Genomic DNA, 54,667 nt, shown 5'->3' with positions numbered 1-54,667 from the left:
GAAATTCGCCGGACGCGGGTTTCGGGCCGGATGGACAATCACGAACGCAGGGTTGGCGTTCACTGGAACGTGGCACTTCAGGGCCAGGAATTCGCGGTCAAGGTTCAGGCCGACAAGCAAGGGGCGACCGTCGTGTTCGACGACGGCGCGGAGTTGCGCGTCGCCTCGGACTGGACGCCGGGCGACCAACTGGCCGTTCTGGACGTCGATGGCAGCGCGCTGGTTTTGAAGGTGGGCAAGATCTCGGGTGGATTCCGTATTCGCAACCGTGGGGCCGACATCAAGGTGCATGTGCGCCGGCCAAGGCAGGCGGAACTGGCCAAGTTGATGCCCGAGAAACTGCCGCCGGACACGTCGAAAATGTTGCTGTGCCCGATGCCCGGACTGATCGTGAAGGTCGATGTCGAGGTCGGACAAGAAGTCCAGGAAGGGCAGGCGCTGTGCACCGTCGAAGCCATGAAGATGGAAAACATCTTGCGGGCCGAGAAAAAGGGCGTTGTTTCCAAGATCAATGCAGGCCCCGGCGACAGCCTGGCCGTTGACGACGTGATCCTGGAGTTCGAATAAGCCCGATGTCGCGCGGTCTGGGTATCATCGGTTCTGCAGTGCTTGCAGCGCTTTGCGTCCTTGGCGCAAAGAGCCCGATGCTGCCCGAACCCGTGACCTGGATGCTGTGGGCGGTGCCGGTTCTGATGGGGCTGGCCTGGCTCTATTTCTACCTCGCCGGGGTGTCGGTCCTGGCGGTTTTTCTGCGGGCGTTCCTGGCGCTGTTTCCGGTCGGGTTCGTCGCCGCGGGCCTGATTTTCCTGGTGACTCAGATCGAAGGTCTGGCCGACGCCGAGGTGCGGGCCATCATTGCGGCGACGGTTGTTGCTGCGGGTTGGGTCGTGGGGTTTGTCACCACGGAATGGCGCGCTGCGACCCAGGAACAGGAACGCCGCCGCGACATCGTCAAGGCCGCGCTGACCGAGATCGAGCTGATCGTGACCCATGGTGACAGCGCCAACTGGCCCGACGTCATCCAGGAAACACAGGACGCATTCTTCAAGGACCGCCGTTACCACGTATTCGTCTATTACGGGCATCAGTTCGGCACCTTGCGGCGACTGGTCGGGCAGATCGAAATCCTGCGCGAAGACCAGATCCGCCCCGTCATGGACTTTTTCCAGCTGCTTGATCGTTTGGAGCGTATGGAGTTGCGTATGGCCACGGCAGAATTCGCGACGCTTCCCAGCGAAAGGCGCGAGGCTGGCGTGGTGCGGTATCTCAATATGCAAAGCGCCGTGCCAAAAGTGGGGCGCAAGGCTGCGGATGCGCTAAGGGCGCAGACGTTTCAGGGTTGGTTGAGGCATTTCAAATGAACCGGGTCAACATCAAGGATGTCCGGTTCAGATCAGCGGGTTTTCCTCACCGCCGACCGGGCTACGTGGCTGATCTGGTACGCGAAGCTTGTCCATCACAGGTTTCCCTTTGTTTGCGTATCTACAATATAGGGCCGGCGGGGCCAAAGCGCAAGCAGGCGGCGTTGCGCCGCAGCATAGGTCACCCGCCCTGGCGCCGTTCGCGGATTTCGCGTTCGCGCAGCGGCGTCTTGTCGATTGATCGGCTGATTTCGCGCACGCTCCAGGGCGCGGGTTTGCGCAGTTTGACGACGCCGTCCTTGTCGACAAAAACCATCTGGAACCCGCGTGGCCGCAGCTTGGCCCGTACGGCCGAGCGGGCCTGTGGATTGGTGTCGGTCAGCACGATGACATCGCGGTCGCGCATCATGTCTTCGCCTTCCAGCAACATGTCGATCTGCTGTTGGAACCGAGGGTCGGCCGGCGTGTCGGCAAAGACGACAATGGGGCGGTGGGTCCAGAGAAAATCTTTCAGGTCGCTGTCACCGGCTGCGCGGATAAATGGCCCCTCATCAGGTGTGCTGCCGTCCGCAGCCAGGGCGGCAAGCGGCATAAACACAAAGAAAACAAAGGCAAACATGCGTATCATGAGGTCTCCTGTCAGGGTGAATATAAACCCTGTTCGGGCGAATGCGACCTGCGAAATGCGTATGACGATCAAAAAGTTGCGGGCCCAAGCCCGCGCGGATCGGCCGATTTCATTCAATCCGGGGATCACGATGCAACGCAGCGATGCATGCGCCGTGATCCGATTTGACAAGAGGAAAACCAGATGACCGACACGAAAGACTGGCGCGCGCTGGCCGAAAAAGAGCTGCGCGGGCGCCCCTTGGATGAGCTGACCAAGGAAACGCTGGAAGGGATCGACGTCAAGCCGCTGTATACGCAGGACGACACGGATGGGTTGCCGCATATGGGCTCTTTGCCGGGCTTTGGGCCGTTTACACGCGGGGTCAAGGCCACGATGTATGCAGGCCGCCCCTGGACCATCCGCCAATATGCGGGGTTTTCGACGGCAGAGGAATCGAATGCCTTTTACCGGCGCAACCTGGCCGCAGGCCAGCAAGGTGTCTCGGTTGCGTTCGATCTGGCGACGCATCGCGGCTATGACAGCGATCATCCCCGCGTGGTGGGCGATGTCGGCAAGGCAGGCGTGGCCATCGACAGTGTCGAGGATATGAAAATCCTGTTCGACGGCATCCCGCTGGACAAGGTCTCGGTCTCGATGACCATGAACGGCGCGGTTATCCCGGTTCTGGCCAGTTTCATTGTCGCGGGCGAAGAGCAGGGCCATGACAAGGCCGTGCTGTCAGGCACCATTCAGAATGACATTCTGAAAGAGTTCATGGTGCGCAACACCTATATCTATCCGCCCGATCCGTCGATGAAGATCATTTCGGACATCATCGAGTACACCTCGAATGAGATGCCCAAGTTCAACTCGATCTCGATCTCGGGCTATCACATGCAAGAGGCTGGGGCGAACCTGGTGCAGGAATTGGCCTATACGCTGGCTGACGGGCGCGAATATGTGCGCGCCGCGACCGAGGCCGGGATGGATGTGGACAAGTTCGCAGGCCGCCTGTCGTTCTTTTTTGCCATCGGCATGAATTTCTTTATGGAGATCGCCAAACTGCGCGCCGCCCGCACCCTGTGGCATCGCGTGATGACCGAGTTCGGGGCGAAATCCGAACGCTCGAAAATGCTGCGTACCCATTGCCAGACATCCGGCGTGTCGCTGCAGGAACAGGACCCCTATAACAACGTGATCCGCACCGCATACGAGGCGATGAGCGCGGTCCTGGGCGGTACACAGTCGCTGCATACCAATGCGCTGGACGAGGCGATTGCGCTGCCAACTGATTTCTCGGCCCGCATTGCGCGCAACACGCAGCTTGTGTTGCAGGAAGAGACCGGCGTGACCAATGTGGTCGATCCTCTGGCCGGTTCCTATTACGTCGAAAGCCTGACCAATGAGCTGGTCGAAAAGGCCTGGGCCCTGATGGAAGAGGTCGAGGAGATGGGCGGCATGACCAAGGCCGTGGCCAGCGGCATGCCCAAGCTGCGCATCGAAGAAAGCGCGGCGCGCCGTCAGGCGATGATTGACCGGGGCGACGAGGTGATCGTCGGCGTCAACAAGTACCGCAAGGAACAGGAAGACCCGATCGACATTCTGGACGTCGATAATGTCGCCGTGCGCGAGGCGCAGGTGGCCCGTCTGGAACGTATCCGCGCGACCCGCGACGAGGCCGCCTGTCAGCAGGCGCTGGAGGCGCTGACCAAAACTGCCCGCGAGGGTGGCAACCTTTTGGCCGCTGCGGTTGAGGCCGCCCGCGCCCGTGCATCCGTAGGAGAGATCAGCATGGCAATGGAGAAACAGTTTGGCCGTCACCGCGCCGAGGTGAAAACGCTGGCCGGTGTCTATGGTGCCGCCTATGAAGGCGACGAAGGCTTTGCCGCCATCCAGAAATCGATCGAGGAATTTGCCGAGGCCGAAGGCCGTCGTCCGCGTTTGCTGGTCGTCAAGATGGGGCAGGACGGGCATGACCGCGGTGCCAAGGTCATCGCCACGGCCTTTGCCGATATCGGGTTTGACGTGGATGTCGGCCCGCTGTTCCAGACCCCGGCCGAGGCTGCGCAGGATGCGGTGGACAATGATGTGCATGTGGTCGGAATTTCGTCGCAGGCTGCCGGACACAAAACCTTGGCGCCTCAGTTGGTCGAGGAGCTGAAAAAGGCGGGGGCTGAGGATATCATCGTCATCTGCGGTGGCGTGATCCCTCAGCAGGATTACCAGTTCCTTTACGATCACGGCGTCAAGGCGATATTTGGGCCGGGAACGAATATTCCCGAGGCGGCGCAGGATATCCTGAAACTGATTGGCGCCGCGCGGGGGTGAAGCCGTCAAAAGGGGGCTTTCTGCCCCCTCTTGGCCCATTGGGCCAATTCACCCCCGAGGATATTTTTGGCCAGATGAAGCTGCGGGCCGGTTTTCGATTGGGCTTGTGCCCGCATGCCGGTGGTCTAGGCTTTGCGTGATGGAGGGATCGTCATGAAACTGGATCACATCGCGGTTGCGGGGGAAACGCTTGAAGAGGCTGCGGCCCATGTCGAGGAGGCATTGGGTGTAAAGCTGGAGAGCGGCGGCAAGCATGCCAAGTTCGGAACGCATAACCGTTTGGTAGGGTTGGCGGATGGGTTGTACCTGGAGGCAATTGCGGTCGATCCTGCTGCGCCCGACAGGGCGTTTCCGCGTTGGTTCGATCTGGATCGGTTTGTCGGCGAACCACGGCTGACCAATTGGATTTGCAGCGTCGATGATATTGTCGCCGACCTGGCGGATCTTGCGGTGGATGCCGGGCACCCGGTCGACCTTGAGCGCGGGGCTTTCCGGTGGCGCATGGCTGTTCCTGGCTCGGGGCGACTGCCATTCGACAACCTGTTTCCCGCGCTGATCGAGTGGCAGGGCGATTTGCATCCGGCCCGGATGCTGCCGCAAAGCGGTTGCCGCCTGAGGCGCCTGGTTGTCTGCCACCCGGATGCGCAGGACCTGATGACAATTCTGGGGCCTATTGACGGGGTTGAATTCGAAAGCGGCGCGGTGGCGTTGCAGGGGGAATTTGATACACCAAGTGGTCGGCGCGTGTTGCAATGAACCTGCGGCAGGCCAGGGAAGGTGATGCCGCAGAGATTGCGGCTATTTCCAACGCGATAATCAGCGACAGTTTGATCACTTTCACCACTGATGAGCGCAGCGTTGCGAGCGTGGCAGGTGATATCAGCGAGCGCGGTCCGCGTTATCTGGTGGCAGAGCGTCAGGGTCGGGTTGCCGGATTCGCGACCTATGGCCCGTTTCGCCGGGGGGTGGGCTATGCGCGATGTTGCGAGCATACGATCCAGCTTGCGCCTCATGCCCGTGGGCAGGGGCTGGGGCGTGGTCTGATGGCGGCGCTGGAGGCGCGCGCGGTGGCCGATGGGATTCATGTGATGATCGCGGGGATTTCGTCAGCCAACCCGGATGGGGTGGCGTTTCACGCGGCCCTTGGGTTTTCCCAGGTCGGGCGCATGCCCGAGGTGGGGCGCAAATGGGGGCGGTGGCTGGATCTTGTTCTGATGCAGAAAATTCTCCCCCCGCAATGATTGGTCGCACCTGACAGTCGCGGCGGGGCGGGTTAGGGTGTCGTCATGTCGATCTGGACCAGAATATCCGATGCGCTGAGCGCGCTTGCCCAGGGCGAAAGCCTGACCGAGGTTTTCGAAAAGCTGCGCACCCCGCCGGAACGCTCGGTGGCATTTGCCATTGCCGTCATCGCGCTGGGGGCGAAAATGGCCAAGGCTGACGGGCAGGTGACCAGGGACGAAGTGACGGCCTTTCGTGAAGTGTTTCAGATTGCGCGCGATGACGAGGCAGGGGCCGCGCGCGTTTTCAACATGGCGCGGACGGATGTTGCCGGGTACCAGGATTATGCCAGGCGGATCGCGCGGATGTTCGGCGATGACAGCTCGACCTTGTGCGACCTGATGGAGGGGCTGTTCCATATCGCGATGGCGGACGGGTTCTATCACCCAAGCGAGAACGAGTTCCTGGAAGAGGTCAGCCGGATATTTGGCCAGTCCGATGCGCAGTTTTCCGCGCTGCGCACCCGGTTTGTGCCTGATGCGCCCAAAGATCCCTATGTCGTGCTGGGCGTGCCGCGGAACATGCCCGTGTCAGAGATCCGCAAGACATGGCGTCAGTTGGTTCGTGACACCCACCCGGACGCCATGATCGCGCGCGGCGTGCCGGAAGAGGCCATCCGTCTGGCCGAGAAAAAGATGATAGATATCAACCGGGCCTGGGACGAGATCAACGGCGCGCGGGTCTGATCCGATGCGCCTGGCGACTTATAACGTCGAATGGTTCGCCAATCTTTTTGATCGCGACGACAGGGTGCAGGTGGACGACACATGGTCCGGTCGGCATGACGTTACCAAGGCGCAGCAGGTCGAAGCGATTGCCAAGGTTCTGACCGCAATCGACGCGGATGCGGTGCTGATTGTTGAGGCTCCGAATACCGGCAAGTCTCAGAACACTGTCCGCGCGTTGCAGGGGTATGCCGAAATATTCGACCTGCGGACAACGCATGCGGTCATGGGGTTTGCCAATGATACGCACCAGGAACTTGCCCTGCTGTTTGACCCGGCGGTCCTGGCTGTGCGTCACGATCCGGTGGGGCAGGCTACCAAGGAAGCAGGCAGCCGCGATGCGCCGCGTTTTGATGGTGCGTTTCGAATTGACCTCGACATAGACGCAACCGAAGATCTGGTTCGGTTTTCGAAACCGCCGATGGAACTTGCGGTGACATTGCCGTCGGGTGCGGCCTTTCGCATGATCGGGGCGCATCTCAAGTCAAAGGCCCCGCATGGGGCCGAAACCCGTGACGAAGCCATCCGCATCTCGATTGCCAACCGACGCAAGCAATTGGCCCAGGCCGTTTGGCTGGCGCGACGGGTCGAACAGCACCTTGGCCGGGGGGATGCGGTTGTGCTTTTGGGCGATCTCAACGATGGGCCCGGGCTTGATGAATTCGAGCATCTGTTCGGGCGTTCGTCGGTGGAAATCCTGTTGCAGGCGGGGCTTTATGATCCTCATGCGGCCCGTGCCCATGGGCCGCGGCCGGGGTCGATACCCTCGACCGCGCGGTTTGCGCGCCCCAGCGAGGGCCGGTTTCTTGAGGCGCTACTGGATTACATCATGATCAGCGAAGACCTTCGGTCAAAACGCCCGGAATGGAGGATTTGGCACCCCTTTCGCGACGCCGCGTGCTGGTCGCGACCGGACCTGCGCGACGCGCTTTTGACGGCATCGGACCATTTCCCGGTGACGTTGGACATTGACCTGTGACCTTTCAAGCGCGGCCCGTGCAACCTATATTCGACACATGAAACGGATTTCTCTGATCTGCGCCTTTTCCTTGCTGACGGTTTTGCCTGTGCATGCGCAGGACGACGGTGAGGGCCAATCCCTGATGGAAAGGGGGGCAGAACTGTTCCTGGAAGGGCTGCGCAAGGAAATGGAGCCCGCAATAGACGACCTGATGGGAATGGCCGAGCAATTTGGCCCGGCCATGCAGTCCTTTCTTCAGGAGATGGGCCCGGCTTTGGCCGAGATGGCCGAACAGGTGCAGGATTGGAGCAAGTACGAAGCGCCCGAGATCTTGCCGAATGGTGACATCATCATTCGCAGAAAACCCGACCAGCCCGCACCGGAACCCAATGCGACCCCCGAGGTGCCGCAGGGCGAAATAGATATCTGATCGTTGCGTTACTGCCGCGTGATTACACGGGTCTGCGATTTCAGAGCGTTGGCAAGCGAATTCAGGCGGGCCTCGGCGACTTCGGTGAACAGGGGCTTGGCCGCAGCCGGAAGAAGCAGCTCAAGTTCGCGCTTTTTGGGATAGAATCTGAGACGGCCCATCGCGGTGTCGTTCTGCATCCACAGCATTGCGCCAAATCGCATCGCCTTGCCAAGAATTTCGGCTTGCTTCTGGTCGCGCTCGTCCAGCAATTCGTAAAGCGGTGCAAACCGGTTGCCTTCGCGCTTGTTCCGGTATCGGTGTTGCAGCGCCAGCCCGATATAGACCCGTTCAGAATGTTTCAGCCCGCCAAGGTTGGCGCGGGTTACATTGTCGAAACAGACCTCGGCGCGGTAATCGGGATGCGCGCGCCAACTGACGTCGTGCAACAGGCAGGCGGCCTTGATCAGCCGCACGCGCGCTGGCGGGGCCGAGCGGAACAGGGGCATCACAAAGTCAAACAGATGCCGGCCGAAACCGGGCAGGCGGGCATCCTTGGCTTCGGAAAAGCGGCTTGCCTCGATCAGGGGGTCGCGGTCCCGCAGGATCTGCGGCATTTGTTCGTACAGCAACCCTTCGCGAATTCCATAGCTTGAAATTGCGATATCCTTTGGCTTGAAGGTGCGGACCAGCCTTGCCAGAACATCCATCGCGTATGGGATCAGGGCCATGCGGGAACTGGAAACACCAGCCTGGCCGCGCAGCTTTTCCATGTCGTTCTTTTCAATGAACTTGATCGTTTCGCGGACCTGTTTGGTGGTCATCCGGTATTCGTGAAGGACGTTCAGAGGATACCCGCGCCGCAACATGTCCAGGCGGGCAAAGGCGCGCCAGCTGCCTCCGACCAGAAACAGGCGGTCGCGCTGCGGCCCCATCTGGTCGCGCAGGGTTTCGATCGTGTGCTTGATATGGGCCTTCCGAGCCCGCCGTCCGCCCTTGATATCCCGCAGCTTTAGCGGCCCCAGCGGGGAGGTGACACAGGCGCCGACATCGCCGTCCCCGATTTCGGCCAGTTCCATGGACGAGCCGCCGATATCGCAGATCAACCCATAGGCACCGGGCCAGCCCAGCAATACGCCCTGTGCTGACAGGCGCGCCTCTTCCGCGCCGTCGATCACGGAAATCGAAAGGCCGGTTTCCGCCTTGACCTGTTCGCAGAACTCGGGGCCGTCCTCGGCCTCGCGCACTGCGGCTGTTGCCACGGCGTGCAATCCCGGCAGCCCAAGGTCCGTGGCCAGATGCTGAAACCGCCGCAATGCCGCCAATGCGCGTATGCGGCCGCTTGGGTTCAGGCGGCCGGTCTCGGACAGCCCCGCGCCAAGTTCACACATGACCTTTTCGTTGAAAAAGTAAGCGGGCGACCGTGCGGCACCATCGAAAATGACCATCCTGACCGAGTTCGATCCGATGTCCACGACGCCGACGCGCGACAGGTCGCGGGTTTCCGGATCGTTGATCAACGGTTTGCCGAAGGTCCCCCAACTGGGAATATTCGAGGCGACGTTTTGATTCATGTCCATCCCAGCGTTTCCATCCGCAGGATGCGAAATCGACGGTTTCGGGTCAATCGTCTGCATCGGGATCATTGTCGCATGCGGCCAGTACGCGCATGGCCAGCTTTCGCGTGATTTCGCGCTTTTCCGCAAGCGCAAGCCTGTCCAGCTGCTCGACGACCTCGGCGGCGCGTTCGAACCGCCGGTCCATATGCCGCACCAGATATGTCAGAACATCCGGTCCAGGCGTCAATTGACGGTCCAGGAACAGTTTGGCCAGGACCGCGCCCAAAAGCGCGTCATCGGGCAGTTCGAGCGCGGCGTGGTGCGCCCCCTCGACCCGGCTTTGCAGGTCCGGCAGGTCAAGCTGCCAGAACCGGGGCGCCAGCCTGCCGGTCATCAAAATCGCGTTTCCTTCGGCCAGGACCAGATTGTGCAGGTGAAACAAAGCGTTTTGCTGATTGGCGTCTTGCGAGATCAGCGGGACGTCCTCGACCACCACAGGCGTCCGGGCCAGTTCGGGGATATCCGCCTCGTCAATATCCTTGGCCTGAACGATCCGCGCCCCGCTTGCGGCGGCCCAGACATGTGCAAGATGGGTCTTGCCCGATTTGGCGGGGCCCGTCAGGACAAGCTTGTTGCCGGGCCAGGAATTGGCCGAAATCATCGCGACGGCCAGCGCGTTCGCGGGGGATACGAAAAAGTCCTCGCGCCCCAGCGCGGTCTTGGCTGGAAGATCAAAGCTCAGCTGCGTCGCCATTCAGTCGTCTTTCAGTTCCGTCGCTTCCAGCCCGGTATAAAGGCGGCTGGCGAAATATTGCGCGGCACCAAACCGCGCAAGAACGCCCAGGGCTGCGGCAACGGGGACGGCAACAAGCATCCCGACAAAGCCGAAAAGGGCGCCGAAAACCGACAAGGCCAGCAGCAGCCAAACGGGGTGCAATCCCACCGAGCTTCCGACCAGCTTGGGCGTCAGAAAATTGCCCTCGGTCACCTGGCCCAACGCAAAGATCCCGGCCACAAGTCCGATGGACGTCCAGTCGCCCCAGAACTGGAACATGGCAAGCCCAATGGCCAGTGTTCCCCCGATCAGCGCGCCCAGATAGGGAATAAAGGTGACAAGCCCGGCGATGAACCCGACCACAAGCCCGAATTGAAGCCCCACCGCCATAAGCGCCACCGCATAATAGGTGCCCAGGATCAGGCAGACGGTTCCCATACCGCGCACGAACGAGGCCAGGACATTGTCGATGTCACCCGCCAGCCGCCGGATGACCGGGGCGTGATCGCGCGGCAGCAATTCGTCGATCCGTTCGATCATGCGGTCCCAGTCCAGTAGCAGATAGACAGACACCACGGGTACGATGACCAGCAGGACAACCACGTTGATCGCCGACCCCAACGAGGCCACGACGGTTTGCAGCACGTCCCCGGTCTTTGCCTTGAGCGATTCGCCGAACGAAACCAGGAACTGGTGGGTGTTGGATTCGGCGTCCAGGATTGCCGGGAACTGCCGCTCGATGAATGATCGCAGTTCCTTGAACAGGCTTGGCAGGACATCGACCAGGTCGATCAATTGCGTGATCAGGGTTGGAACAACCATCACGATCATCATCACGAACAGCAAGACGCCAATGACGGTGATTATCGCGGTCGCGGCCACGCGCGTCAGCCCGAGTTTTTCCAGCCGGTCGGCAACAGGGTCCAGGAAATAGGCAATGGCCCCGCCGATCACAAACGGCAGCAAGACATCCCCCAGCAACCACAAAACAAGGACGAATATCGCCGTGGCCAGCCCCCAATACCTTAGCTGGTCCTTTACGGGCAATGCCATCGATCCGTTCCTCACTGCGGTTCTTGACCATGTTCTTGGCGCATGCCGTCGCATGATGCAAGCCATTCATGGGGTGTTTTCGTCGGCAGATCAATGGGCTGACCCGCCGGGGCAGAGGCGGGCGAACCCTTGTGGCCGGCACAAGGTCACCGGTCGCGGCCGGACGGGCCCGCCCATGCGTAGCGCTGCCGCTTCGGTATCGGTGCAAATGGAACACGGACAGGTCGCGGCGCACAAAACAGGCAAAGGCTGATTGCCCCCGGCGGGGCTTTGTCATAATCACCTTTCAGTGACTTTTACCGCTCAGGGAACAACAATGCGTCTCAGCCGTTACTTTCTGCCCGTTCTCAAAGAGAACCCGTCCGAGGCCCAGATCGTCAGCCATCGCCTGATGTTGCGCGCCGGAATGATCAAGCAGGCAGCCGCCGGGATCTATTCATGGTTGCCGCTGGGCTTCAAGGTGCTGCGCAAGCTGGAAAACATCGTACATGAAGAGCAGGCGCGGGCCGGGCACATCGCGATCCAGATGCCTATCCTGCAATCGGCGGACCTGTGGCGGGAATCGGGGCGCTATGATGATTACGGCCAGGAAATGCTGCGCATGCAGGACCGCCACGGGCGCGACATGCTGTTTACGCCCACGGCCGAGGAATTGGTGACCGATATCTTCCGCGGTCACATCAGCAGCTACAAGGACCTGCCGCTGACGCTTTACCAGATCCAGTGGAAATTCCGCGATGAAATCCGCCCGCGCTTTGGCGTGATGCGGGGCCGCGAATTCTACATGAAGGACGGCTATAATTTCGATCTGACCAAAGAAGACGCGCTGCACGCGTATAACCGCCATCTGGTCAGCTATCTGCGCACCTATGAGCGTATGGGCCTGCAAGCCATTCCGATGCGCGCGGATTCAGGGCCCATTGGCGGCGATGACACGCATGAATTCCTGGTGCTGGCCGAAACCGGCGAGTCCGAGGTGTTCTATGACAGCGCCGTTACCGACCTGACCTTTGGCGACCGCGACATCGACTATGACAATCGCGACCAGTGCCAGGCGATCCTTGAAGAGTTCACCTCGAAATACGCCCGGACCGATGAAACCCACGATGAGGCGCTGTTCAACCAGATCCCGGACGAGCGCCGCCGCGTAGCGCGCGGGATCGAAGTCGGCCAGATTTTCTATTTCGGCACCAAGTATTCCGAAGCCATGGGCGCGACCGTTCAAGGCCCCGATGGCAAGCCGGTTCCGGTGCATATGGGCAGCCACGGGATCGGTGTCAGCCGCCTGATCGGCGCAATCATCGAGGCCAGCCATGATGACAAGGGCATCATCTGGCCCGAAGGCGTGACACCGTTCCATTGCGGGATCGTGAACCTCAAACAGGGGGACGACCAAGCCGATGCGGCCTGCGAAAGCCTGTATGCGGCGCTGACCGCACTTGGCCTTGAACCGCTTTATGATGACCGCAACGAAAGGGCAGGCGGCAAGTTTGCCACGATGGACCTGATCGGTCTTCCCTGGCGGATCACCGTTGGCCCGCGTGGCTTGAAAAACGGTGTTGTCGAACTGACCAGCCGCCGTACCGGTGAAAGCGAGGAGCTGAGCCCCGAAGCGGCTGTCGCCAGGATTGCCGAAATTTACCAACTGACCGTTAGCACCTGATATGGTCGCCTGCGACAGCAACCTTCCTACGGTTTCTATTGTTACCGTGACGCGCAACCTCATTGACGACGGGCGAACCGAAGCAATTCGGGTCGCGCTGGAGGCGGCTCAAGCGCAAGGCGATGCAATAGTCGAACACGTCATCTGGGACGGGGCGTCGACCGATGGAACCGTTGCGCTGCTCAAAGGGCTGATCGCAGAAATCGAGGCGCGCCCAAGCTTTGTGCCAATCCGGTTTCAAAGCTTGCCGGACAAAAACCTGTACGACGCCATGAACCGGGCGGTCGCGATTTGTTCGGGCGATTACGTGATCTTCCTGAACTCGGATGATTCCCTGGTGTCGCCGGACTGTGTACAGAAAGCACGGGAAGAGATCGGGACAGGGCGGCCGGATTTTTGTTTCGGGCGCACTATTTTTGTTGAAAAAGACGGAACCCGGCGTCTTTCGAGACAACGAACGGTGCATTCAATTTTGCAGCGCATCCCCTTCAGCCACAACTCGACCCTGCTTCGGCGAGACGTGTTCGAACGTTTTGGGGGTCACGACGTGGAGCTCCGCATCGTGGCCGATTACGATCTGGTTCTTCGCATGCTGTTTTCGGATTGCAGGTATCAGATGCTGTCCGTTCCAATTTCGGTATTTCATCACGGCGGCGTATCAGCAGACCAGGTCAAGGCGGCCCATGAAATGGCCAAGAGCTGGCAGAAAAACTATGCGCCGTATTTTGGCGGGAAAACATATACCGAAAGTGAGATGCTGAACTGGTTTAGGACAGGTCAGCTTCCGCTGGGTTTCTGCCTATCCCTGTTGCGAAAGTCCTGGCACCGGCCGCAGTTGCGGAAGGCGGCCATGCATAGTTTGAAAGTGACCTTGCGACGCAAGCTTCAGCCTTGGCGCACCTGGGATTACTTTTCGGACTAGGTCGGGCATCTGGCCGGACGACAAGGCCCGTGTCCTTGAAGCGGGTTCACGGGCAAAGCGAACCGTCGGGCAAGGGATCAACAAGACCCAAGCCACCGTCCGCCCCGCAAGGTTTCCTACTGTGGGCTTGGACGTTCCGCCAGGATGTCGCCATCGGCGTTGTTGCCGCGCGCCACCACGATCGGACGACCCAGTCGGCGAACCAGATCCCTGAATTCAAAGCCCAGAAAGTTCAACCCGCAAACCCTTGCATCGGTTGTGCGATCCGTGACGCACAGACGTCCGCTTCGGAATGCCAGGCGATATCCCTTTCCTTTCAGGATTTCAGCCAGGTTCGACCAGCTTGCTGCGCCGGAAAAAATGGGGCGCATTGCAGCCCGCAACAAAGCGGCTGTTTCGCAATCCAGTTCGGTTGTCTTGATTGGGGCCCAGCTTAATGCTGATCCTTCCATTTCCTTTTGAATACCCATGAGCGGCCTCCGCCCTAACTCTTAACAATGTGTTCCCCCATCAACAGGGTGCCAAAGTTTCTGAAAATAATCAAAATACGAAATAAAATTATCCCAGATGCGTTGCAATTTGAGTTCAGTTCTGGCTGGAACACTCACATTGACTTGATATAGGAAACAATTCCCGCTGTCTGTGAAGGGCTTCACAACCAAGGGTATAGGCCGTTGTCCGGGTTCGCGCCTTGGCATCCCGGCAATGATACCCCTGTAAAGGGTTGTGATTCGACAAACGGGTTGACCATTTTGGCAAATGCCGAAACTGTCGCGCGAAACAAAAAGCCGGAGCAGGAATGGCCAGAACACCCCCACCATTTGCCCCATTCGAATGGAAAATCGCCTGGCGCTATTTGCGTGCCCGCCGTGCCGAGGGCGGCGTCAGTGTTATGACTTGGATTTCCCTGATCGGGATTACGCTTGCTGTGTTTGCGCTGATTGCGACGCTGGCCGTTCGTTCGGGTTTTCGGTCCGAATTCGTCGGGACCATCCTGGGTGCCAATGCGCATGTGACGGTCTACTCGGCCGGAGAGGTGGATGCAGGGGGCAATCTGGATCGCAAGATCACCGCCTTTGATGCCATGGCAGGCAATATCGCGCAGGTCCCCGGCGTGGTACGTGCGGCGCCGTTGGTCAAAGGGCAGGTGTTGCTGACCAACCGTGACCGAAGCACCGGCGTCGAGGTGTTCGGTATCCGGCCACAGGACCTGTTCGATTTGCCGGGAATCGCCGACAGCGAACAGGCCTATGGGGACATTGCGCAATTCGAAGAGGGTATCGCCATTGGGTCGGGCGTTGCCCGTGCAATTGGTGCGACGGTCGGGGACACGGTCAAGGTGACCTCGCCAAACGGGGTCAAAACCGCATTTGGAACCTCGCCGCGGGTGAATGCCTATCGGATTGTCTATGTCTTTTCGGCGGGGCGGTATGACATAGACAGAACCCGCGTCTACATGCCTTTTTCCGAAGCCCAGAGCTTTTTCAACCGGGAAGGTGCGGCTGACGAGATCGAGGTTATGGTGGAAAATCCCGAAAATATCGGGCCGGTTCTGATCCCGATCCTTGAGGCCGCAGGCGAGCGGGCGCAGATCTGGACATGGCAGGATGCCTCGGGCGGGTTTCTGCGCGCGCTTGAGGTCGAAGACAACGTGATGTTCATCATCCTGTCCATCCTTGTGCTGATAGCAGCCATGAACATCGTTTCGGGCCTGATCATGCTGGTCAAGAACAAGGGGCGCGACATCGGCATTCTGCGCACGATCGGGTTGAGCGAAGGATCGGTTCTGCGGGTCTTCTTTATCTGCGGGGCGTTTACCGGGATCATCGGAACCGCGCTGGGCGTCATTCTGGGATGCTTGTTCGCCCTTTACATCGACCCGATTTTTTCATTCGTGAATTTCGTCATGGGCGGCGGTGTCTGGGACCCTGCCATTCGCGGGATCTATGCGCTTCCGGCCGAGTTGCACTTGTCGGACGTGCTTAAGGCTGTTGCCCTGTCATTGGGGTTGTCCTTTCTGGTCACCTATTTTCCTGCCCGCCGCGCGGCGCGCCTGAACCCCGTTGAGGCTTTGCGATATGAGTGATGTGACACTTCGGTTGCAGGGGCTGACCAAGACTTATCTTCAGGGCACGCCGGGCGAGGTTCAGGTGTTGCGCGGCGTCGACCTGGAACTGCGCGCGGGCGAGGCGGTGGCACTGGTTGCGCCTTCGGGGGCCGGTAAGTCGACCCTGCTGCACATTGCGGGCCTGCTGGATACGCCCGATGCGGGGGCGGTGGAACTCGGCGGACAGAACGTAACCGGCAAGGGAGACCGGACCCGGACGGCGATCCGGCGTCAGGACGTGGGGTTCGTCTATCAGTTTCACCACCTGTTGCCCGAGTTCACGGCCCTTGAAAACGTGGTTCTGCCGCAATTGGCCAACGGGGCTTCGGCAAGCGCGGCGCAGGACAGGGCCCTGTCGCTGCTGGATCGCGTCGGCGTGGCCGCGCGTGCGGGGCACCGTCCGGCGGCCTTGTCCGGCGGCGAACAGCAGCGGGTGGCGTTCTGCCGTGCATTGGCAAATGCGCCGCGTGTGCTGCTGGCGGACGAGCCGACGGGAAACCTTGATCCCGACACGTCGGATCAGGTCTTTGCCGCGCTGATGGCGCTGGTGCGCGAGGCGGGATTGTCCGCGTTGATTGCGACCCATAACTTGGATCTTGCCGCCCGAATGGATCGGATGGTGCGTCTGGACGGAGGCGTTCTCAGGCCAGTTGCGTAATGGCCACGCCAACGGCCATGACCGCGATGCCGCCGGCCCGTATCCAGGTCAGCGGCGTCACCTGCGCCCCGAACAGCCCAAAATGGTCGATTGCCGCGGTGCTGATCAATTGCCCCAGCAACACGAAGAACACCGCATTTCCGACGCCGAAATGCGGGGCCACATGGGTGATGGACAACACATAAAACGCGATAAGGACACCGGCCAAAAGCAGGTGTTTCGGGGCCTGCCCCAACCGTGCAATCGCCTCGGTTCCGGGGCCGGTCAGCATGACCAGCGCGGATGACGCGAACGCGATGGCAAACAGGATGACCGCGGCAACCGTCGGAGACCCGATCACCTTGCCCAACGCAGCGTTCAGCGCCGCAAGGACCGGCACCCCGATTCCGGCGGCCAACATGATGGCTGCGTATTGTGTCATCGCCGCGCCCCCTCGAACCATTAGCGTTGATCTGGATCATTGCGCCTGAGCCCGCCTCGGGCAACCCTGTTTCTGACCTGCAGGAAGGAGCGAAGCAATGATCCAATCGATACTTGCCACGGTCATGTGTACAGGCGTCATGCTTGCCACTTCGGTGCAGGCACAGGACGCCCGGCGCGGGGCGGAATTGTACCTGCATCACTGCGCAACGTGCCACGGACTGGATGCAAAAGGCCACGGGCCGATGGCCGGGGTCCTTGTGATCCAGCCGACAAACCTGACAGCGCTGTCCGGTCAGGACGGCACATTCCCGACCGCCCGCGTGGTTGCCCGGATTGACGGGCGCGACCCGTTGGTCAGCCATGGCAGCCCCATGCCCGTCTATGGCCCGTATTTCGAAGGTCAGGATACGGCCATCAAGGCACCGACGGGTCAGCCGATCCTGACCAGCATGCCGATCGCCGATCTGGTCGCCTATCTTGAAACCTTGCAGGCAAGCTGAAGGTCAGCTGCAGATCCCGTTCACCTTTGCGCCGCTCCAGGGGATCACGACATCGCTTTCGCGGCGGGTGCCGGGCAGGGATGACAGGTCGAAATGCGGGCTGAGCATCCTGTGCAATCGCCGTGTGCGCGCGGCATCCGGGTCCAGGGCCCGGCAACAGACATATTCTTCGACAATCGCGCCTTGCTGTTCAAAACCGTAGGCAAGGAAATCGGGTGAGGTATCGAGGTCGAACAGGTAGGGGTCTTTTTGCCCGCCATGTTCGGCCGCCGCGCGCAGCGGATGATAGCCGGTAGTCTTGCGGTTCTGCCACTGCCAGACATGCGTCAATTCATGCGCCAGCAACATCGCCGCAATCAGGTGCATCTGCTCGGGGTACTGGGGCATGTAGTCGTCCAGATACCAGTCCTTGGTGAAATAGATGCGGTTGAACAGGGCAACGGCTGCTGGTTTGCCGGTCACGATCTCTTCTTTGACCGGGGGCAGGATACGCTCGCGGCAGGCAAGACGCGGCCGGGTTTCGCGTTTGTAGGTTATGGCGGCGACCGGCGCCCCTTCGACCAGGCGGACCCGGTCCAGGGCCAGGGTGTCGCCGTGTATGTTTCCGGCAAAGGCTTGCTCTTGCGGGGTCAAGGGGCGACCGCAGGAAGCAAAGACCAAAACAAACAAGACCAAAACGAACCGGACCATGCAAGCAAGCCTAAGCGGCTGTGAAATGGCCGCAAGCGAAATTCACAGGCTCATGGCAAGAACACGGCTGATTTCGGTCAGGGATCGGCCGGACTGATCCATCCAGGTGTTGAATGCTGACTGCACGGCGGCCAAGGCCTTTTTCGAGGTTGCGGGTTTGTCGATCACGCCCTCGGCAATCAGGCGGGCGGTCACGTCGCGTGACAGGATGAAACTGTCACGCCCGGCAAAACGCATTGCATATTGTGCCGAGGCGCCGCCCAGACGCGACCCGCGTTGGGCCAGCAGCGCCAGAAGGCCGATGAAATCGGTCGAAGGCCACCCGCCCAGCACCTGACCCGCGCCGCCTTCGTCGCGCAACTCCAGCAAAAAGGCTGCATTCTCGCGGACCGAGGCGATCTTGGTGCCATTGCGCACGATGCGCCTGTCCTGCAGCAAGGCGTCGAACGTTTCGTCATCCATGAAGGCGCACCGCCCGACATCGAACCCGTCAAAGGCGGTTTCGAAACCGTCCCATTTGGATTCGATGACCTTCCAGTTGAATCCGGCCTGAAACACGCATTTCGTAATGATCGACAGCCAGCGATCTTCGGGCGTGTTCACCAGGTCAGCCGTGGGTTTCGGTCTGCTCAGTTTGGCCTCCAAAGCCTCGGCCCCGCCATGGCGGGCGGCGGCAATTCCGTAAATGCTGTCAAAATGCTGCATGGCTGGTCCTCGCTGGCACCAAGTGTTGCCTTTTTGTTCCTATCTGACAAGGCAAATTTCCTGCGCGGCACCAAGGAAAGATGATTTATAATTGACTGGTCAATCAACATCCGGCACCTTGCGGCGTCAATGATGTAGGGGTCATGGCGCGATGGTCGGCAAAGGCGCGGGGTGCGAAGCACCCGGGCTGTTCTGGAATTTGGGTGCGGATGAACTGTTCCCTTTCCATTCCTGCCCGAAATTGTGCATGTTGGCGCTCGACACCTTTGTCAGGGACCGCCCGAGGCAGTTAACGGCTGACACGCGGGCTGTAAAAACAGAACAGGGAGAAAGACAAATGAAAAAACTCAGCGTAAGCCTGCTGGCCATTGCCGTTGCCGGGGCGGCCCAGTCCGCCGAAATGGGCGCTGTGGATGAGCCGATCAAGCTGGCGATCAACGAATGGACCGGTCAGCATGTCACGACCCATGTGGCGGCAGAGATGCTGAAAGCTGCGGGGTACCAGGTCGAATTCGTAACCGCCGGGATGTTGAACCAGTTCCAGGCGCTGGCCGACGGGGATATTGATGCAACGCTTGAGATCTGGTCGTCGAACGTGTCGGACGAGTATGCCAAGAAAGTCGACGAGGGCACCGTGGTCGAGATCGGTGATCTGGGCCTTGATGCCAAGGAAGGCATTGCCTATCCCGCGCATGTGGCCGATCTGTGCCCGGGCCTGCCTGCCTGGGAAGCTTTGAAAGATTGCGCGCAGGTTTTCGCCACCGCGGAAACCTTGCCCGGCGGCCGTCTGGTCGATTACCCGGCCGATTGGGGCACGCCCGGCGCGGATCGCATGACCGGGCTTGATCTGCCGTTCAAGGCCATCCCTGCAGGTTCCGAAGGTGCGCTGATCGCGGAACTGCGCGCGTCGACCGAACGCAAGTCGCCGCTGCTGATCACCTTCTGGCAACCGCATTGGGCAATGTCCGCCTATGACGTGCAATTCGTCGATCTGCCCGCAGGCGAAGAGGCGTGTTTTACCGATCCCGCATGGGGCCCGAACCCGAACGCGGTAAACGATTGTGACTTTGCCCCGTCGCGCATCTTCAAAGCCGGTTGGAGCGGCATGGAAGACAAATGGCCGGCCGCTTATGAAATCCTGTCCAACTATCAGTTGGCGGTCGAAGACCAGCAGCCGATGATGGGTGCGATCGACGTCGATGGCGGCGCGGTCGAAGAGGTCGTCGCGGCGTGGATGGCCGACAACGAGGACAAATGGCGCCCGGTTGTCGACGCGGCCACTCAGTGAGCGGGCATCCGTGACCGAAGCGAAAACGCCAGCCATCGCCTGCCGGAATCTCTGGCAGGTGTTTGGCCAAGGCGCAGACAAAGCCCTGACCGACGCGTTGTCTCGGTCAGGGAATGACGCCGACGCAGCCGCCACCGACTTGCGGGAAAACGGGTTCATCCCCGCCGTGCAGGACGCCAATTTCGAAGTTCACGAGGGCGAGCTGTTCGTCATCATGGGGCTTTCGGGGTCGGGCAAGTCCACTCTGATCCGCTGTATCTCGCAATTGCTGCCCGGAACGGGCGGTGAAATCCGTGTGGCTGGCGAGAACGTCATGGGTGCGTCCAAGAAAGCCCTGACCGACCTGCGCCGCAAAAAGCTGGGCATGGTGTTCCAGCATTTCGGGCTGTTCCCGCATATGACCGTGGCCGAAAACGTGGCCTATCCGCTGCGCGTGCAGGGTGTGGGCAAAAAGGAACGTCTGGCGCGGGCGCAAGAGGTGATCTCGCTGGTTGGTCTTGAGGGGCGCGAAGACAGTTTTCCCCGGCAATTGTCCGGCGGTCAGCGTCAGCGCGTCGGCATCGCCCGCAGCCTTGCCGTGAACCCCGATATCTGGTTCCTGGACGAGCCGTTCAGCGCGCTTGACCCGTTGATCCGCCGCCAGTTGCAGGATGAGTTCCTGCGTATTCAGGCGACGTTGAAGAAATCCATCGTGTTCATCACCCACGACATTCAAGAGGCGCTGAAGCTGGCCGACCGTATCGCCATCATGCGCGACGGCAAGATTGTGCAGATCGGCACACCTACGGAAATCGTGCTGCGTCCGGTCGACGACTATGTGCGCGAGTTTTCCAAGGACGTGGCCAAAGGCCAGCACGCCAAGGTTGCCTCGGTCATGCGGGACGAGGCCGAATGCGGCCCCGATGACCCCGGCCTGACCACGGGCATGACGCTGGATGCCGCGCTGGCGCATTGCATGGAACTGTACGAACCCGTGCCTGTGCGCGATGCCAGTGGCAAGGTTGTCGGCACCGTTCACCCGTCCGATCTGGCGGCGGCGTTGCAGGTGGATGAGGCATGACGGCCGTGGCGGACATCCCCGCGCACCAGGCGCGCCTGACCGCAGGCGCGCAGGCGGCGTTGATCACGGTGATCGTTGGTGCGGTGTGCCTGGCGCTGGAAGGTGTGGCCCCGTGGCTGATCAAATGGCCCGCCGCGTGGGAACTGCCCGCAACCCAGTGGGTCGGGGCGTTTCTGGACTGGTTTCTGAACGGCATCAAACCGGTGATGCGGTTGTTTTCCGACCTTATGACCTATCCGATGGACTGGGCCAATTTTGTGCTGGGCAAAACACCCTGGCCGATCCTGATTGGAATTGTCACCGCTTTGGGGTGGTACCTGGGCGGGTTGCCGATGGCTGCGCTTGGGTTCCTGGGGCTCGGCTTTGTGCTGGCCTCGGGCTATTGGGCCGAAAGCATGAATACGCTGGCGCTGGTGGCTGTATCGGTCCCCGTGGCGCTGATCATGGGCGGAGCGATAGGCATTTTGGCCAACGAGGTGCCGCGGGTGAAGGCCTTTGTGCAGGCGCTGCTGGACGTGATGCAGACGGTGCCGACCTTTGCCTATCTGACGCCCTTGCTGCTGCTCTTTGGCTTTGGTCCTGTGGTGGGTCTGATTGCCTCGGCCATCTACGCCGCACCGCCAATGGCGCGCAACGTGATGCTGGGGCTTGAGCGGGTCGAGCCCGAGATCAAAGAAGCCGCAATCATGTCCGGCGGCACCCGGTTCCAGCAACTGTTTCAGGTAGAAATCCCCGCCGCCACGACGCAGATCATGGTCGGTGTGAACCAATGCCTGATGGCTGCGCTGTCGATGGTGATCATCGCCGCCGTCATCGGCGGGTTCAATGATATCGGGTGGGAGGTCCTGCTGACCATGCGCAAGGCGCAGTTCGGGGAATCGCTGACAGCCGGGCTGGTCATTGTCGTTTTTGCTGTCGTCATCGACCGGATGAGCGGCACGCTGGCGACCGAGCGCAAACGTTATGATCGTCGGGTCGTCTGGGCGATTCTGGGGTTTGCTGTCCTGTTCACCCTTGCCTTTTGGGCGCTGTTGCCCAACCCGTCAGAGCTGACCCTGCTGGACCCGATGACCGACGCGATTGACAGCGGCCTGACCGCGTTCACGCAGGCCAACGGGCCGTGGCTGGATGCGCTCAAGAACAACTCGTTGTTCTATGTGCTGCTGCCGCTGCGGATTGGTCTGGATCAGGCGGTGCTGCCGTTTACATGGGGTTTCCAGTGGACGCCTGGCATGAGCTATGGCCTGTTTGCCGCTGGCGCCGTGATTGCCCTGCTGATGGCCTGGCGCGGGCATCTGACCGGGGGGCTGATCGTGCTGATCCTGATCGGCATGCTGGAAACCGGTATCGCCAACCTGCCATGGCCCTTTGTTCTGACCGGAGCTGCCGCACTGGGCTGGGTCGCAGGCGGCTGGCGTCTGGCGGCGCTGTCTGTGGGCCTGCTGTGCACCATCCTGGTCTCGGGGCTGTGGGAACGCGCCTTGCTGTCGCTGTACCTCAGCGGTGCGGCGGTGTTTTCCTGCGCGGTGGTTGGCGGGCTGATCGGTCTGGCCAGCGCGGTTTGGTCGCCGGTCTGGAAAGTGGTGCGCCCGATCTGCGACATGCTGCAGACGATCCCGCTGTTCGTGTTCCTGATCCCGGTGCTGATGGTGTTCCAGATTGGCGAATTCTCGGCCTTTCTGGCGATCTGCGCCTATGCCGTCGTCCCGATGATCCGCTATACGCGGCACGGGCTGGTGAACACGCCGGACGAGATGATGGAGGCCGCCATATCCAGCGGCGCGACCGAATGGCAGATCATGCGCGACGTGCGCGCGCCCTATGCCGCGCCCACGATCCTGCTGGGGTTGAACCAGACCATCCTCTATGCCTTTGCGATGCTGGTGATCGCGGCGCTGATCGGCACCACCGGTCTGGGCCAGTCGATCTATCTGGCACTGGGACAGGCGGATGTGGGGCTTGGCATCTCGGCAGGCGCTGCGATGGCCATTCTGGCGCTGATCGCCGATCGCATGGTGCAGGGCTTTGCCGAGGAACGGCGCAAGGCGCTGGGCCTTTGAAACCGGGCAGGGGCGGTGCATCCGCCCCCATGCCCCCACTTGATTTCGGACAAAGACCGGCGCATCGGGCCGCATTAGACCGGGTGCAACTTTTTCGGAGATCATCATGACCGGTTGGGGCTTGTTCCTTGCTGCACTTGCAACCTTTATGCTCAGCCACATGATCCCGGCGCGCCCGGCAGTGCGGGGATGGCTGATCGGCACGCTGGGGCGTCGGGGGTATTTTGCGGCCTATTCGCTGATCTCGCTCGCGGTTCTGGGGTGGCTGATCGTCGCCGCAGCCAACGCGCCCTATGTCGAGGTCATCCCGCCGCTGCCTCTGTTGCGCTGGGTGCCGGTGCTGATCATGCCGGTGGTCTGCTGGCTGGCGATTGCCGGGCTTGCAATCCAGAACCCGTTTTCGTTTGGCGGGTTGGGACAGAAACCCTTTGATCCCGAAAACCCCGGTATCCTGCGCGCTACCCGCCACCCGATCCTTGTGGCACTGATGCTGTGGGCGGTGGCACATCTGCTGGCCAATGGCAGCCTTTCGCATGTCATCCTGTTCGGGTTGTTTGCCGGTTTCGCACTGATGGGGATGGCCCTGATCGACCGGCGCAATGCCCGTCTGATGGGGTCTGAATGGCGCCGCCTGACCCGCAACACCGCGCGCCTGTCCTTGCGCGCACCGCGCCCCTGGCCGCCCCTTTGGGTCTGGATCGCCGCAGCCGCGGCGTTTGCGGGGCTATTGCACCTTCACTTGCCCGTCATCGGGCTCTCGCCGTTACCGTGACAACCGAGAGTAGCCGGGCAAACCAATGCGTGTTATCTGAAACGTCACGAACTTCTCATGAGGGGTCTTTCGATGAACTTGGCCTATGTAACCACGACCGACCGCGGAGCAACCGACAGGCTGCTCAGCCAGGTTGCCGAGCGTCTGCTGGCCAAAGGCGCCAAGCTGGCCGGGGTCGTGCAAACCAATACCGACTGCGTGGACAGCGCCAAATGTGACATGGACCTGCGCGTTTTGCCCGATGGTGAAACGATCCGGATATCGCAATCCCTTGGCGAACACGCGCGGGGCTGCCGGTTGGACCCGGCCGCGCTGGAGCAGGCGGTTGGATATGTCAGCGCCTCGTTGGAGGACGCGCCGCAGTTGCTGATCATCAACAAGTTCGGCAAGCACGAGGCGGACGGGCGTGGATTTCGCCCGGTGATCGGCGATGCGCTGGCCCTTGATATCCCGGTGCTTGTCGGGGTGAACGGCCTGAACCACGAAAAGTTCGAAACCTTCACCGATAATGCTGCGCAGGCGCTGGAACCGGAACTGGATGCGATTGTCGAATGGGTCGAACGTGTGACGGCACAGCGATCCGCGGCGGCTTAAACCCACCTCACCCCACGTAAGGCACTGAATACCGGGCTTGTTCCACTGGCTTTGGGCTGCAATCCTGATCCCAAAGGCTTTGGGGGCAGAAACATGTGGAGCAACTGGGCAGGTAACGAAACATCGCCCCTGCAAGCTGCGCGCCCGGCAACGCTGGCCGGTTTGCAGCAAACGGTCGCTGGGGCACGGTCCCTCAGGGTTGTCGGGGCTGGGCATTCCTTTTCGCCGCTCGTAACCGGCAATGACCAAATCCTTGACCTGACGGCCTTGGACGCGCCTGCCGTATCCAGTGTCGAAGACGGGCGTGCATGGGTCAACCCGAACGCGCGTCTGGCCGCGCTTTCGCCCGCGCTGGCAAGCCATGACGTGGCTTTTCGAAACCTTGGTGACATCAATGCGCAAACGCTGGCGGGCGCGATCTCGACGGCGACACATGGAACCGGGCAGTCGCTGCCATGCCTGTCGGCCGAGGTGACGGCGGCCCGGTTGATCGGCCCGGCGGGGCAGGTTCTGACAACCGATGACATACCATTGGACATGGTGCAGGTTTCGCTGGGGCTGCTTGGTATCCTGACCGAGGCGCAGATCAACGTGGTCCCGCGATACAACCTGCGGCGGCGCGTACGGCTTTCGCCGCTGTCCGAAACCCTGGACAGCATGCACGAAAGCTGGGCCGATGCCCGGAATTTCGAGTTCTTTTTTATTCCCTTTACCGGGAAGGCCGTCGAAATCACACATGAAATGACCGGGGCAAAAGAAACCAAAGCCCCGCGCGACCTGGATATGGTCGCTGTCAAAGTGCTGAAGCTGGCGCGCAATGCCGGGCGGGTCAGCCCCGGACTGCGGCGGTTCTTGCTGAACCTGCTGACATTGGCCCAAAGCGACGAAGATTTTGTCGGTGAAAGCTGGCGTGTCTTGTGCAGCGACCGGCGTATCCGGTTCAAAGAGATGGAATACCACCTGCCGCCCGAGGCGGCACATGAGGTTCTGAAACAGGTCATCGACCGCCTGCATAATGACCACGCGGATATCTATTTTCCGATCGAGGTGCGCCAGACGGCGGGGGACGATGCCTGTCTCTCTCCGTTTTCGGGCGGCGCGCGGGTTTCGGTGGCAATCCACACGGACGCAAATGAGGATCATCAGGCCTTTTTCAACGCGATCGAGCCGATTTTCATCGAGGCCGGTGGCCGCCCGCATTGGGGCAAGATGCACAGCCTGACGTTCCGGGAATTGTCCGCCCTGTATCCGGGGTTCGAACGGTTTTGCGCCCTGCGGCAGGACATTGACCCCAAAGGCAAGTTCCTGTCGCCGGCACTGGCGCGGATGTTCAGGCCATGACGGCGGCGTATCTGGCGCGTTTGTCCGAAACCTTGCGCGATTTCGGGGTGGATCAACCGGTGGCCGTCGTTGATCTGGACCGGGTGGATGCAAATTGCCGGACAGCGCTTGCGGGATCGGATCAGGCGCTGGGGCACCGGTTGGTCGCCAAGTCCCTGCCGTGCTTGCCGTTGCTGGATCACATTCGGGGGCAGGTGCCGACATCAGGGTTGATGACCTTCTCGGAAACGATGCTGCAATCCCTGCTGTTGCAAGAACCGGACACAGACCATTTGCTGGGCAAGCCCTTGCCGGTCTCGTCCGCGGCGCGGGTTCTCGACCGGTGCCCGGATGCGGGCAGGCGGGTACAGTGGCTGATCGATACGCAGGCCCGCTTGTCGCAATATTTGGCGCTGGCGGTTGAGCGGGGCACCCCTGTTCGCCTGTCGCTGGAAATTGACGTTGGCCTGCATCGCGGCGGAATGACCGCGGCAGAGGTTGCCCGCGCGGTAAAGGAAATCGCCGCGCATCCCCTGGCAGAGCTGTCAGGTGTCATGGGATACGAGGCCCATCTGGCCAAGATGCCGCGTATTTTGCGCGGGCGGTCGAAACGGAGTTGCGCGCAAGCCTATCGCGATGCGGTTGCGGCGCTGGGGGCAGATGCCCAGGGGCTGTGCCGCAACACGGGCGGCAGCCTGACATTCCAGGATTATGCCGCCGGGGGCGCCGCAAATGAGGTCGCCTTTGGCTCGGTCCTGGTCAAGCCGTCGGATTTCGACCACAGCTCGACCCTTGGGTTTTCGGCGGCGCTGTTCATCGCAACGCCCATCCTGAAGGTCATGGACGGCAACCCATGGCCGGCGCTGGAATTTCTGAACCTGCGGCGCAGGACGGACCTGGCCATTCTGGGTGGGCATTACCTGGCCAAACCGGTTTACCCATCCGGGTTTTCCTATTCCGGCGTTTTCGGCCGTTCCAGCAACCAGGAGGTTTGGTCGGGCCCGGCCCAAGCGGAGGTTCAACCCGATGACGTGGCCTTGCTGCGCCCCAGCCAAAGCGAGGCCGTGTTGAACCAGTTCGGAACCGTTCTGGCCGTGCGCAATGACGCAGTGATCACGGAATGGCCGACCTTGCCAACCTGACAATACAAAACCGAGGGCGGCGCGGGCCGCGGAAACGAAAAAGACCGGGCCAAACGCGGCCCGGCCTGGTGTCAACATCCGCACTACTGGTCAGATCGCCAGGTATTCTTCCCGCAGCTTGTCATTCTCAAGAACCTCATTGGCGGTTCCGTCAAAAACGATGCCGCCCGTGTCCAGAATGATGGCGCGGTCGGCAAGTTCCAGGGCGCGGACGGCGTTCTGCTCGACAATTATGGTTGTCATGCCCTGTTGCTTGATGTGAATCAGGGTCTTTTCGATCTCGTCCACGATGACGGGTGCCAGCCCCTCGTAGGGTTCGTCCAGCAACAGCACCTTGATGTCGCGCGCCAGCGCGCGTGCAATTGCCAGCATCTGCTGTTCGCCACCCGACAGGGTTATGCCTTCTTGCTTGCGGCGTTCGCCAAGGCGGGGAAACAGCTCGTAGAGCCTGTCTAGCGACCAGCCGATGGGCGGGGCGATTTGCGCCAGTTGCAGGTTCTCTTCGACCGTCAGGCCGGGGATGATCCGCCGGTCTTCGGGGACCAGGCCAAGCCCCGCCGCGGCGGCCTCGTAGCTGGTCATGTTGTGCAACGGCTTGTGATCAAGCCAGATCTCGCCGTGACGCACCTCGGGCTCGCCCGTGCGGGCGATTGACCGCAGGGTCGAGGTCTTGCCCGCGCCGTTACGCCCCAGCAGCGCAAGGATCTCGCCTTCGTGGACGTTAAAGCTGACGCCCTGCACGATGTAGCTTTCGCCATAATACGAATGCATGTCCCAGACCGACAGAAATGCCGGGGCGGTGCTGGCCATGTTCGCGTTCTTTGAAAAATCCGGTTTGTGGTTCATGGTTTTTCCTTACGCTGCCTCGCCCAGATAGGCTTCTCTGACCTTGGGGTTGCCCCGGATGTTCTCGGGAGTGTCCTCGACCAGCGGTGTCCCCTGCGCCAGAACGGTGATCCGCTCGGCCAGGCTGAACACCACATGCATGTCATGTTCGATAATGGCGATGGTGATGTCGCGCTCGTCCTTGATCTGCTTCAGCAGGTCGATCGTGTTGTTGGTGTCCGCACGGGCCATGCCTGCCGTCGGTTCATCCAACAGCAACAGGCGGGGCTTCTGGCTCAGGCACATGCCGATTTCCAGGCGCCGTTTGTCGCCGCGGGACATGGCGGCCGCGTGCATGTCGCGTTTGTCCGCCATGTTCATTTCTTCCAACATGGCCTCGGCCTGCTCGACGATTTCCTTTTCATTGGCAATGGTTTCATAGGCGTGCATACGGAACGCCCCGTCCCGCATCGCGAAGATGGGGATCAGCATGTTTTCCATCACGGTAAGTTCGCCAAAGATTTCGGGGGTCTGGAACACCCGGCTGATGCCCATCTGATTGATCTGGAACGGCTCGCGCCCCAGCACCGAATTATTGTCGAACAAAACGGACCCGGTGTCGGGGATCAGCTTGCCGACCAGGCAGTTCAGCAAGGTCGACTTGCCCGCCCCATTGGGGCCGATGATCGCATGGACCGAGTTTTCCTCGACGCTGAGGTTCACATCGCTCAGCGCCTGGAGCCCACCGAAACGCTTGCTTACATCTTTTACTTTGAGGATAGCCATTGTTGCGTTTCCTTATTCTGCGGGCTCGGTTTCGCCGGATTTCGGGCCGTCGGACCCGTTCCGCCTGCGACGCACCCACCCCATGAGGCGCTGACCGCCTTCGACAAGTCCACCCGGCAGGTAGATGACCACCAGCATGAACAGGATGCCCAGCGTCAGGTGCCAGCCCTTGCCTATGAACGGATGGATGATGAACACAACCGCATCTTCAAGCCCGTCGGGCAGGAACGCGAACCAGCCATGCAGCACGTTGTCGTTGATCTTCGAGAAGATGTTCTCGAAATACTTGATGAAACCCGCGCCCAGCACCGGGCCGATCAGGGTGCCGGTGCCGCCCAGGATGGTCATCAGCACAACCTCGCCCGATGCGGTCCACTGCATCCGCTCGGCGCCTGCCAGCGGGTCCATCGCAGCCATCAGGCCGCCCGCCAGCCCGGCATACATGCCCGAGATCACAAAGGCCGCCAGCGTATAGGGCTTTGAGTTCAGGCCGGTATAGTTCATCCGCTGCTGGTTCGACTTCACCGCCCGCAGCATCATGCCGAAGGGTGACCGGAAAATGCGGATCGCCAGGTAGAACACGGCCATCATCACGACCGCGCACAGGTAATATCCCGCGTTGAAGTCAAAACTCCACCCGCCAACATCCATCGTATAGGTGGCGCGCATCGGCAGGCCGAACAGATGGGGCAGGTCGGGGGCATTGGCTCCCTGCAGGATCTGCGGATCATCCGCATAGACCTGCAGGCCGGTTTCCCCGTTGGTCAGGTTGAACTTGGGGTTCGACAGTACTGAATAGGCCAAGGCAAAGCTCATCTGTGCGAAGGCCAGCGTCAGGATCGAGAAATAGATGCCGGACCGTCGCAGACTGACAAAACCGATCAGAAGCGAGAACAGCCCCGCCACGACGACGCTTAGCGCGATGGCCGGAATGACGTTGTAGCTGAGCAGCTTGAACATCCACACGGCCGAATAGGACCCCACGCCCAGAAAGGCCGCATGGCCAAAGGAAAGGTAACCGGTCAGGCCAAACAGGATGTTGAACCCGATCGCGAAGATGCCAAAGATCACGAACCTTTGCATCAGGTCCGGATAACCGGCGTTGAATTGCGCCATGGCGCTGTTGGTGGGGAAGGGGTTCAGGATGAAGGGTGCCAGCAACGTCAGAATGGCGACGATGATCAGCAGGCTGGTATCTTTCTTGTTCAGTCCCAACATGGATTATTCCTCCATCACGCCTTTGCGGCCCATCAGACCGCGCGGGCGGGTCAGAAGAACGATGATGGCGACAAGGTAAATGATGATCTGGTTGATGCCCGGGATCGTGGTGGTGGCCCAGGTTGTCGAGGCAAAGCTTTCAAGGATGCCCAGCAGGAACCCTGCCAGGACAGCGCCGGGCAGCGACCCCATGCCGCCGACAACCACGACGACAAAGCTGAGAACCAGGAAATCCATCCCCATGTGATAATTCGGCGGGTTCAGCGGGCCGTACATCACGCCGGCCAAACCGGCCACGGCGGCGGCGATACCGAACATGATGGTGAACCGCCGGTCGATATTGATGCCCAGCAGCCCCACCGTTTCGCGATCGGCCATGCCGGCGCGGACAACCATGCCGAAGGTGGTGAATTGCAGGAACGAGAATACCCCGCCGATGATCACGACAGCGAACAGGAAATAGACCAACCGCCAGATCGGGTAGATGATGGCGTTGGGGTCGAACCCGAAGGCCACGCCAAGGTCGACAGACCCGCTCAGCGCATCAGGCGGCGGGGTCTGGATGGGGTTGGCGCCAAAGAAATACTTGATGACTTCCTGCAGCACGATTGCAAGGCCAAAGGTCACAAGGATCTGGTCGGCATGCGGACGCTTGTAAAAGTGTTTGATCAGCCCGCGTTCCATCACGTAGCCGACCAGCAGCATGATGGGAATGGCGAACAAAACGGCCAGTGGAACCGACCAGTCGATGATGGCTGCTCCTGTCTCGGGCCCGAACCAGCTTTCGACATAGGGTGTTTTTACTTTCAACGGGTTCCCCAAAAAGTCCGTCTGGGTCTCGTCGATCGTCTCAAAGCTCAGGTTCAGGATCTTTTGCAGCGTGACCGCGCAAAAAGCCCCGATCATGAACAATGCGCCATGGGCAAAGTTCACGACACCGAGCGTGCCGAAAATCAGCGTCAGGCCCAACGCGATAAGCGCATAGGCAGAGCCCTTGTCGAGCCCGTTCAGAATTTGCAGGAGGATTGCGTCCATCGTCCCTACCTTTGACTGGTTCCGCAAACTCTCTCCGCCCCGGAGGCCGGAGAGAGCTCGGTCTTGATGTCAGAGAGTTTTCTCAGGAAATCTCTCGGTCGCGGATCAGGCGCCCGGGTTGCACTTGCCCAGATCGCCACCAGCAAACATCGGGTGCTCGGGGTCGTACTCGACCTGCGCGCGCGGGGTGATCTCGACGATCTCCAGCGTGTCATAGGCGTTGGTCGGGTTCTGGTTGCCCCGCACGACCAGCACGTCCTTAAAGCACTGGTGGTCCGCGCCGCGATACCAGGTCGGGCCATTGCCCAGGCCGTCGAACTCGAAATCTTCCAGGGCTTCGGCCACACCGCACGGGTTGAAGGTTCCGGCACGTTCACACGCATCTGCGTAAAGCAGCGTCTGCGCATAGCAGGTCTGGGCCGAGTTGGACGGCGGCTTGCCGTATTTCTCGCCGAACGATTTGACAAAGGCCTTGGTGCCTTCGTCCTGCAATTGCCAGTTCCAGTTCATCGAACCCAGAACACCTTTGATGTTCTCACCGGCACCGGCAGCCATCAGTTCCGAATAGAGCGGAACGACGATTGCAAAGTCCTTGCCGTTCACCTGCTTGTCCAGCAGGCCGAACTGAATCGCGTTGGTCAGCGAGTTGACCATGTTGCCGCCATAGTGGTTCAGGACAAGCACATCGGCGCCCGAATTCAGAACCGGCGCGATATAGGACGAGAAGTCCGTCGATGCCAGCGGGGTCTTGACGGTGTTGACCGTTTCCCAACCCAGCGCCTCGGTCGAGGCCACGATCGACTCTTCCTGGGTCCAGCCCCAGTTGTAATCGGCGGTCAGGTGATAGGCCCGGCGTTCATTGCCATATTCCTTGGCCAGCACCGGCGCCAGAGCGGCACCCGACATGTAGGCGTTGAAGAAGTGGCGGAACCCGTTTGCTTTCTTGTCCTTGCCGGTGGTGTCGTTGGCATGGGTCAGACCGGCCATAAAGATGACGCCCGCCTCTTGGCAGAGGCCCTGAACCGCAACGGCCACACCGGATGACGATCCGCCGTTGATCATGATCGCGCCGTCTTTTTCGATCATCGACTTTGCCGACGCGCGCGCCGCGTCCGATTTGGTTTGCGTGTCGCCCGTGACGAACTCGACCTTCTTGCCCAGGATGCCATTGCCCTGCAGCGCCTTGGACGAGAACGTGTTCAGGCAACCACCGTCGCCTTCGCCGTTCAGGTGCTCGACCGCCAGTTGCTGCGCCAGAAGTTCATCATTGCCTTCTTCGGCATAGGGGCCGGTCTGGGGCACGTTGAAGCCCAGCACGACCGACGAGCCGGTCGGCTCGTTGGTATAGGCCGCTGCAGACGAGGCTGTGAAGATCGTCGGCAGAGCCAGTCCGGCGCTTGTAACGGCACCCGACTTGAGCACGCCGCGACGCGTGACAGTTCTTTTAGTCATGTATTCCTCCCATTTTGCACTTTGCGTTTTTTCGCTCTCTGGCTCCTCTTCCAGCGGGCGAAAACGCAGCTTTGCGCAAAACGAGTATGAGGGGCTGAATGAAAATTCCCCAACAAGTCGCTAATATTGAAATATTATTTTGTAAATTTCTCAACACGAATTGGTGAATTTTGTAAATTCTTGGGGCTTCGGGGGCGCAATATGGTTGATTTAATATGTGAAAACAGAAAATCCGCCGCCGCGCTCGGTGGGGCAGGCGCCGGCGTGGGGCTGCGAACCGGATGTGCGCAAAAGCCAATGCAAGCGAAGCCGCAGTCAGCCCGTCAACGAAAGCTTGCGCGCGCACCAAGAATCGGCCCGGCGCAATTCTCAAGGTGATACTTCTGCATGGGTGCTGTGACTTGCCCCACACCGACGGTTCGACGCGCGGCCATTTTCAGGGTTCAGCGCAGCTGAGCCAACCCGGAACTGTCTTGCACATGAGGAAATGGTGGGCGACCCTGGAATCGAACCAGGCGTGCGTCTCCGCGAGGGAGTTACAGTCCCCTGCCACACCTTGCGGCCTGTCGCCCACTGTCAGGCGTTGCACCTGACGTGGAGGCGTGATTACTAGCGCTCCAAAGGAGCGTCAACAGGAAAATACGGCGTTGGCGCAGGAAACATGTTCCCCGGCCCGGAGGCCAGCAAAATGAAGAAACCCAAGTGGGTCGTTGAAAAAGAGCAGGCCCGGAAATCGGCGGCTGCCGAGACCGTCTGGCTGTTTGGTTTGCATGCGGTGCGTGATGCGCTGATGAACCCCGACAGGCAAAAGCTGCGTTTGATCGTCACCCGGAACGCACGGGACAAGCTGGCCGAGGCGATCTCGTTTTCCGGGATCGAACCCGAAGACGCCGACGCGCGGAAGTTTTCGGCCCCAATCGACCCCGGCTCAGTTCATCAGGGCGCGGCGCTTGAGGTCAAGCCGCTGGCCTGGGGCGGGTTGGCAGAAAACTGCATCGGGCGCGAACATCCGCGCGTGCTGCTGCTTGACCGCGTGACCGACCCCCATAACGTGGGTGCGATCCTGCGGTCGGCCGAGGTTCTGGGGGCCAGCGCGGTGATCGGAACCCGGCATCATTCGGCGCCTGAAACCGGCGCCTTGGCGAAAACCGCCAGCGGCGCGCTGGAGCGGCAGCCCTATTTGAGGGTTCGCAACCTGGCCGACGCAATTGTCGAGTTGCAGCGGATGGGATTTCTTGTGCTGGGCCTGGACGGCGAGGCGCAGGACACGATCGAAACCGCGCTTGAAGGCAACCTGGCGCGGCCTGTTGCCCTGGTTCTGGGGGCCGAGGGGCCGGGATTGCGGCAAAAGACCAAGGAAACCGTTGACCGCCTTGTGAAAATTGACGCAGCCGGTGGTTTCGGGTCATTGAACGTTTCCAATGCCGCCGCCATATCCTTGTACGCATCCCGGTACCGCTGACAGGAGGCGACCATTTCCCACCACCCACCGAAAATTGCCACATGCTGTTACTGTGGAACCCGTGCGGCGCTGGTGCTGAAGGGGAGCCTCAGGCACGAGCTGAGCTGTTCCAGTTGTGGCGCGCCATTGCATGATCTCAAAAAGCTACCCAAATCCGCCGGGACGCCGCGCCCGACCCCAGAGCGCCACGCGCCAACCCGCCGTCCCGTCAAGGCCAAGAAGAAGAAAAAGCAGCGGGGCCTGTTTTCACGAGTATTGGAAGAGGCGCTGGATGTGATCGAGGACGTCTTTGATTGACTGCGTCCAGAAGGCAAAAGCGTTCACATCCCTGTCATCGGGGGTTACGCGCGGGTGAAAAAGCTGCATTTTTATGCCTTCTTGACCCTTAACGACAAGCAAGTACTGAAATCGCGATGGCAATTCTGAGCAGACGATCCCTGATAGCCGGTCTTTCGGTAATGGTGTTGCCGCATGTCGCGTGGGCGCAAAAAAAGCCGGCATATTTTGCGACAGAGGGGGCCGCCATTCACGGGTATGACGCGGTGTCCTATTTCGCCGCCGAGGCGCCTGTGCGTGGGCAGGCAAACATCGCGGTCACGTGGAAGGGCGCGCAATGGTTCTTTGCGTCGCAGCAAAACCGTGAGCGTTTCGAAAGCAACCCGCGGGCCTATGCGCCCCAATTCGGCGGGTATTGCGCCTATGCAATGGCGCATGGGGCGCTCAGCAGTACGGACCCGAAAGCCTGGAAAATCGTTGACGGGCGGCTGTACCTGACGCATTCGCCGGAAATCGAGCGGCTTTGGCAGGGGAATGCCGCGGAAAACATTCGGCTGGCCGAAGAATACTGGCCGGCCATCCTGTATCGCTGACGGGCCAATTTCCGCTTACTGCGAATTGTCATCACAAAATTTGGCGCGCCCTCTTTTTTTCCGAAAACTCATGCTTAAATGTCACAGTGACCGCGGAACGGAACTGCCGCGGGTCATTTCACTGTCCCTCGTTCCAACAACTTGCGCCCAGGTCACCCTGGGCGCTTTTTTCTTGTGGGGCCCGCGGTTAGGGTGCCGCCATGTCTGACTATTCCGATGCATTCCTGAAAACGGTCCTGCAACGCACCAAGGTTGTCGCGGTTGTGGGCGTATCAATGAACCCGGTGCGCCCCAGCTTCTATGTGGCGCGGTACCTGGCGTTGAAGGGATACAAAGTGATCCCGGTCAATCCGGGCCACGCGGGCAAAACTCTGTTCGGTGAAACGGTTCGGGCATCGCTGTCAGAGATATCAGAGCCGGTGGATATGGTGGACATTTTCCGCCGTTCCGAGGCCGTTCCGCCCATCGTCGACGCGGCGTTGGCCGCATTTCCCGACCTGCGCACGATCTGGATGCAGATCGGGGTCGAGCATGAGCAGGCCGCCTCCAAGGCGCGGGCGCAGGGCGTGGACGTCGTGATGAACCGTTGCCCAAAGATCGAATATCAACGTCTTTTCGGCGAGCTGCGCATGGGCGGGTTTGCGACCGGGGTGATCTCGTCCAAGCTCTGACCGTTATTGCGCGGGCGTCGCCTGCAACCGGGCGACCTGTTGCTGGCGCCGTTTTTCCAGCACGACGGCGCGTGGAACCCAGTCATAGCGCGTATCTTGGGGCAAAGGGGCCCAGTACAGAATGCCGCCATATCGCCAGGGGTCCAGAACCACGCCCTGATACATCGTTTCGCCCTTGCGGCTGATGATTGCGGTGCTGTGGTCGATCCGGAACGGGTTGTCGGCATTGGCGATTGCGCGGTGCATGGTCAGGGTTTTGAAATTCTCCTGGTTCAGGCGCTTTTCGATATCCTCGGCCCAGTGCCAGCACAGCCCGCGCGGGCGCAGCCCCTTGTTGACCTTGGCGTTGTGAATAAGCGGCGGATCGGTGATTTCGTATTCGCGGGCCAACTGTGCCGTATAGGAATAGGCGATATTGGCCGCGCGCTGCGCTTCGGCAGGGTCAACATCCGGGCCAAGGCTTTGGATCTGGGCCGCAAGGCGGTGGACATCGTCGTCACTGGAGGGGGGAGCGGCGGCGCAAGCCCCGAGAAAGGCAAAAGCGATCAACGCCATCACACAGGCCACGCGCTGGATCATTCCGTCGTCCTTTGATTGCAGCGCCTGGGCGCGTCAACGCGAGAGTATAAATGGCCAATCCCGCAGACGAAACCCGTGTTCAGTTGCCCGGGCGCGCAGCCTTTTCGGCGATGCCGCTAGTGCCCTGCCGGCGGGCAAGTTCGTCAAGCACATCATCCAGCGCAACGTCCCGTGCGGCCAGCATCACCAATAGGTGGTACAGCACATCGCCGGCCTCGGCGGTCAGTTTGGCCCGATCGCCTTTGACGGCTTCGATGATGGCCTCGACAGCCTCTTCCCCGAATTTTTCAGCGCATTTCTCGGGGCCCTTGGCCAGCAGCTTGGCGGTCCAGCTCGATTCGGGGTCGGCAGTTTTGCGCGCCTCGATTGTCGCGGCGAGATCATGCAGAATGCTCATGTCAGCCTCATCGGTATTCCTGCGGCGGCCATGTGGTCCTTGGCCTCGCGGATCGTGAATTCGCCAAAGTGAAAGATCGAGGCCGCCAGAACGGCGCTGGCCCCGCCTTTGGTCACGCCTTCGACAAGGTGGGCCAGCGTGCCTACGCCGCCACTGGCGATGACCGGCACGTCGACCGCATCGGATATCGCGCGGGTCAGCGGCAGGTTGAACCCGGCCTTGGTTCCGTCGCGGTCCATGGATGTCAAAAGGATCTCTCCGGCGCCCTTGGCGACAACGGTCTTGGCGAATTCCACCGCGTCGATGCCGGTGGGTTTGCGGCCGCCATGGGTGAAAATCTCCCATTTGCCGGGGCTGACGGTCTTGGCATCTATGGCGCAGACGATGCACTGGCTGCCGAACTGGTCCGCGGCCTCGGCTATGACGTCCGGGTTGGCCACAGCGGCCGAGTTGAAGCTGACTTTGTCGGCACCGGCCAGCAACAGGGCACGCACATCGTCTCTGGTGCGCACGCCGCCGCCCACGGTCAGGGGGACAAAGCACTGTTCGGCGGTGCGCTGCACCACATCGAACATCGTACCGCGGTTTTCATGGGTGGCGTGAATGTCCAGAAAGCAAATCTCATCCGCACCGGCGGCGTCATAGGCCTTGGCCGATTCCACCGGGTCGCCTGCATCGCGCAGGCCAACGAAATTCACGCCCTTGACCACGCGGCCATCGGCGACATCAAGACAGGGGATGATACGGGTTTTCAGCATCGGCCTTCCTTTGTTGGCGCACCTCTACCGGCAAAGCCCCGCCGATGCCAGACTTGTGATTGCCACAATTTCCACAGCTGTGAACACTGGTCTCAGTTTCATCAGGAGATCGGTCAGATGCAAAACCTATTTTTGGCAACAGCACTTCTTTTGGCGGCACCGAACTGGGGGCTGGCGGACGAAATAATCAAGGTCAATACCGCCAAACCCGTGTCAGAGGCGATGGACGCGCTGGAAGCAGCGGTTGGAGGGGCCGGGGCCACGGTGTTCGCCCGTATCGATCATGCCGCGGGGGCGGAAAAGGTCGGCCTGACCATACCGGCCAACCAGGTTCTGATCTTTGGCAATCCCGCGCTGGGAACTCCGGCGATGCAGATCGACCCGCGCGCGGGGCTTTTCCTGCCGCTCAAGGTTCAGGTTTACGAAGATGCGGACGGTCAGGTCTGGCTGGCCTACGAAGACCCCAAGGAAACCATGGATGACCTTGACGATGTCGAAAAGTCGCCGGTTGTCGAGAAGATGCGCGGCGCGCTTGATAAGCTGACATCGGTCGCGGCGCAGTAAGGCGGAAACTCAGCGGCTTGCGCGCCTGACGCGCGCAAGCGCGTTTCGCGCGATCAAAATGTGAAAGGGCAGGATGGCGGCCAGGTAAAGCCGCCCGCCCAGATTGTGGCGGTGCACCCAGGTCGCAAGCGAAACGCGACCGTTTTCGGAATAGACCGAGACCCTGAAATCAAGGTGCCGATCATCAAACCCCGCGATCACTTCGGTATCACCGTCATGTTCGACCGGGAACAAGCCGACCTTGTCCTTGGCCTCGGGCCCGGTCCCGCTCAGCCCGAACGGGGCGACAAGTATGCCGCGCAGCCGGACCAGCACCGTCGCCCAGGCCGGGAAATCGGTGATGATTTCGGCCGCCTGGCGCGGTGGAATGTCGGATGCAACGCTGAAGCAGTCCAGAAAATCGCCGCTTTGCAGTCTTTCCCGCAACCGGCTGCCATCCGGCAATCTGGATCTGTGCACTCGCGTTTTCGGCAATGGGCTATTCTCTGAGCGCTGCCAGAGCCTCTTTCAGATCAATCGCCCCATCATAGAGCGCCCGCCCCGAGATCGCACCATCCAACGCTGCGCCACAATCGCGCAGGGCGATAAGGTCGGCGACCGAGGATACACCGCCCGAGGCGATCACCGGGATTGCGACCGCGCGGGCCAGGGCAGCCGTGGCGTCAATATTGGGCCCCTGCATGGCGCCGTCGCGGTTGATGTCGGTGTATATGATGGCCGCCACGCCCGCGTCTTCGAAGCTGCGCGCCAGATCGGTGACCTGTACGTCGGTCTCTTCGGCCCATCCCTTGGTGGCAACCATGCCGTTGCGCGCGTCGATGCCCACGGCGACCTTGCCGGGGAATTCACGCGCGGCCTGACGCACCAGGTCGGGGTTCTCAACCGCGACCGTCCCCAGAATCACCCGCGCCAGCCCCTTGTCGATCCAGGTTTCGATGGTGGCCATGTCGCGGATGCCACCGCCCAGCTGGGCGGGGACGTCACATTGCTTCAGTATCGCCTCGACCGGGGCGGCGTTGACAGGTTCACCGGCAAAAGCGCCGTTCAGGTCAACCAGGTGCAGCCAATCGCACCCGGCTTCGACAAAAGCACGGGCCTGGGCCGCCGGGTCATCGTTAAAGACCGTGGCCTTGTCCATTTCGCCGCGCAGCAGGCGCACGGCCTGGCCGTCTTTGAGGTCGATAGCGGGGTAAAGGATCATGTCGGGCGGCCCTGTTTCACTGTTGCTTGCGCGGGATATCGCACAGGCAGGGCAGGGGATGCAACGCGACGCCAAGTCAATCTTGCTGGAATGGCTCTTGCGGGTCAGACTGGCCGGAAAACAGGGAGGACATCATGAAAAGACTAACACTTGCCGCAGGCTTTGCGGTTCTGGCAACCGGCGCATTCGCAGCCGACCCGATTGACGGATTGTGGAAAACACAGCCCGGCGACACAGGTGGGTACCTGCACGTGACAATCGGATCTTGCGGCAGCGCCATTTGCGGCACGATCGACTCGGCCTTTGATGCGCAGGGCAATGAACAACTGTCCTATGAGAACCTGGGCAAGCAGATCATCTGGGACATGATCCCCGAAGGCGGCGGCAAATACGACGACGGCAAGATCTGGGCACCGGACCGGGACAAGACCTATGGTTCGAAAATGACCCTTGATGGCCAGAATACGCTGACGGTCAAAGGCTGTGTTGCCGGTGGTCTGGTCTGCCGGGGGCAAACCTGGACACGGGTTCAGTAACCCGTCAGGGCGCCCAGGTCAGGAAATTCCCGATCATGCGCAGGCCGACATCCTGGCTTTTCTCGGGGTGGAACTGCATGCCAAGCATCGTGTCGCGGCCAATCACGGCCGTGACTTCTTGCCCGTAATCGACATAGGCCAACCGTTGCGCGGGATCGCTCACGCGGAAATGGTAGGAATGGACGAAATAGGTGTGATCGCCGGATGCCACGCCGGCAAAGACCGGGTGGTCGCTTTCCAACACCAGGTTGTTCCAGCCCATATGGGGGACTTTCAGCGCCCGGTCTGACGGGTCGATCCGAACCACGTCGCCCGCAACCCAGCCCAGCCCATCTGTCTCGGTATACTCGTGGCCCGCGGTGGCCATAAGCTGCATTCCAACGCAAATACCCAGAAACGGGCGGCCCTTCTGCTCGACCGCCTCGACCATCGCGTCGTAAATGCCCTTGTGGCCACGCAGCTCGGCGGCACAGGCCGGAAAGGCTCCGTCACCGGGCAGAACAAGGCGATCCGCCCGCGCGACCACATCCGCGTCCGAGGTCACAACGACCTCGCCTGCATTTACCTCTTGCGCCATGCGTTGAAACGCCTTTTCGGCAGAGTGCAGGTTGCCGCTCTCGTAGTCGATGATGGCTGTCAGCATCATGTATCTCCGTGAGGAAGAGTTCTGGTGGTCGGTCCAAGGACCCACCCAATTGCCAGGCTACAGCGCGCCCTTGGTCGACGGAATCGCATCGGCCTTGCGCGGATCGGTCTCGACCGCGCAGCGCAGGGCGCGCGCGACGGCCTTAAAGGCCGCCTCGGCGATGTGGTGGCTGTTGAACCCGTGCAACTGGTCGACATGCAGCGTGATACCGCCATGGGTGCTGAGCGCCTGAAAGAACTCGCGTACCAGTTCGGTGTCAAACGTGCCGATCTTGGGCGTCGGCAGGTCCAGGTTCCAGATCAGGAACGGACGCGCGGACAGGTCCAGCGCACAGCGCACCTGCGCATCATCCATGGGCAGGTGGCATTCGCCATAGCGACAGATGCCTTTCTTGTCCCCCAGCGCCTGCGTCAGGGCCTGGCCCAATGCAATTCCGGTATCCTCGACCGTGTGATGGTCGTCGATATGCGTGTCGCCCGAGGCGCGGATCGTCATGTCGATCAGAGAATGGCGCGCAAGCTGATCCAGCATGTGATCAAAGAAACCGACGCCGGTCTGAATGTCATAGGTGCCTGTGCCGTCCAGATTGACCTCGACCGAGATGTCGGTCTCGGCGGTCTTGCGGCTGATCTTGGCTGTGCGCATGGCGAATTCCTTTTGCTACAGGCGCGCTTATAGACGTGGTTGGTCTGTTTGATCCAGACCGTATGCGGCAAACATCGTCAAACTGTTGCAGGGGATTGCACCGCGGCGCGGCCCGTGCCAGCCTGCCTGCACTTCAATCAACAAGAGACGGCCCATGTCCACCTGCGTTTTCATCCAGATCCGCTGTAAACCCGGCTTGACCTACAAGGTGGCCGAGGAAATCGCCCTGCGGGAAATCCATTCCGAGCTTTACTCGACCAGCGGCGAATACGACCTGATGTTGAAACTCTATATCCCCGAGGCCGAGGATGTTGGCCATTTCATCAACGAGCATCTGCTGGTGATACCGGGGATCGAGCGGTCGTTGACAACGATAACGTTCAAGGCGTTCTGACGTCAGCCCAGCTCAAAGGTGGTGACACCGAAAACCCGCCCAAGGTCGATATCCGGCGGGTGACTGGAATACATGCGCGCGGTCTCAAAGACTTTTGCCAAACCAAGCCGCTTGGCCAGGGCCATGGCGGCGGCGTTGGGTTGCGGTATGTCGATGAAAACCTCTTGTGTGCCATGTTCGGCGGGAATTGCGGACAAAAGGCTGGCCAACAGCGCCTGTGCAATTCCGGCGTCATCGGCGAACAGGGGGCCGACCTTGTACCCCGCCACACAAGGCCGCAGGGTCGCATACCCCTTTATCTGCCCATCCTCGGTATAGGCGCGTGATACATGACCTGCCGCACTCAGCCAGCTTTGCAGGAAAGCGTCCCGCTGGGTTGGAAACATCTCGTTGTCATAGGCCTTTAATTCTGTGGTCGTGCCGCCAAGCTGAATGATCCCGTTGCCTATCACCTGACCGAGTTTGGGGACGATTTCCGAAATCTTGGCGCTGAAACGATTGTTGTTATAGGCAAAGGAAAACCCGGATTTCCGGTAATTGTCCTGCTGTTCGACCACGCCATCCAGCCCGATGTTGCGGGTTTCGCAATGGGCAAGGGCGTGCCGCCAGATCTTTAACCCGTGGCCCGCATGCCGGTATTCGGGGCGGACAATATAGAACCCCAGAAACGAGAACCTGTCGTCGTAATTGATCGCCGAAACCGAGGCGACCATTTTGTCGCCCAGAAAGCCGCCCAAAAACCCGTCTGGGTCCGTCACGCGAAAACAGGCAGCATCACGCAGGCCGGGGTTCCAGCCTTCGCGGTCAGCCCAATCCACGGCGTCCTGCACTTCGTCAGCCGTCAGGGCGCGAATGGTGTAATCCGTCATGGTGCGGTCCTGTTTCCCGAAGCAGGACCAGAATGGCGCAACATCCGCCGGGAAACCAGAAATGATTGAAAACTCGTGTATCTGGAGCGGGCGAGGCGATTCGAACGCCCGACCCTAACCTTGGCAAGGTTATGCTCTACCCCTGAGCTACGCCCGCATCAGATACATCTTTTTCGGTCCTGAGACCTCTCAATGGAGCGGGCGAGGCGATTCGAACGCCCGACCCTAACCTTGGCAAGGTTATGCTCTACCCCTGAGCTACGCCCGCGCCGTTGAGTGAGGCGTGAAGTATTAATTCTGGCGCAAAGCTGCAAGAGGAAAATAACACAAAGCGGAAAAAATCTTTGCGACGGAAATCCGGTGCCCGCGCGTTCTAACCATTGAACAGGGCGTTCCGGCACAGAAGGAGACAGCAAGTGGCACGGTTGGAATTCATCAAGATTGCAGGGCTGGTGACTTTGATGGTTCTGGCCGCGATGGTCACCGAGTCCGATATCCGTGCAGAAGGCCATGCGCAGCCCTTTTTGCGGCCAGCGCCGCATGTCACCTCAGAGGTGCTGAACGGCTGACGGGCAGGGTGACGCACACCCTGCCCACCGCGTCGTTTCATTATTCAAATTCGACCAACAGGTCCTTTGCGTCGATCTGGCCCGCGGGCTGAACATGGACGGCCTTGATGACCGCATCCCGTTCGGCGTGGATGCCGGTTTCCATTTTCATGGCTTCGATCGTCAGCAACAGATCGCCTTCCTTGACCTCTTGACCGGCCGCGACTGCGACGGTGGCAACGACGCCAGGCATCGGCGCGCCGATGTGATTGGGGTTGCCGACCTCGGCCTTGGGACGCTGCGCCGTCGAAGCCTTGACCATGCGGTTTGGCACCCGGATCACACGGGGCTGGCCGTTGAGTTCGAAGAACACTTTGACCTCGCCCTTTTCATCGGTTTCGCCAATGGCCTGGCACCGGATTTCCAGCGTCTTGCCCGGGTCGATCTCGGCTGTGATCTCTTCGCCCGGCTCCATGCCGTAGAAGAAGGTGCGCGTGGGCAGGGTGCGGACCGGACCATAGGTGCGGTGACGGCCCATATAATCCAGGAACACCTTGGGATACATCAGGTAACCGTTCAGGTCTTCGTCGTCGACGGGCATACCCTCAAGCTGCTTGGACAGGTCGGCGCGTGTGGCTTCCAGGTCGACCGCATCGACATTCTTGCCGGGGCGTTCGGTGTTGGGGGCTTCGTCCTTCAGGACCTTCTGAAGAATGGCGTCGGGGAACCCGCCCGGAGGCTGCCCCAGATTGCCGCGCATCATGTCGATGACGGAATCAGGAAAGGCCACATCCGTGCCGGGATTTTCCACTTCATCTCGGGTCAGGCCCTGGCTGACCATCATCAGCGCCATGTCACCAACCACCTTGGACGAGGGCGTCACCTTGACGATATCGCCAAACATCTGGTTCACGTCCGCATACATCTGCGCCACCTCGTGCCAGCGTTCTTCCAGCCCAAGCGAGCGCGCCTGCGCCTTGAGGTTGGTGAACTGGCCGCCCGGCATCTCGTGCAGATAGACCTCGGATGCGGGGGCCTGCAGGCCGGATTCAAAGGCTGCGTACTGGCCGCGTACCGCTTCGAAATAATCGCTGATCTCGCGGATGGCTTTGATGTCCAGGCCGGTGTCACGCTCGGTGTGGCGCAGCGCTTCGACCACGGTGCCCAGCGTCGCCTGCGATGTGTTGCCCGAGAAGCTGTCCATCGCGCAATCCACCGCGTCCACCCCAGCTTCAGAAGCCGCCAGAATGGTCGCGCTGGCGATGCCTGCGGTGTCATGGGTGTGGAAGTGGATCGGCAGACCAACCTCTTCCTTCAGCGCCCGGATCAGAATCTTGGCCGAGGCCGGTTTCAGCAGACCCGCCATGTCTTTCAGGCCAAGCACATGCGCCCCAGCATCGCGCAGCTCTTTCGCCATGCCGACATAGTATTTCAGGTCATACTTGGCGCGATCAGGGTCCAGAATATCTCCGGTATAGCAAACGGTGCCTTCACAGATCTTGCCGCTCTCGACAACCGCATCCATTGCAACGCGCATATTTTCGACCCAGTTCAGCGAGTCGAACACGCGGAACACGTCGATGTTCTTCGATGCCTGACGCACGAATTCCTGCACGACGTTGTCGGGGTAGTTGGTATAGCCAACCCCGTTTGCGCCGCGCAGCAGCATCTGAGTCATCAGGTTCGGCATCGCCTCGCGCAGATCGCGCAGGCGTTGCCACGGGCATTCCTGCAGGAAGCGGTAGGCCACATCAAAGGTCGCACCGCCCCAGCATTCAACCGAGAACAATTGCGGCAGGTTGGCCGCATAGGTCGGGGCCACCTTGATCATGTCGATTGACCGCATCCGGGTCGCCAACAGCGACTGATGTCCGTCCCGCATGGTGGTGTCGGTGATCAGCAACTGCCGCTGCGCCTTCATCCAGTCGGCGACGGCCTGCGGGCCTTTCTGCTCCAGCAGGTTGCGGGTGCCCATCTGCGGCTCGGCCTTGGGCACAGGGGCCTTGGCCTCTTTCAGATCGGCGCGCGGCAAGGGGCGATCCTTGGTCTCGGGATGCCCGTTGACGGAAATGTCCGCGATATAGGTCAGAACCTTGGTGCCCCGGTCGCGGCGTTTCTTGAACTGGAACAGGTCCGGTGTCTCGTCGATGAACTTGGTGGTGTATTCATTCGACAAGAAGGTCGGGTGCTTCAGCAGGTTCTCGACAAATGCGATGTTGGTGCTGACACCGCGCACGCGGAATTCACGCAGGGCGCGGTCCATCCGGGCGATTGCCTTTTCCGGTGTCGGGGCCCAGGCAGTGACCTTGGTCAGCAGAGAGTCGTAGTACCGCGTGATCACCCCGCCCGCATAGGCCGTACCGCCATCCAGACGGATGCCCATGCCGGTGGCCGAGCGATAGGCGGTGATGCGCCCATAGTCCGGGATGAAGTTGTTCAGCGGGTCTTCGGTGGTCACACGGGTCTGCAAGGCGTGGCCGTTCAGGCGGATCTCATCCTGGTTTGCCTTGCCCGTGGCCTCGGCCAGGGTCTTGCCCTCGGCAATCAGGATCTGCGACTGGACGATGTCGATGCCCGTGACCTCTTCGGTGACGGTATGTTCGACCTGCACGCGGGGGTTCACCTCGATGAAGTAGAACTTGCCCGTGTTCATATCCATCAGGAATTCGACGGTGCCCGCGCATTCATAGTTCACATGCGCACAGATGCGGCGGCCCAGCTCGCAAATCTCGGCACGCTGTTCTTCGGACAGATACGGGGCAGGGGCGCGTTCCACGACCTTCTGGTTGCGGCGCTGGACCGAGCAGTCACGTTCGTACAGGTGGTAGATCTCACCATGCTTGTCGCCAAGGATCTGAACCTCGACGTGGCGGGCGCGGGTGATCATCTTTTCCAGATAGCCCTCGCCATTGCCAAATGCGGCCTCGGCCTCGCGGCGGCCTTCCAGAACTTTCTCTTCCAGCTCGTCCTCGGACAGGATCGGGCGCATGCCGCGCCCGCCGCCGCCCCAGCTGGCCTTGAGCATCAGCGGATACCCGATCTCGGCCGCTTCCTTGCGGATCGCGTCCATGTCATCGCCCAGAACTTCGGTCGCCGGGATCACCGGCACGTCAGCGGCAACCGCAACCTTGCGGGCGCTGGCCTTGTCGCCAAGCGCGCGCATGGTTTCGGCTTTGGGACCGATGAAGGTGATACCATTCTGAACACAGGCATCCACGAAATCGGGGTTTTCCGACAGCAGACCGTAACCGGGGTGGATCGCATCCGCGCCGCTTTCCTTGGCCACGCGGATGATCTCGTCAATCGACAGATATGCCGCGACCGGCCCCATGCCCTCGCCAATGCGATAGGCCTCGTCGGCCTTGAAACGGTGCAGGCCAAGCTTGTCCTCCTCGGCAAAGACCGCGACGGTGCGCTTGCCCATCTCGTTGGCGGCCCGCATAACGCGAATGGCAATCTCGCCGCGATTGGCAATCAGGATTTTCTTGAAGTCGGTCATTTCAGGTCCCGGTCTTGGTCAGGTTTGGCCTAGTGGATAGGCGGACAATACGGTCACGTATATCTGTAGTTCTGGGTAGAACCGGCATGTTAACGCTCGCAAACGCCCTCTGGTCGTGCATTTCTTTTACACATGCTGCGGCGCAGCATCAAATGTTGCATCTTTGTTGCGCAAATTATGGTGGCGCTAACAGGAGTGTAATACAGAGATTTGCCGCGTTGTGCAGCCACAGATTGCTGATTTTTCGGGATTTTGTCTGTGGCAGTGCCGGATATCCGGCACGCGGTTAAATTACCTATGGCCCGGTCGGTTTATACTGTGGCCCAGGGGCTGATCCTCCGAAATCGATTCGGTAGGGATATGCCAAGGCGTTCCCAACGGGTCTCGGGGCCGACATGCCATTGATGCGGCCATCGCCCAATTCGGGGCAATGATTGCGCAAGTCAGGCAAAAACCTTGTGAACAAGCCGTGAACAAACCCTTTCCCTTCGCGCCCATCCGGCGTAGTTTGAAACCATGAGCAGTTTTGACGAAATGGACGCCTTTGAGGGCGCATCGCTGTCCCGGAGGGCGATGGCGGCAGTTAGGCGAGAGAGCGATTACCTTGACGGCCTCAATCCCGCGCAGCGCGAAGCGGTTGAGCAGCTGGACGGCCCGGTGCTAATGCTGGCCGGGGCTGGGACGGGCAAGACCAAGGCGTTGACCGCGCGGATCACACATCTGCTCAGAACCCACCGCGTGCGCGAGAACGAGATCCTCGCCGTGACCTTCACCAACAAAGCCGCGCGTGAAATGAAGGAGCGTGTGGGGCGTATGTTGGGCCGTCCTGCCGAAGGGATGCCGTGGCTGGGCACGTTCCACGCGATTTGCGTCAAGCTGTTGCGCCGCCATGCGGAACTGGTTGGGTTGAAGTCGAATTTTACGATTCTGGATACCGACGACCAGAAGCGGTTGCTAAAACAACTCACCCAAGCCGCCAACATTGACGACAAACGCTGGCCTGCACGGATGCTGGCCGGCATCATTGATGACTGGAAAAACCGCGCATTAACGCCTGACAAGGTGCCGGCAGCAGATGCCGGGGCGTACAACAACAAGGGTATTGAGCTTTATGCCCAGTACCAAACCCGTTTGCGCGAATTGAACGCTGTGGATTTCGGTGACCTGCTGCTGCACATGGTCACGATTTTTCAGACCCATCCGGATGTGCTGGAGCAATACCAGCGCTGGTTCCGCTATATCCTTGTGGACGAGTATCAGGATACCAACGTGGCCCAGTACCTTTGGCTGCGTCTGCTGGCCGGGGGGCACAAGAATATCTGCTGCGTGGGCGATGACGATCAGTCGATCTATGGCTGGCGCGGGGCCGAGGTGGGCAACATCCTGCGGTTCGAAAAGGACTTTCCCGGAGCCTTTGTCGTTCGACTGGAACAAAACTATCGCTCAACCCCGCATATTCTGGCGGCTGCGTCTAATGTGATCAGGGGCAACGAGAACCGGCTGGGCAAGGAGCTTTGGACCGCTGCCAAAAACGGCGAAAAGGTCTGCCTGATCGGTCATTGGGATGGCGAGGAGGAAGCGCGTTGGATCGGAGAGAAGATCGAAGACCTCTCTATTGGCAATTCACCTCTTGCTAAACGAAGGCAAAACTCTCGGTCAGAGCAGATGCTGAGAGAAATGGAGCGGCTTGGCGAACTAGATGCGCTGACTGGGGTCAATAGCATCGAGCAAGTATTTGAACGGATGCGAAAGCATAAAAGCTTCTTGGCGGAAGAGAGCAATGAGGATCTCGTTTGGGAGTTGGCAATGAGACAACAGGAAGGCCTTTCGCTGGAAGCACCTTTCCAAAAGTTTGATCTCAACGAAATCGCCATCCTCGTGCGTGCTTCACACCAGATGCGCGCGTTTGAGGATCGGTTCCTGACGATTGGTTTGCCTTACAAGGTGATCGGCGGCCCTCGGTTCTATGAGCGGATGGAGATTCGCGATGCCATGGCCTATTTCCGGCTGGTGGTCAGCCCCGAGGATGATCTGGCGTTCGAGCGGATCGTGAACACGCCCAAGCGCGGCCTTGGCGACAAGGCGCAGCAGACGATTCAGGTGGTGGCGCGGGAAAACGGGGTGTCCTTGGTCGAAGGTGCCCGGATCGCGGTTGAAAATGGCCTGATCAAGGGCAAGGGCGGTAAGGCCCTGCGCGAATTGATCGACGGGTTGGCGCGGTGGAATGCGATGACGCATGGGCCGCGGATCGAGATGGATGACGACACGGTCATCGACGATGGCCTCTCGCCGATCCGCTATGGAGAGCCTGAGCATACGCATATCGAACTGGCGCAGATCATTCTGGACGAATCCGGCTATACCGCCCATTGGCAGAATGAAAAGACGCCCGAGGCGCCGGGGCGGTTGGAAAACCTCAAGGAACTGGTCAACCAGCTGGACAATTTCGAGAACCTGCAAGGGTTCCTGGAACATGTCAGCCTTGTGATGGACAATGAACAAGACGGCGACGGGGCCAAGGTTTCGATCATGACCCTGCACGCGGCCAAGGGGCTGGAGTTTCCCGCCGTGTTCCTGCCGGGGTGGGAAGATGGCCTGTTCCCCTCGCAACGCTCGATGGATGAAACCGGCCTCAAGGGCCTCGAAGAGGAGCGGCGGCTGGCCTATGTCGGCATTACGCGCGCCGAAGAGGTCTGTACGATCTCTTTCGCCGCCAACCGGCGGGTGTTCGGGCAGTGGCAGAATTCGATGCCGTCACGGTTCATCGACGAATTGCCCGAAGATCATGTAGAAGTGCTGACGCCTCCGGGACTTTATGGCGGCGGGCAGCAAACGGCTGGTATTGAAACCCGCGCGGCCGAGGTGAATGTCTATAACTCGCCGGGCTGGAAGCGGATGCAGGCGCGGCAGGGGCAACATGGCATGTCGCAACCGCGTGAAAGCCGCAATACGGTGATTGATGCAACCGCATTGGCCAGCTTTACGCTGGGCGAGCGGGTGTTTCATCAGAAATTCGGTTATGGCGCAGTGACAGGAATCGAGGGCGACAAGGTCGAGGTCGATTTCGACAAGGCGGGCCGCAAGAAGGTTGTTGCCCAGTTCCTGACTTCCAAGGACGACGTGCAGTTTTGAGGTTGGGGCGAGGCTCTGCCTCGCGCTCCGGGATATTTTGGGCCAGGTGAAGCAGGGGGCGTTCGCGCCCCTTTTTTTGTTCTGGGAAAAGAAAAACGGCGGTTCCCAGGGAGGAGGAGAGGGAACCGCCGTTCTTGCAACATCAAGGCAGGGAGGAGGAGAGCCCAGATGTTTTCGGACCCGGGTTTTATCCCGGTATGAGTAAGACGCGGTGACGTCAGGGAGGAGGAAGACGTCACCGCGCGCTTTCAACATCGAGGCAGGGAGGAGGAGAGCCCCGATGTATCGGTTTCCGGCGTCCAGGGCCGGTATAAGAGGCGGCGACATCAGGGAGGAGGAGAGATGCCGCCGCCGAAATACAGACCCAAAGGGAGGAGGAGGGTCTGATCTCGGAAATTCGTGCCGCCTTTAGCGGGCGAAGTGGTCTTCTACAGCCTGAAGAGCCAGGCCGCGGATCATCGAGCGATGCAGGCCCAGGTCTGCCAGTTCACGGTCCGACAGGCCCGACAGTTCGCTTACGGTTTCCCGGTACAGGCGAATTCGTGCGAACTTTGTTGCCGCCATCTCGATCAGAGAGGCGAAGCCGAATACTGGTGCACCTTTCAGTGCGGAGTTTGTGGTTGCTACTGCCATCTTCGTTACCCGTTCTTCTGTACGTTGCCGCCTGACGTTCGGCGCTGTGTTGAGATTGAAGATAAGGAAATGCTGCAATTGCACAATGGTTTTTGTGGTCAATGCTGCTATGCGGCAAGTGCATAGATCGAATGAGTTTTTTATCTTGTTGGTGGTTTTTCCCAAGAAAATATGGCTTTGAGAGTTGGGTTTGGCGGGGTGATTGGGCCTTGTCTGTGGCGGTGTTTTCCCTGTGCTGAATGTTTGGGCGCTAACGGATGGCGAATTTGGCATATTTGGGCGTGGCGAAAACTGCGGTTCGGTGGGGGGTAAGTAACCAGGGTCTGGGGTGTGGGGAATTATGGGAGTGGTTCGATCTGCGCCGACGACTCGGCTGAATGCGGGGAAAGGACCTGTCGGATGGGGTTGATTCGACGCGATGGGGCATTGCGAGAGGTTTGAGGGAAGGCTTTTGGGGTGGAGGGGAGAAAAATCTGGGAAATCGTGGGAAAACTTGGATTGCGATAGATGGGCGCGATATGTGGTGTTCTTGAGTTGAATTTTATCTAGTTGTTGTGTTTGCTGGCGCTGATGTGTCATCCAGCTCTTGACCAATTGCACTATTATTAGGGTGATCTGGAAAAATTCCTATTGATTTCCATGAATTCCCATGGCATCCCTTGTTCATCCGATGAGGACGAGGCAATGGGGCGCCAAACGACCCCGACCAAAAAAATCAGGTTTCATACAGGCATCTCGCTTTCATCAACAAGAGATCCGGCGCGCGGGCGAGCAGACATCCCCCCAGGTGGCGCGCGCAGCTGGACATCCCGCAAAGCGGGTCAATGCGGCGGGTTGATCAGTGGCAGCAGATCAACCCGCCGTTTTTCATCCGGGGGGTATGAGTTTTGAGGTGGGGCGCAAGCGAAAGGGACAGTCGTCTTGGCGCGCAGGTTTAGAGGTGAAAGCCACCATAAGGTGGACACGAAGGGCAGGGTCTCGATCCCGGCCTCGTTTCGCCGTGTGCTTGAAGCGTCCGACCCCAATTGGCAACCCGGTGACAGCCCCGAGCTTGTGATTGTCTACGGCGACCATCGCCGAAAGTTCCTTGAATGCTACACCATGCAGGCCATCGACGAGGTTGATGCCAAGATCGATGCGTTGCCGCGCGGTTCGATGCAGCGCAAGATGTTGCAGCGCCTGTTCCATGGTCAGTCCTTTCCGACCAATGTGGATGAAACCGGTCGGCTGGTCTTGCCCGCCAAGCTGCGCAACAAGATCGACCTGGACAAAGAGGCGTTCTTTATCGCCGCAGGTGACACGTTCCAGATTTGGAAGCCCGAGACATACGAAACCGAAGAGCTGGCCACGACCGAGGAATGGCTGGACGATCTGCCGGACGATTTCGATCCGATGCAGTATCTCGACGGCATCGGGGATGGGTGACGGCATGGCCGGCGCTCAGACCTTTTCGGACAAACCTCACATCCCAGTTCTGTTGCGCCCGTTGCTGGCCGCTGTCGCGCCGGTGTCGGGTGTCTGGCTGGATGGTACGTTTGGTGCGGGCGGTTATACACGCGGTTTGCTTGAGGCAGGGGCTGACAGAGTCATCGGCGTTGACCGCGACCCGCTGGCCTTTGAAATGGCCGCTGGGTGGGCCGGGGATTATGGCGACCGGCTGGTGATGCAGCAGGGCGTGTTCTCTTGCATGGATGACTATGCGCAGGACCTGGACGGGGTCGTGCTGGATCTGGGCGTGTCCTCGATGCAGTTGGACCAGGCCGAGCGCGGGTTCTCTTTTATGAAGGACGGGCCCCTGGACATGCGCATGAGCCAGGAGGGCGAAAGTGCGGCCGACCTGGTCAATTCTGCCACCGAGGCGCAATTGGCCGATATCCTGTTTCACTTTGGCGAAGAGCGCGCCAGCCGTCGTATCGCAAAGGCCATCGTCAAGGCGCGGGCCGAAGAGCCAGTGACGACGACCTTGCGTCTGGCCGACATCATTGAATCCTGTCTGCCGCGCGCCAAGCCTGGCCAATCTCATCCGGCAACGCGCAGTTTTCAGGGGCTTAGGATCGCCGTGAACGCCGAATACGAAGAGTTGTTTCAGGGGCTCATGGCCGCCGAGCGGGCATTGAAGCCGGGCGGGCAACTGGCCGTCGTCACCTTTCATTCGATCGAAGACCGGATGGTAAAGCGGTTTTTCCAGGCGCGGGCCGGGAAAACGGGGCGGGCGAACCGCTATGCCCCGGAAATACAGCAAGAACAGCCGCAATTCACACTGAAAACCCGCAAGGCCGTCGGCCCGGACGCCGACGAGCTTGCGGAAAACCCACGGTCACGGTCTGCCAAACTGCGGGTCGCGGTCCGCACCGAGGCACCGGCTGGCGATATTGACGCGCGCGCAATCGGGATGCCGCAACTGGGGGAAAGGTCGCGATGAAAAGTGTACTTTATGTCTTGACGGCCCTGGCCGTGTTCGGCCTGGCGCTGTGGGCCTATCAAGAGAACTATCGCACTCAGCAGGTGCTCAAGGAAACCCGGTCCCTGCAGCGTGAGATCGGATTGGCGCAAACCCGGCTGGCGGTGCTGAATGCCGAATGGGCCTATCTGAACCGGCCTGACCGCCTGCGGGAGCTTGCCGATCTGAACTTTGAACGTTTAGGGCTGTTGCCCCTGCGGTCCGAGCAGTTCGGCCGCGCGGACCAGATCGCGTTCGCAGAAGATCCCGACCTGCCGATTGTCGATCCGATCGAATTGCAGGCCATTACCGATGTTCAGGCGCTGGGCGAGGTACAGATCCCATGACCCGGACGCCGCTTCGCCCCCTGGCCCGTATCCTTGATGCGCGCGCACGCGGTGAAAACCCGCAAGCGATCGAGCGCGAGAACATCCGCAAGCGCCACGAAGACATGAAGGACCGGGCCCGCGCGCGGGCCGAAGGTCGTCTGTTGGTTCTGGGGGCGTTCTTCTTTGTTGCCTTTTCCGTGGTTGGCGTGCGTATGGGCCTGTTGGCCACGTCCGAGGCGCAAGAGCCACTGGCCAGTGCGCCGGGGGCGTCGATTGCCATGCAGCGCGGAAATATCGTCGATCGCGAAGGCCGGATTCTGGCAACCAACCTCGACACCTATTCGGTTTATGCCCAGCCACCGCTGATGATCGACCCGGCGGCCGCCGCAGAGCAGCTGGTCGCGATCTTTCCCGATCTGGATAAAGAGCGCCTGATCAAGGACTTTACCGGCAAACGCAAGTTTCTGTGGATCAAAAAGCGGATCTCGCCAGAGCAAAAGCAGGCGGTGCATGACATTGGCGATCCGGGTATTCTGTTCGGGCCCCGTGAGATGCGGCTTTATCCCAATGGTCGGCTGGCCGCGCATATTCTGGGCGGTGCGGGATTTGGCCGCGAAGGGGTAAATGCCGCCGAAGTGATCGGTGTTGCCGGTGTCGAAAAACAGTTCGACGCCTATCTGCGTGACCCGGCCAACGGCGCCAAGCCGCTGCAATTGTCTCTGGACCTGACAATCCAGGCCGCGGTCGAGCAGGTCTTGTATGGCGGTATGAAGATCATGAACGCCAAAGGCGCGTCGGCAGTTCTGATGAACGCGCATACGGGCGAGGTGATCTCGGCCGCGTCGCTGCCGTCTTTTGACCCCAACGATCGTCCGCGCCCGCCGACCTCGGGCTTTGATCCCTCGGATAGCCCGTTGTTCAACCGGTATGTGCAGGGCGTCTATGAACTTGGGTCGGTGTTCAAGATTTTTACGGCCGCTCAGGCGGTTCAGTTGGGGCTGGTCAATTCCGAGACGATCATCGACACGTCCGGGCCGATGAAGATCGGGCGGTATCCGATCGGTGAGTTCAATGGCAAGAACTATGGCAAGATCAGCGTCGCAGACGTCATAGTGCACAGTTCGAACCGGGGCACCGGGCGGTTGGCCCTGCAGATCGGCGCGCAGCGTCAGCAGGATTTCCTTGAAGCGTTGGGCATGTTCGCCCCCACGCCGTTCGAGATCGTCGAGGCAGCCGGGGGCGAGCCGCTGAAGCCCAAGAAGTGGGGCGAGCTGAGCACCGTCACCATTTCCTATGGCCATGGCCTGTCGACCAGCCCGATGCATCTGGCAGCCGGTTATGCCGCGATTGCCAATGGCGGTCATTATGTCAGCCCGACGATCCTGCGCAAAAGCGGGCCGCAATACGGCCCGCGCGTCATGTCGGCGAATGCCGCGAAACAGGCTCAGAAAATGCTGCGCAAGGTTGTGACCGATGGCACGGCCAGCTTTGGCGATGTGCCCGGCTATGGCGTAGCTGGCAAAACCGGTACGGCGGACAAACCCAAGCCGCGCGGCGGCTATTACGATGACAAGGTGATCGCGACTTTTGCGACGGTGTTTCCCGACTATGACCCCAAATACGTTTTGGTTGTCACGCTGGACGAGCCGTCGATCGTCGCCTACGGAGAAAAACGCCGGACCGCAGGCTGGACAGCCGTTCCCGTGACCGCAGAGCTGATCGGCCGTGTCGCGCCCTTGCTGGGCCTGCGGCCACGGCTTGAGCCTGAGGCGGGCGCTGCTATAACGCTGACCTCGAATTAGACGGTCCGGCAGAGGTGGGTCATGGGCACTAGGTCAAAAACACTCAGTCAACTGGCCCTCACCGCTCGGGGCGGGGTCAATCCGGTCATCACCGGCCTGGCCGTCGACAGCCGCGACGTGCAGGACGGCTACTTGTTCGCAGCCCTTCCGGGCACCCGCGTTCATGGTGGTGAGTTCATTCCATTCGCCCTGCGCATGGGCGCTGCGGCCATTCTGACTGACGCCAAAGGTGCCGAAATTGCCACCAGCGATCTGGCGGGGTCGGATGCGGCGCTGATCGTGGTCGAAGACCCGCGTCAGGCGCTGGCGGGATGCGCGGCCCTGTGGTTTGGCGCGCAGCCGCAGACAATCGTTGCGGTCACCGGGACCAATGGCAAAACCTCCGTGGCCACGTTCGTGCGCCAGATCTGG

The 54,667-nt window shown here is 60.4% G+C and carries 57 protein-coding genes and 3 tRNA genes (2 of these 60 only partly in view); 34 read left to right on the top strand and 26 right to left on the bottom strand.

The window, feature by feature from the left end:
- Both ACXAG8_RS06610 and ACXAG8_RS06605 read left to right on the top strand, forming a co-directional pair.
- Positions 1–567, top strand: partial view of an acetyl-CoA carboxylase biotin carboxylase subunit gene (locus ACXAG8_RS06610; RefSeq protein WP_475222992.1) — the 3' portion only. 1,479 nt of this gene lie to the left of the window's left edge; the window shows 567 of its 2,046 coding nt (coding positions 1,480–2,046); its start codon lies beyond the left edge, outside the window; its stop codon occupies positions 565–567.
- A gap of 77 nt (positions 568–644) precedes the next feature.
- Positions 645–1,361: a hypothetical protein gene (locus tag ACXAG8_RS06605; RefSeq protein ID WP_475222990.1), complete on the top strand. Its 717-nt coding sequence runs from the start codon at positions 645–647 to the stop codon at positions 1,359–1,361.
- Between the two features lie 181 nt (positions 1,362–1,542).
- Here ACXAG8_RS06605 and ACXAG8_RS06600 read toward each other — a convergent pair whose 3' ends face one another.
- The gene (locus ACXAG8_RS06600) at positions 1,543–1,989 is read right to left on the bottom strand and encodes a DUF4174 domain-containing protein (protein WP_475222989.1); all 447 of its coding nucleotides are present in this window, start codon (positions 1,987–1,989) and stop codon (positions 1,543–1,545) included.
- A 183-nt stretch (positions 1,990–2,172) separates the two neighbouring features.
- Between ACXAG8_RS06600 and scpA the strand changes: the two genes are divergently transcribed.
- The 6 genes from scpA (at position 2,173) to ACXAG8_RS06570 (ending at position 7,696) form a co-directional block, all read left to right on the top strand.
- Complete coding sequence (gene scpA, locus ACXAG8_RS06595) at positions 2,173–4,299, top strand: methylmalonyl-CoA mutase (protein WP_475222988.1); 2,127 nt, start codon at positions 2,173–2,175, stop codon at positions 4,297–4,299.
- 153 nt (positions 4,300–4,452) lie between these two features.
- Entirely contained in the window at positions 4,453–5,055 is a 603-nt protein-coding gene (locus ACXAG8_RS06590) for a VOC family protein (protein ID WP_475222987.1), read from the top strand.
- Complete coding sequence (locus tag ACXAG8_RS06585) at positions 5,052–5,540, top strand: N-acetyltransferase family protein (protein WP_475222986.1); 489 nt, start codon at positions 5,052–5,054, stop codon at positions 5,538–5,540. Before ACXAG8_RS06590 ends, ACXAG8_RS06585 begins: the two co-directional genes overlap by 4 nt.
- Positions 5,541–5,585: 45 nt before the next feature.
- Positions 5,586–6,266, top strand: a complete 681-nt coding sequence (locus ACXAG8_RS06580) for a TerB family tellurite resistance protein (RefSeq protein ID WP_475222985.1) — start codon at positions 5,586–5,588, stop codon at positions 6,264–6,266.
- 4 nt (positions 6,267–6,270) lie between these two features.
- Positions 6,271–7,284: an endonuclease/exonuclease/phosphatase family protein gene (locus tag ACXAG8_RS06575; protein ID WP_475222984.1), complete on the top strand. Its 1,014-nt coding sequence runs from the start codon at positions 6,271–6,273 to the stop codon at positions 7,282–7,284.
- A gap of 37 nt (positions 7,285–7,321) precedes the next feature.
- Entirely contained in the window at positions 7,322–7,696 is a 375-nt protein-coding gene (locus ACXAG8_RS06570; protein ID WP_475222983.1) for a hypothetical protein, read from the top strand.
- A gap of 8 nt (positions 7,697–7,704) precedes the next feature.
- Here the strand turns inward: ACXAG8_RS06570 and ACXAG8_RS06565 are convergent, their stop codons facing one another.
- The 3 genes from ACXAG8_RS06565 to ACXAG8_RS06555 are packed head-to-tail and all read right to left on the bottom strand — an operon-like array spanning position 7,705 to position 11,062.
- On the bottom strand, positions 7,705–9,249 hold the full coding sequence (locus ACXAG8_RS06565) for a Ppx/GppA family phosphatase (protein ID WP_475222981.1): 1,545 nt from the start codon (positions 9,247–9,249) through the stop codon (positions 7,705–7,707).
- A 49-nt stretch (positions 9,250–9,298) separates the two neighbouring features.
- Positions 9,299–9,988, bottom strand: a complete 690-nt coding sequence (locus ACXAG8_RS06560) for a P-loop NTPase family protein (protein ID WP_475222979.1) — start codon at positions 9,986–9,988, stop codon at positions 9,299–9,301.
- A complete protein-coding gene (locus ACXAG8_RS06555) occupies positions 9,989–11,062 on the bottom strand; it encodes an AI-2E family transporter (RefSeq protein WP_475222977.1) in 1,074 nt (357 codons plus the stop codon).
- A gap of 316 nt (positions 11,063–11,378) precedes the next feature.
- Here ACXAG8_RS06555 and proS point away from each other — a divergent pair, with 316 nt between their 5' ends.
- Together proS and ACXAG8_RS06545 are read left to right on the top strand one after the other, a co-directional pair.
- The gene (gene proS, locus ACXAG8_RS06550; RefSeq protein ID WP_475222975.1) at positions 11,379–12,725 is read left to right on the top strand and encodes a proline--tRNA ligase; all 1,347 of its coding nucleotides are present in this window, start codon (positions 11,379–11,381) and stop codon (positions 12,723–12,725) included.
- Between the two features lies 1 nt (position 12,726).
- Positions 12,727–13,647: a glycosyltransferase gene (locus ACXAG8_RS06545; RefSeq protein WP_475222973.1), complete on the top strand. Its 921-nt coding sequence runs from the start codon at positions 12,727–12,729 to the stop codon at positions 13,645–13,647.
- Between the two features lie 116 nt (positions 13,648–13,763).
- Here ACXAG8_RS06545 and ACXAG8_RS06540 read toward each other — a convergent pair whose 3' ends face one another.
- Entirely contained in the window at positions 13,764–14,117 is a 354-nt protein-coding gene (locus ACXAG8_RS06540; protein ID WP_475222971.1) for a hypothetical protein, read from the bottom strand.
- A 329-nt stretch (positions 14,118–14,446) separates the two neighbouring features.
- On the opposite strand from ACXAG8_RS06540, the gene ACXAG8_RS06535 reads away from it, so the two are divergent.
- The gene (locus tag ACXAG8_RS06535) at positions 14,447–15,733 is read left to right on the top strand and encodes a lipoprotein-releasing ABC transporter permease subunit (RefSeq protein ID WP_475222969.1); all 1,287 of its coding nucleotides are present in this window, start codon (positions 14,447–14,449) and stop codon (positions 15,731–15,733) included.
- Positions 15,726–16,412 (top strand): ABC transporter ATP-binding protein, encoded by a 687-nt coding sequence (locus ACXAG8_RS06530; RefSeq protein ID WP_475222967.1) that lies wholly within the window; start codon positions 15,726–15,728, stop codon positions 16,410–16,412. The genes ACXAG8_RS06535 and ACXAG8_RS06530 overlap by 8 nt, the downstream gene beginning before the upstream one ends.
- On the opposite strand, the gene ACXAG8_RS06525 is transcribed toward ACXAG8_RS06530, so the two are convergent.
- A complete protein-coding gene (locus tag ACXAG8_RS06525) occupies positions 16,396–16,833 on the bottom strand; it encodes a DMT family transporter (protein ID WP_475222965.1) in 438 nt (145 codons plus the stop codon). The genes ACXAG8_RS06530 and ACXAG8_RS06525 overlap by 17 nt on opposite strands.
- A gap of 97 nt (positions 16,834–16,930) precedes the next feature.
- On the opposite strand from ACXAG8_RS06525, the gene ACXAG8_RS06520 reads away from it, so the two are divergent.
- On the top strand, positions 16,931–17,335 hold the full coding sequence (locus ACXAG8_RS06520) for a c-type cytochrome (RefSeq protein WP_475222963.1): 405 nt from the start codon (positions 16,931–16,933) through the stop codon (positions 17,333–17,335).
- A gap of 3 nt (positions 17,336–17,338) precedes the next feature.
- On the opposite strand, the gene ACXAG8_RS06515 is transcribed toward ACXAG8_RS06520, so the two are convergent.
- Complete coding sequence (locus ACXAG8_RS06515; protein WP_475222962.1) at positions 17,339–18,025, bottom strand: hypothetical protein; 687 nt, start codon at positions 18,023–18,025, stop codon at positions 17,339–17,341.
- Between the two features lie 42 nt (positions 18,026–18,067).
- Positions 18,068–18,730, bottom strand: coding sequence for a DNA-3-methyladenine glycosylase I (locus ACXAG8_RS06510; RefSeq protein WP_475222961.1), 663 nt, complete (start codon positions 18,728–18,730; stop codon positions 18,068–18,070).
- Positions 18,731–19,067: 337 nt separating this feature from the next.
- Here ACXAG8_RS06510 and ACXAG8_RS06505 point away from each other — a divergent pair, with 337 nt between their 5' ends.
- The 7 genes from ACXAG8_RS06505 to ACXAG8_RS06475 all read left to right on the top strand — a co-directional run bounded on the left by ACXAG8_RS06505 (position 19,068) and on the right by ACXAG8_RS06475 (position 26,966).
- Entirely contained in the window at positions 19,068–20,018 is a 951-nt protein-coding gene (locus ACXAG8_RS06505; RefSeq protein WP_475222960.1) for an ABC transporter substrate-binding protein, read from the top strand.
- Positions 20,019–20,028: 10 nt separating this feature from the next.
- On the top strand, positions 20,029–21,078 hold the full coding sequence (locus ACXAG8_RS06500; RefSeq protein WP_475222958.1) for a quaternary amine ABC transporter ATP-binding protein: 1,050 nt from the start codon (positions 20,029–20,031) through the stop codon (positions 21,076–21,078).
- Positions 21,075–23,138, top strand: a complete 2,064-nt coding sequence (locus tag ACXAG8_RS06495) for an ABC transporter permease (RefSeq protein WP_475222956.1) — start codon at positions 21,075–21,077, stop codon at positions 23,136–23,138. Before ACXAG8_RS06500 ends, ACXAG8_RS06495 begins: the two co-directional genes overlap by 4 nt.
- Positions 23,139–23,244: 106 nt before the next feature.
- A complete protein-coding gene (locus tag ACXAG8_RS06490) occupies positions 23,245–23,910 on the top strand; it encodes an NnrU family protein (protein ID WP_475222955.1) in 666 nt (221 codons plus the stop codon).
- Positions 23,911–23,982: 72 nt separating this feature from the next.
- Positions 23,983–24,504, top strand: coding sequence for a DUF2478 domain-containing protein (locus tag ACXAG8_RS06485; RefSeq protein ID WP_475222954.1), 522 nt, complete (start codon positions 23,983–23,985; stop codon positions 24,502–24,504).
- 93 nt (positions 24,505–24,597) lie between these two features.
- Positions 24,598–25,845: a D-arabinono-1,4-lactone oxidase gene (locus ACXAG8_RS06480; protein ID WP_475222953.1), complete on the top strand. Its 1,248-nt coding sequence runs from the start codon at positions 24,598–24,600 to the stop codon at positions 25,843–25,845.
- Positions 25,842–26,966, top strand: coding sequence for an alanine racemase (locus ACXAG8_RS06475; RefSeq protein ID WP_475222951.1), 1,125 nt, complete (start codon positions 25,842–25,844; stop codon positions 26,964–26,966). Before ACXAG8_RS06480 ends, ACXAG8_RS06475 begins: the two co-directional genes overlap by 4 nt.
- Before the next feature lie 90 nt (positions 26,967–27,056).
- On the opposite strand, the gene ACXAG8_RS06470 is transcribed toward ACXAG8_RS06475, so the two are convergent.
- The 6 genes from ACXAG8_RS06470 to ACXAG8_RS06445 form a co-directional block, all read right to left on the bottom strand.
- Positions 27,057–27,812: an ABC transporter ATP-binding protein gene (locus tag ACXAG8_RS06470; protein ID WP_475222949.1), complete on the bottom strand. Its 756-nt coding sequence runs from the start codon at positions 27,810–27,812 to the stop codon at positions 27,057–27,059.
- 9 nt (positions 27,813–27,821) lie between these two features.
- Entirely contained in the window at positions 27,822–28,577 is a 756-nt protein-coding gene (locus ACXAG8_RS06465; protein ID WP_475222947.1) for an ABC transporter ATP-binding protein, read from the bottom strand.
- Between the two features lie 12 nt (positions 28,578–28,589).
- On the bottom strand, positions 28,590–29,795 hold the full coding sequence (locus ACXAG8_RS06460) for a branched-chain amino acid ABC transporter permease (RefSeq protein ID WP_475222945.1): 1,206 nt from the start codon (positions 29,793–29,795) through the stop codon (positions 28,590–28,592).
- Positions 29,796–29,798: 3 nt separating this feature from the next.
- A complete protein-coding gene (locus ACXAG8_RS06455) occupies positions 29,799–30,830 on the bottom strand; it encodes a branched-chain amino acid ABC transporter permease (RefSeq protein WP_475222943.1) in 1,032 nt (343 codons plus the stop codon).
- A gap of 105 nt (positions 30,831–30,935) precedes the next feature.
- Entirely contained in the window at positions 30,936–32,282 is a 1,347-nt protein-coding gene (locus ACXAG8_RS06450) for a substrate-binding protein (protein ID WP_475222941.1), read from the bottom strand.
- A gap of 488 nt (positions 32,283–32,770) precedes the next feature.
- A tRNA-Tyr gene (locus ACXAG8_RS06445) sits at positions 32,771–32,854 on the bottom strand.
- Positions 32,855–32,970: 116 nt separating this feature from the next.
- Here ACXAG8_RS06445 and rlmB point away from each other — a divergent pair.
- The 4 genes from rlmB to ACXAG8_RS06425 all read left to right on the top strand — a co-directional run bounded on the left by rlmB (position 32,971) and on the right by ACXAG8_RS06425 (position 35,284).
- On the top strand, positions 32,971–33,744 hold the full coding sequence (rlmB, locus tag ACXAG8_RS06440; protein WP_475222940.1) for a 23S rRNA (guanosine(2251)-2'-O)-methyltransferase RlmB: 774 nt from the start codon (positions 32,971–32,973) through the stop codon (positions 33,742–33,744).
- 12 nt (positions 33,745–33,756) lie between these two features.
- Positions 33,757–34,041, top strand: coding sequence for a hypothetical protein (locus ACXAG8_RS06435; protein ID WP_475223120.1), 285 nt, complete (start codon positions 33,757–33,759; stop codon positions 34,039–34,041).
- A 116-nt stretch (positions 34,042–34,157) separates the two neighbouring features.
- Positions 34,158–34,613 carry a YHS domain-containing (seleno)protein gene (locus ACXAG8_RS06430; RefSeq protein WP_475222939.1) on the top strand — a complete coding sequence of 152 codons (456 nt, stop codon included), beginning with the start codon at positions 34,158–34,160 and terminating at the stop codon, positions 34,611–34,613.
- A gap of 200 nt (positions 34,614–34,813) precedes the next feature.
- The gene (locus ACXAG8_RS06425) at positions 34,814–35,284 is read left to right on the top strand and encodes a CoA-binding protein (protein WP_475222938.1); all 471 of its coding nucleotides are present in this window, start codon (positions 34,814–34,816) and stop codon (positions 35,282–35,284) included.
- A 3-nt stretch (positions 35,285–35,287) separates the two neighbouring features.
- Here the strand turns inward: ACXAG8_RS06425 and ACXAG8_RS06420 are convergent, their stop codons facing one another.
- The 3 genes from ACXAG8_RS06420 to hisF form a co-directional block, all read right to left on the bottom strand.
- Positions 35,288–35,863 carry a hypothetical protein gene (locus ACXAG8_RS06420; RefSeq protein WP_475222937.1) on the bottom strand — a complete coding sequence of 192 codons (576 nt, stop codon included), beginning with the start codon at positions 35,861–35,863 and terminating at the stop codon, positions 35,288–35,290.
- A 79-nt stretch (positions 35,864–35,942) separates the two neighbouring features.
- Positions 35,943–36,260, bottom strand: a complete 318-nt coding sequence (locus ACXAG8_RS06415) for a phosphoribosyl-ATP diphosphatase (protein WP_475222936.1) — start codon at positions 36,258–36,260, stop codon at positions 35,943–35,945.
- Entirely contained in the window at positions 36,257–37,018 is a 762-nt protein-coding gene (gene hisF / locus ACXAG8_RS06410) for an imidazole glycerol phosphate synthase subunit HisF (protein ID WP_475222935.1), read from the bottom strand. The genes ACXAG8_RS06415 and hisF overlap by 4 nt, the downstream gene beginning before the upstream one ends.
- Before the next feature lie 117 nt (positions 37,019–37,135).
- Here hisF and ACXAG8_RS06405 point away from each other — a divergent pair, with 117 nt between their 5' ends.
- A complete protein-coding gene (locus ACXAG8_RS06405; protein ID WP_475222933.1) occupies positions 37,136–37,582 on the top strand; it encodes a DUF302 domain-containing protein in 447 nt (148 codons plus the stop codon).
- A 9-nt stretch (positions 37,583–37,591) separates the two neighbouring features.
- On the opposite strand, the gene ACXAG8_RS06400 is transcribed toward ACXAG8_RS06405, so the two are convergent.
- Both ACXAG8_RS06400 and hisA read right to left on the bottom strand, forming a co-directional pair.
- Positions 37,592–38,041: a DUF2867 domain-containing protein gene (locus ACXAG8_RS06400; RefSeq protein ID WP_475222931.1), complete on the bottom strand. Its 450-nt coding sequence runs from the start codon at positions 38,039–38,041 to the stop codon at positions 37,592–37,594.
- A 19-nt stretch (positions 38,042–38,060) separates the two neighbouring features.
- The gene (gene hisA, locus ACXAG8_RS06395; protein ID WP_475222929.1) at positions 38,061–38,783 is read right to left on the bottom strand and encodes a 1-(5-phosphoribosyl)-5-[(5-phosphoribosylamino)methylideneamino]imidazole-4-carboxamide isomerase; all 723 of its coding nucleotides are present in this window, start codon (positions 38,781–38,783) and stop codon (positions 38,061–38,063) included.
- Positions 38,784–38,917: 134 nt separating this feature from the next.
- On the opposite strand from hisA, the gene ACXAG8_RS06390 reads away from it, so the two are divergent.
- Positions 38,918–39,319 (top strand): DUF2147 domain-containing protein, encoded by a 402-nt coding sequence (locus ACXAG8_RS06390; protein WP_475222927.1) that lies wholly within the window; start codon positions 38,918–38,920, stop codon positions 39,317–39,319.
- Positions 39,320–39,323: 4 nt separating this feature from the next.
- Here the strand turns inward: ACXAG8_RS06390 and hisH are convergent, their stop codons facing one another.
- Positions 39,324–39,962, bottom strand: a complete 639-nt coding sequence (hisH, locus tag ACXAG8_RS06385) for an imidazole glycerol phosphate synthase subunit HisH (protein WP_475223118.1) — start codon at positions 39,960–39,962, stop codon at positions 39,324–39,326.
- A gap of 60 nt (positions 39,963–40,022) precedes the next feature.
- Complete coding sequence (hisB, locus tag ACXAG8_RS06380; RefSeq protein WP_475222926.1) at positions 40,023–40,610, bottom strand: imidazoleglycerol-phosphate dehydratase HisB; 588 nt, start codon at positions 40,608–40,610, stop codon at positions 40,023–40,025.
- 154 nt (positions 40,611–40,764) lie between these two features.
- Between hisB and ACXAG8_RS06375 the strand changes: the two genes are divergently transcribed.
- Positions 40,765–41,004, top strand: a complete 240-nt coding sequence (locus ACXAG8_RS06375; RefSeq protein WP_475222925.1) for an Lrp/AsnC family transcriptional regulator — start codon at positions 40,765–40,767, stop codon at positions 41,002–41,004.
- 2 nt (positions 41,005–41,006) lie between these two features.
- Here ACXAG8_RS06375 and ACXAG8_RS06370 read toward each other — a convergent pair whose 3' ends face one another.
- The 3 genes from ACXAG8_RS06370 to ACXAG8_RS06360 all read right to left on the bottom strand — a co-directional run bounded on the left by ACXAG8_RS06370 (position 41,007) and on the right by ACXAG8_RS06360 (position 42,141).
- The gene (locus tag ACXAG8_RS06370; protein ID WP_475222924.1) at positions 41,007–41,873 is read right to left on the bottom strand and encodes a GNAT family N-acetyltransferase; all 867 of its coding nucleotides are present in this window, start codon (positions 41,871–41,873) and stop codon (positions 41,007–41,009) included.
- 82 nt (positions 41,874–41,955) lie between these two features.
- Positions 41,956–42,030: transfer RNA gene (locus tag ACXAG8_RS06365), tRNA-Gly, on the bottom strand.
- A gap of 36 nt (positions 42,031–42,066) precedes the next feature.
- A tRNA-Gly gene (locus ACXAG8_RS06360) sits at positions 42,067–42,141 on the bottom strand.
- Between the two features lie 148 nt (positions 42,142–42,289).
- Here ACXAG8_RS06360 and ACXAG8_RS06355 point away from each other — a divergent pair.
- Positions 42,290–42,442 (top strand): hypothetical protein, encoded by a 153-nt coding sequence (locus ACXAG8_RS06355; RefSeq protein WP_475222923.1) that lies wholly within the window; start codon positions 42,290–42,292, stop codon positions 42,440–42,442.
- Positions 42,443–42,482: 40 nt separating this feature from the next.
- On the opposite strand, the gene ACXAG8_RS06350 is transcribed toward ACXAG8_RS06355, so the two are convergent.
- Positions 42,483–45,920, bottom strand: coding sequence for a pyruvate carboxylase (locus ACXAG8_RS06350; RefSeq protein ID WP_475222922.1), 3,438 nt, complete (start codon positions 45,918–45,920; stop codon positions 42,483–42,485).
- A gap of 516 nt (positions 45,921–46,436) precedes the next feature.
- Between ACXAG8_RS06350 and ACXAG8_RS06345 the strand changes: the two genes are divergently transcribed.
- The gene (locus ACXAG8_RS06345; protein WP_475222921.1) at positions 46,437–49,052 is read left to right on the top strand and encodes an ATP-dependent helicase; all 2,616 of its coding nucleotides are present in this window, start codon (positions 46,437–46,439) and stop codon (positions 49,050–49,052) included.
- 408 nt (positions 49,053–49,460) lie between these two features.
- Here ACXAG8_RS06345 and ACXAG8_RS06340 read toward each other — a convergent pair whose 3' ends face one another.
- Positions 49,461–50,285 carry a DUF1127 domain-containing protein gene (locus ACXAG8_RS06340; RefSeq protein ID WP_475222920.1) on the bottom strand — a complete coding sequence of 275 codons (825 nt, stop codon included), beginning with the start codon at positions 50,283–50,285 and terminating at the stop codon, positions 49,461–49,463.
- A gap of 357 nt (positions 50,286–50,642) precedes the next feature.
- On the opposite strand from ACXAG8_RS06340, the gene mraZ reads away from it, so the two are divergent.
- The 5 genes in view from mraZ to ACXAG8_RS06315 are tightly spaced (at most 21 nt apart) and all read left to right on the top strand, a layout consistent with a single transcriptional unit that may run on beyond the window.
- Complete coding sequence (gene mraZ / locus ACXAG8_RS06335) at positions 50,643–51,110, top strand: division/cell wall cluster transcriptional repressor MraZ (RefSeq protein ID WP_475222919.1); 468 nt, start codon at positions 50,643–50,645, stop codon at positions 51,108–51,110.
- A gap of 4 nt (positions 51,111–51,114) precedes the next feature.
- A complete protein-coding gene (gene rsmH, locus ACXAG8_RS06330) occupies positions 51,115–52,107 on the top strand; it encodes a 16S rRNA (cytosine(1402)-N(4))-methyltransferase RsmH (protein ID WP_475223117.1) in 993 nt (330 codons plus the stop codon).
- Entirely contained in the window at positions 52,104–52,472 is a 369-nt protein-coding gene (gene ftsL, locus ACXAG8_RS06325; protein ID WP_475222918.1) for a cell division protein FtsL, read from the top strand. Before rsmH ends, ftsL begins: the two co-directional genes overlap by 4 nt.
- A complete protein-coding gene (locus ACXAG8_RS06320) occupies positions 52,469–54,256 on the top strand; it encodes a peptidoglycan D,D-transpeptidase FtsI family protein (protein ID WP_475222917.1) in 1,788 nt (595 codons plus the stop codon). Before ftsL ends, ACXAG8_RS06320 begins: the two co-directional genes overlap by 4 nt.
- 21 nt (positions 54,257–54,277) lie before the next feature.
- Positions 54,278–54,667 carry the 5' end (the start) of a UDP-N-acetylmuramoyl-L-alanyl-D-glutamate--2,6-diaminopimelate ligase gene (locus ACXAG8_RS06315; RefSeq protein WP_475222916.1) on the top strand. It continues 1,092 nt past the right edge of the window, so the window shows 390 of its 1,482 coding nt (coding positions 1–390); the start codon lies at positions 54,278–54,280; its stop codon lies off the right edge, out of view.

It is taken from the genome of Ruegeria sp. ABD4_443 (assembly GCF_056160865.1).
This window is presented reverse-complemented; position numbering and strand designations above follow the sequence as displayed.

Bases quoted from the DNA above. Each gene is read 5' to 3' on its own strand.
- ACXAG8_RS06605 (WP_475222990.1), top strand. From the start codon at position 645: ATGCTGCCCGAACCCGTGACCTGGATGCTGTGGGCGGTGCCGGTTCTG.
- ACXAG8_RS06600 (WP_475222989.1), bottom strand. From the start codon at position 1,989: ATGATACGCATGTTTGCCTTTGTTTTCTTTGTGTTTATGCCGCTTGCC.
- scpA (WP_475222988.1), top strand. From the start codon at position 2,173: ATGACCGACACGAAAGACTGGCGCGCGCTGGCCGAAAAAGAGCTGCGC.
- ACXAG8_RS06590 (WP_475222987.1), top strand. From the start codon at position 4,453: ATGAAACTGGATCACATCGCGGTTGCGGGGGAAACGCTTGAAGAGGCT.
- ACXAG8_RS06585 (WP_475222986.1), top strand. From the start codon at position 5,052: ATGAACCTGCGGCAGGCCAGGGAAGGTGATGCCGCAGAGATTGCGGCT.
- ACXAG8_RS06580 (WP_475222985.1), top strand. From the start codon at position 5,586: ATGTCGATCTGGACCAGAATATCCGATGCGCTGAGCGCGCTTGCCCAG.
- ACXAG8_RS06575 (WP_475222984.1), top strand. From the start codon at position 6,271: ATGCGCCTGGCGACTTATAACGTCGAATGGTTCGCCAATCTTTTTGAT.
- ACXAG8_RS06570 (WP_475222983.1), top strand. From the start codon at position 7,322: ATGAAACGGATTTCTCTGATCTGCGCCTTTTCCTTGCTGACGGTTTTG.
- ACXAG8_RS06565 (WP_475222981.1), bottom strand. From the start codon at position 9,249: ATGAATCAAAACGTCGCCTCGAATATTCCCAGTTGGGGGACCTTCGGC.
- ACXAG8_RS06560 (WP_475222979.1), bottom strand. From the start codon at position 9,988: ATGGCGACGCAGCTGAGCTTTGATCTTCCAGCCAAGACCGCGCTGGGG.
- ACXAG8_RS06555 (WP_475222977.1), bottom strand. From the start codon at position 11,062: ATGGCATTGCCCGTAAAGGACCAGCTAAGGTATTGGGGGCTGGCCACG.
- proS (WP_475222975.1), top strand. From the start codon at position 11,379: ATGCGTCTCAGCCGTTACTTTCTGCCCGTTCTCAAAGAGAACCCGTCC.
- ACXAG8_RS06545 (WP_475222973.1), top strand. From the start codon at position 12,727: ATGGTCGCCTGCGACAGCAACCTTCCTACGGTTTCTATTGTTACCGTG.
- ACXAG8_RS06540 (WP_475222971.1), bottom strand. From the start codon at position 14,117: ATGGGTATTCAAAAGGAAATGGAAGGATCAGCATTAAGCTGGGCCCCA.
- ACXAG8_RS06535 (WP_475222969.1), top strand. From the start codon at position 14,447: ATGGCCAGAACACCCCCACCATTTGCCCCATTCGAATGGAAAATCGCC.
- ACXAG8_RS06530 (WP_475222967.1), top strand. From the start codon at position 15,726: ATGAGTGATGTGACACTTCGGTTGCAGGGGCTGACCAAGACTTATCTT.
- ACXAG8_RS06525 (WP_475222965.1), bottom strand. From the start codon at position 16,833: ATGACACAATACGCAGCCATCATGTTGGCCGCCGGAATCGGGGTGCCG.
- ACXAG8_RS06520 (WP_475222963.1), top strand. From the start codon at position 16,931: ATGATCCAATCGATACTTGCCACGGTCATGTGTACAGGCGTCATGCTT.
- ACXAG8_RS06515 (WP_475222962.1), bottom strand. From the start codon at position 18,025: ATGGTCCGGTTCGTTTTGGTCTTGTTTGTTTTGGTCTTTGCTTCCTGC.
- ACXAG8_RS06510 (WP_475222961.1), bottom strand. From the start codon at position 18,730: ATGCAGCATTTTGACAGCATTTACGGAATTGCCGCCGCCCGCCATGGC.
- ACXAG8_RS06505 (WP_475222960.1), top strand. From the start codon at position 19,068: ATGAAAAAACTCAGCGTAAGCCTGCTGGCCATTGCCGTTGCCGGGGCG.
- ACXAG8_RS06495 (WP_475222956.1), top strand. From the start codon at position 21,075: ATGACGGCCGTGGCGGACATCCCCGCGCACCAGGCGCGCCTGACCGCA.
- ACXAG8_RS06490 (WP_475222955.1), top strand. From the start codon at position 23,245: ATGACCGGTTGGGGCTTGTTCCTTGCTGCACTTGCAACCTTTATGCTC.
- ACXAG8_RS06485 (WP_475222954.1), top strand. From the start codon at position 23,983: ATGAACTTGGCCTATGTAACCACGACCGACCGCGGAGCAACCGACAGG.
- ACXAG8_RS06480 (WP_475222953.1), top strand. From the start codon at position 24,598: ATGTGGAGCAACTGGGCAGGTAACGAAACATCGCCCCTGCAAGCTGCG.
- ACXAG8_RS06475 (WP_475222951.1), top strand. From the start codon at position 25,842: ATGACGGCGGCGTATCTGGCGCGTTTGTCCGAAACCTTGCGCGATTTC.
- ACXAG8_RS06470 (WP_475222949.1), bottom strand. From the start codon at position 27,812: ATGAACCACAAACCGGATTTTTCAAAGAACGCGAACATGGCCAGCACC.
- ACXAG8_RS06465 (WP_475222947.1), bottom strand. From the start codon at position 28,577: ATGGCTATCCTCAAAGTAAAAGATGTAAGCAAGCGTTTCGGTGGGCTC.
- ACXAG8_RS06460 (WP_475222945.1), bottom strand. From the start codon at position 29,795: ATGTTGGGACTGAACAAGAAAGATACCAGCCTGCTGATCATCGTCGCC.
- ACXAG8_RS06455 (WP_475222943.1), bottom strand. From the start codon at position 30,830: ATGGACGCAATCCTCCTGCAAATTCTGAACGGGCTCGACAAGGGCTCT.
- ACXAG8_RS06450 (WP_475222941.1), bottom strand. From the start codon at position 32,282: ATGACTAAAAGAACTGTCACGCGTCGCGGCGTGCTCAAGTCGGGTGCC.
- rlmB (WP_475222940.1), top strand. From the start codon at position 32,971: ATGAAGAAACCCAAGTGGGTCGTTGAAAAAGAGCAGGCCCGGAAATCG.
- ACXAG8_RS06430 (WP_475222939.1), top strand. From the start codon at position 34,158: ATGGCAATTCTGAGCAGACGATCCCTGATAGCCGGTCTTTCGGTAATG.
- ACXAG8_RS06425 (WP_475222938.1), top strand. From the start codon at position 34,814: ATGTCTGACTATTCCGATGCATTCCTGAAAACGGTCCTGCAACGCACC.
- ACXAG8_RS06420 (WP_475222937.1), bottom strand. From the start codon at position 35,863: ATGATCCAGCGCGTGGCCTGTGTGATGGCGTTGATCGCTTTTGCCTTT.
- ACXAG8_RS06415 (WP_475222936.1), bottom strand. From the start codon at position 36,260: ATGAGCATTCTGCATGATCTCGCCGCGACAATCGAGGCGCGCAAAACT.
- hisF (WP_475222935.1), bottom strand. From the start codon at position 37,018: ATGCTGAAAACCCGTATCATCCCCTGTCTTGATGTCGCCGATGGCCGC.
- ACXAG8_RS06405 (WP_475222933.1), top strand. From the start codon at position 37,136: ATGCAAAACCTATTTTTGGCAACAGCACTTCTTTTGGCGGCACCGAAC.
- hisA (WP_475222929.1), bottom strand. From the start codon at position 38,783: ATGATCCTTTACCCCGCTATCGACCTCAAAGACGGCCAGGCCGTGCGC.
- ACXAG8_RS06390 (WP_475222927.1), top strand. From the start codon at position 38,918: ATGAAAAGACTAACACTTGCCGCAGGCTTTGCGGTTCTGGCAACCGGC.
- hisH (WP_475223118.1), bottom strand. From the start codon at position 39,962: ATGCTGACAGCCATCATCGACTACGAGAGCGGCAACCTGCACTCTGCC.
- hisB (WP_475222926.1), bottom strand. From the start codon at position 40,610: ATGCGCACAGCCAAGATCAGCCGCAAGACCGCCGAGACCGACATCTCG.
- ACXAG8_RS06375 (WP_475222925.1), top strand. From the start codon at position 40,765: ATGTCCACCTGCGTTTTCATCCAGATCCGCTGTAAACCCGGCTTGACC.
- ACXAG8_RS06370 (WP_475222924.1), bottom strand. From the start codon at position 41,873: ATGACGGATTACACCATTCGCGCCCTGACGGCTGACGAAGTGCAGGAC.
- ACXAG8_RS06350 (WP_475222922.1), bottom strand. From the start codon at position 45,920: ATGACCGACTTCAAGAAAATCCTGATTGCCAATCGCGGCGAGATTGCC.
- ACXAG8_RS06345 (WP_475222921.1), top strand. From the start codon at position 46,437: ATGAGCAGTTTTGACGAAATGGACGCCTTTGAGGGCGCATCGCTGTCC.
- rsmH (WP_475223117.1), top strand. From the start codon at position 51,115: ATGGCCGGCGCTCAGACCTTTTCGGACAAACCTCACATCCCAGTTCTG.
- ftsL (WP_475222918.1), top strand. From the start codon at position 52,104: ATGAAAAGTGTACTTTATGTCTTGACGGCCCTGGCCGTGTTCGGCCTG.
- ACXAG8_RS06320 (WP_475222917.1), top strand. From the start codon at position 52,469: ATGACCCGGACGCCGCTTCGCCCCCTGGCCCGTATCCTTGATGCGCGC.